Annotated in this window: 50 protein-coding genes, 3 tRNA genes and 3 pseudogenes (2 of these 56 cut by a window edge); 32 read left to right on the forward strand and 24 right to left on the reverse strand. The window is 59.6% G+C overall.

What is annotated here, in order from left to right; genetic code table 11:
- From hisA to hisB, 4 genes are all read right to left on the reverse strand, one after another.
- Positions 1-610: the 5' portion of a 1-(5-phosphoribosyl)-5-[(5-phosphoribosylamino)methylideneamino]imidazole-4-carboxamide isomerase gene (gene hisA / locus ACI77D_RS01710; protein WP_020299544.1), read on the reverse strand. It extends 140 nt beyond the left edge of the window; only the first 610 of its 750 coding nucleotides appear in the window; the start codon lies at positions 608-610; its stop codon lies beyond the left edge, outside the window.
- 83 nt (positions 611-693) lie between these two features.
- On the reverse strand, positions 694-954 hold the full coding sequence (locus ACI77D_RS01715; protein ID WP_064450245.1) for a DUF2164 domain-containing protein: 261 nt from the start codon (positions 952-954) through the stop codon (positions 694-696).
- The gene (gene hisH, locus ACI77D_RS01720) at positions 955-1,593 is read right to left on the reverse strand and encodes an imidazole glycerol phosphate synthase subunit HisH (protein ID WP_064450244.1); all 639 of its coding nucleotides are present in this window, start codon (positions 1,591-1,593) and stop codon (positions 955-957) included. It lies immediately after the preceding gene.
- On the reverse strand, positions 1,593-2,186 hold the full coding sequence (hisB, locus tag ACI77D_RS01725) for an imidazoleglycerol-phosphate dehydratase HisB (RefSeq protein ID WP_003218037.1): 594 nt from the start codon (positions 2,184-2,186) through the stop codon (positions 1,593-1,595). The genes hisH and hisB overlap by 1 nt, the downstream gene beginning before the upstream one ends.
- A gap of 220 nt (positions 2,187-2,406) precedes the next feature.
- Between hisB and ACI77D_RS01730 the strand changes: the two genes are divergently transcribed.
- Entirely contained in the window at positions 2,407-3,663 is a 1,257-nt protein-coding gene (locus ACI77D_RS01730) for an MASE1 domain-containing protein (RefSeq protein ID WP_407015934.1), read from the forward strand.
- Positions 3,664-3,706: 43 nt separating this feature from the next.
- Positions 3,707-5,047 carry an HdeD family acid-resistance protein gene (locus ACI77D_RS01735; protein WP_064450242.1) on the forward strand — a complete coding sequence of 447 codons (1,341 nt, stop codon included), beginning with the start codon at positions 3,707-3,709 and terminating at the stop codon, positions 5,045-5,047.
- Positions 5,048-5,097: 50 nt separating this feature from the next.
- Here ACI77D_RS01735 and ACI77D_RS01740 read toward each other — a convergent pair whose 3' ends face one another.
- Positions 5,098-6,759, reverse strand: a complete 1,662-nt coding sequence (locus ACI77D_RS01740; protein ID WP_064450241.1) for an OFA family MFS transporter — start codon at positions 6,757-6,759, stop codon at positions 5,098-5,100.
- A 326-nt stretch (positions 6,760-7,085) separates the two neighbouring features.
- On the opposite strand from ACI77D_RS01740, the gene ACI77D_RS01745 reads away from it, so the two are divergent.
- The 5 genes from ACI77D_RS01745 to ACI77D_RS01765 all read left to right on the forward strand — a co-directional run bounded on the left by ACI77D_RS01745 (position 7,086) and on the right by ACI77D_RS01765 (position 11,655).
- Positions 7,086-9,302 (forward strand): AsmA family protein, encoded by a 2,217-nt coding sequence (locus ACI77D_RS01745; RefSeq protein WP_064450240.1) that lies wholly within the window; start codon positions 7,086-7,088, stop codon positions 9,300-9,302.
- Positions 9,299-10,366: an A/G-specific adenine glycosylase gene (gene mutY, locus ACI77D_RS01750; protein WP_064450239.1), complete on the forward strand. Its 1,068-nt coding sequence runs from the start codon at positions 9,299-9,301 to the stop codon at positions 10,364-10,366. Before ACI77D_RS01745 ends, mutY begins: the two co-directional genes overlap by 4 nt.
- A complete protein-coding gene (locus ACI77D_RS01755) occupies positions 10,363-10,635 on the forward strand; it encodes an oxidative damage protection protein (protein ID WP_053253876.1) in 273 nt (90 codons plus the stop codon). The genes mutY and ACI77D_RS01755 overlap by 4 nt, the downstream gene beginning before the upstream one ends.
- Before the next feature lie 103 nt (positions 10,636-10,738).
- Positions 10,739-10,814: transfer RNA gene (locus ACI77D_RS01760), tRNA-Phe, on the forward strand.
- A 166-nt stretch (positions 10,815-10,980) separates the two neighbouring features.
- Positions 10,981-11,655 (forward strand): hypothetical protein, encoded by a 675-nt coding sequence (locus tag ACI77D_RS01765; RefSeq protein WP_407015935.1) that lies wholly within the window; start codon positions 10,981-10,983, stop codon positions 11,653-11,655.
- A 20-nt stretch (positions 11,656-11,675) separates the two neighbouring features.
- On the opposite strand, the gene ACI77D_RS01770 is transcribed toward ACI77D_RS01765, so the two are convergent.
- On the reverse strand, positions 11,676-13,283 hold the full coding sequence (locus ACI77D_RS01770; RefSeq protein WP_407015936.1) for an ArnT family glycosyltransferase: 1,608 nt from the start codon (positions 13,281-13,283) through the stop codon (positions 11,676-11,678).
- A gap of 88 nt (positions 13,284-13,371) precedes the next feature.
- Positions 13,372-14,337: an arsenic resistance protein gene (locus tag ACI77D_RS01775; RefSeq protein WP_407015937.1), complete on the reverse strand. Its 966-nt coding sequence runs from the start codon at positions 14,335-14,337 to the stop codon at positions 13,372-13,374.
- 170 nt (positions 14,338-14,507) lie between these two features.
- Between ACI77D_RS01775 and ACI77D_RS01780 the strand changes: the two genes are divergently transcribed.
- Together ACI77D_RS01780 and ACI77D_RS01785 are read left to right on the forward strand one after the other, a co-directional pair.
- Positions 14,508-15,416, forward strand: a complete 909-nt coding sequence (locus tag ACI77D_RS01780; RefSeq protein WP_407015938.1) for an alpha/beta fold hydrolase — start codon at positions 14,508-14,510, stop codon at positions 15,414-15,416.
- Positions 15,417-15,489: 73 nt separating this feature from the next.
- Positions 15,490-15,903 (forward strand): hypothetical protein, encoded by a 414-nt coding sequence (locus tag ACI77D_RS01785; protein WP_407015939.1) that lies wholly within the window; start codon positions 15,490-15,492, stop codon positions 15,901-15,903.
- Between the two features lie 141 nt (positions 15,904-16,044).
- Here the strand turns inward: ACI77D_RS01785 and gabP are convergent, their stop codons facing one another.
- Entirely contained in the window at positions 16,045-17,436 is a 1,392-nt protein-coding gene (gene gabP, locus ACI77D_RS01790) for a GABA permease (RefSeq protein ID WP_064450234.1), read from the reverse strand.
- Positions 17,437-17,991: 555 nt separating this feature from the next.
- Here gabP and ACI77D_RS01795 point away from each other — a divergent pair.
- The 5 genes from ACI77D_RS01795 (at position 17,992) to ACI77D_RS01815 (ending at position 22,197) form a co-directional block, all read left to right on the forward strand.
- Entirely contained in the window at positions 17,992-18,765 is a 774-nt protein-coding gene (locus ACI77D_RS01795; protein WP_053253869.1) for an ABC transporter ATP-binding protein, read from the forward strand.
- Positions 18,766-18,778: 13 nt separating this feature from the next.
- Complete coding sequence (locus ACI77D_RS01800; protein ID WP_064450233.1) at positions 18,779-19,531, forward strand: ABC transporter substrate-binding protein; 753 nt, start codon at positions 18,779-18,781, stop codon at positions 19,529-19,531.
- Between the two features lie 74 nt (positions 19,532-19,605).
- Positions 19,606-20,301 carry an ABC transporter permease gene (locus ACI77D_RS01805; RefSeq protein ID WP_053253867.1) on the forward strand — a complete coding sequence of 232 codons (696 nt, stop codon included), beginning with the start codon at positions 19,606-19,608 and terminating at the stop codon, positions 20,299-20,301.
- A 38-nt stretch (positions 20,302-20,339) separates the two neighbouring features.
- The gene (locus ACI77D_RS01810) at positions 20,340-21,029 is read left to right on the forward strand and encodes an ABC transporter permease (RefSeq protein WP_026013808.1); all 690 of its coding nucleotides are present in this window, start codon (positions 20,340-20,342) and stop codon (positions 21,027-21,029) included.
- A complete protein-coding gene (locus tag ACI77D_RS01815; RefSeq protein ID WP_407015940.1) occupies positions 21,010-22,197 on the forward strand; it encodes a methyltransferase in 1,188 nt (395 codons plus the stop codon). The genes ACI77D_RS01810 and ACI77D_RS01815 overlap by 20 nt, the downstream gene beginning before the upstream one ends.
- Positions 22,198-22,438: 241 nt before the next feature.
- Here the strand turns inward: ACI77D_RS01815 and bcsQ are convergent, their stop codons facing one another.
- Both bcsQ and ACI77D_RS01825 read right to left on the reverse strand, forming a co-directional pair.
- Positions 22,439-23,344 carry a cellulose biosynthesis protein BcsQ gene (gene bcsQ / locus ACI77D_RS01820; protein WP_064450229.1) on the reverse strand — a complete coding sequence of 302 codons (906 nt, stop codon included), beginning with the start codon at positions 23,342-23,344 and terminating at the stop codon, positions 22,439-22,441.
- Positions 23,345-23,513: 169 nt separating this feature from the next.
- Entirely contained in the window at positions 23,514-24,266 is a 753-nt protein-coding gene (locus tag ACI77D_RS01825) for a cellulose synthase operon protein YhjQ/BcsQ (protein WP_407015941.1), read from the reverse strand.
- A gap of 816 nt (positions 24,267-25,082) precedes the next feature.
- On the opposite strand from ACI77D_RS01825, the gene ACI77D_RS01830 reads away from it, so the two are divergent.
- The 5 genes and pseudogenes from ACI77D_RS01830 to ACI77D_RS01850 form a co-directional block, all read left to right on the forward strand.
- Positions 25,083-25,158, forward strand: a tRNA-Thr gene (locus tag ACI77D_RS01830).
- Positions 25,159-25,450: 292 nt separating this feature from the next.
- Positions 25,451-25,948, forward strand: a complete 498-nt coding sequence (locus ACI77D_RS01835) for a Panacea domain-containing protein (RefSeq protein ID WP_407015942.1) — start codon at positions 25,451-25,453, stop codon at positions 25,946-25,948.
- Between the two features lie 44 nt (positions 25,949-25,992).
- Positions 25,993-26,316, forward strand: a complete 324-nt coding sequence (locus ACI77D_RS01840; RefSeq protein WP_407015943.1) for a hypothetical protein — start codon at positions 25,993-25,995, stop codon at positions 26,314-26,316.
- 777 nt (positions 26,317-27,093) lie between these two features.
- Positions 27,094-27,172: transfer RNA gene (locus ACI77D_RS01845), tRNA-Thr, on the forward strand.
- A gap of 178 nt (positions 27,173-27,350) precedes the next feature.
- Positions 27,351-27,557 (forward strand): annotated as a pseudogene (locus ACI77D_RS01850) (transposase); the annotation flags it as partial.
- A 102-nt stretch (positions 27,558-27,659) separates the two neighbouring features.
- Here the strand turns inward: ACI77D_RS01850 and ACI77D_RS01855 are convergent.
- From ACI77D_RS01855 to ACI77D_RS01875, 5 genes and pseudogenes are all read right to left on the reverse strand, one after another.
- On the reverse strand, positions 27,660-28,349 hold the full coding sequence (locus tag ACI77D_RS01855; protein WP_221293665.1) for a TrkA family potassium uptake protein: 690 nt from the start codon (positions 28,347-28,349) through the stop codon (positions 27,660-27,662).
- Positions 28,339-29,667, reverse strand: a complete 1,329-nt coding sequence (locus tag ACI77D_RS01860) for a TrkH family potassium uptake protein (RefSeq protein WP_407015944.1) — start codon at positions 29,665-29,667, stop codon at positions 28,339-28,341. Before ACI77D_RS01860 ends, ACI77D_RS01855 begins: the two co-directional genes overlap by 11 nt.
- A 204-nt stretch (positions 29,668-29,871) precedes the next feature.
- Positions 29,872-29,970: pseudogene (locus ACI77D_RS01865) on the reverse strand (IS5/IS1182 family transposase); the annotation flags it as partial.
- Between the two features lie 540 nt (positions 29,971-30,510).
- Positions 30,511-30,597: pseudogene (locus tag ACI77D_RS01870) on the reverse strand (4-oxalocrotonate tautomerase); the annotation flags it as partial.
- A 205-nt stretch (positions 30,598-30,802) separates the two neighbouring features.
- Complete coding sequence (locus tag ACI77D_RS01875) at positions 30,803-32,089, reverse strand: OprD family porin (RefSeq protein WP_064450223.1); 1,287 nt, start codon at positions 32,087-32,089, stop codon at positions 30,803-30,805.
- A 409-nt stretch (positions 32,090-32,498) separates the two neighbouring features.
- Here ACI77D_RS01875 and ACI77D_RS01880 point away from each other — a divergent pair, with 409 nt between their 5' ends.
- Complete coding sequence (locus ACI77D_RS01880) at positions 32,499-34,586, forward strand: TonB-dependent receptor (protein WP_407015945.1); 2,088 nt, start codon at positions 32,499-32,501, stop codon at positions 34,584-34,586.
- Positions 34,587-34,707: 121 nt separating this feature from the next.
- On the opposite strand, the gene ACI77D_RS01885 is transcribed toward ACI77D_RS01880, so the two are convergent.
- The 3 genes from ACI77D_RS01885 to ACI77D_RS01895 all read right to left on the reverse strand — a co-directional run bounded on the left by ACI77D_RS01885 (position 34,708) and on the right by ACI77D_RS01895 (position 39,292).
- Positions 34,708-34,920 (reverse strand): hypothetical protein, encoded by a 213-nt coding sequence (locus ACI77D_RS01885; protein ID WP_064450221.1) that lies wholly within the window; start codon positions 34,918-34,920, stop codon positions 34,708-34,710.
- Between the two features lie 234 nt (positions 34,921-35,154).
- Positions 35,155-36,261: an agmatine deiminase gene (aguA, locus tag ACI77D_RS01890; RefSeq protein ID WP_262666786.1), complete on the reverse strand. Its 1,107-nt coding sequence runs from the start codon at positions 36,259-36,261 to the stop codon at positions 35,155-35,157.
- A 121-nt stretch (positions 36,262-36,382) separates the two neighbouring features.
- Entirely contained in the window at positions 36,383-39,292 is a 2,910-nt protein-coding gene (locus ACI77D_RS01895) for an aminotransferase (RefSeq protein WP_407015946.1), read from the reverse strand.
- 148 nt (positions 39,293-39,440) lie between these two features.
- On the opposite strand from ACI77D_RS01895, the gene rfbB reads away from it, so the two are divergent.
- The 5 genes from rfbB (at position 39,441) to ACI77D_RS01920 (ending at position 44,850) form a co-directional block, all read left to right on the forward strand.
- Positions 39,441-40,523: a dTDP-glucose 4,6-dehydratase gene (gene rfbB / locus ACI77D_RS01900; protein ID WP_262666784.1), complete on the forward strand. Its 1,083-nt coding sequence runs from the start codon at positions 39,441-39,443 to the stop codon at positions 40,521-40,523.
- 43 nt (positions 40,524-40,566) lie between these two features.
- Positions 40,567-41,112: a dTDP-4-dehydrorhamnose 3,5-epimerase gene (gene rfbC / locus ACI77D_RS01905; RefSeq protein WP_221293660.1), complete on the forward strand. Its 546-nt coding sequence runs from the start codon at positions 40,567-40,569 to the stop codon at positions 41,110-41,112.
- Between the two features lie 65 nt (positions 41,113-41,177).
- Complete coding sequence (locus ACI77D_RS01910) at positions 41,178-42,986, forward strand: ATP-binding protein (protein WP_064450216.1); 1,809 nt, start codon at positions 41,178-41,180, stop codon at positions 42,984-42,986.
- The gene (locus ACI77D_RS01915) at positions 42,983-44,368 is read left to right on the forward strand and encodes a sigma-54 dependent transcriptional regulator (protein WP_064450215.1); all 1,386 of its coding nucleotides are present in this window, start codon (positions 42,983-42,985) and stop codon (positions 44,366-44,368) included. Before ACI77D_RS01910 ends, ACI77D_RS01915 begins: the two co-directional genes overlap by 4 nt.
- Before the next feature lie 26 nt (positions 44,369-44,394).
- Positions 44,395-44,850, forward strand: a complete 456-nt coding sequence (locus tag ACI77D_RS01920; RefSeq protein WP_262666781.1) for a thioesterase domain-containing protein — start codon at positions 44,395-44,397, stop codon at positions 44,848-44,850.
- Positions 44,851-44,977: 127 nt separating this feature from the next.
- On the opposite strand, the gene cysQ is transcribed toward ACI77D_RS01920, so the two are convergent.
- Both cysQ and nudE read right to left on the reverse strand, forming a co-directional pair.
- Positions 44,978-45,814, reverse strand: coding sequence for a 3'(2'),5'-bisphosphate nucleotidase CysQ (cysQ, locus tag ACI77D_RS01925; protein WP_053253812.1), 837 nt, complete (start codon positions 45,812-45,814; stop codon positions 44,978-44,980).
- Positions 45,811-46,377, reverse strand: a complete 567-nt coding sequence (gene nudE, locus ACI77D_RS01930) for an ADP compounds hydrolase NudE (RefSeq protein WP_064450212.1) — start codon at positions 46,375-46,377, stop codon at positions 45,811-45,813. Before nudE ends, cysQ begins: the two co-directional genes overlap by 4 nt.
- A gap of 87 nt (positions 46,378-46,464) precedes the next feature.
- Between nudE and yrfG the strand changes: the two genes are divergently transcribed.
- Positions 46,465-47,130 carry a GMP/IMP nucleotidase gene (gene yrfG / locus ACI77D_RS01935; protein ID WP_407015947.1) on the forward strand — a complete coding sequence of 222 codons (666 nt, stop codon included), beginning with the start codon at positions 46,465-46,467 and terminating at the stop codon, positions 47,128-47,130.
- A gap of 92 nt (positions 47,131-47,222) precedes the next feature.
- On the opposite strand, the gene lysM is transcribed toward yrfG, so the two are convergent.
- Positions 47,223-47,663, reverse strand: coding sequence for a peptidoglycan-binding protein LysM (gene lysM, locus ACI77D_RS01940; protein WP_053253809.1), 441 nt, complete (start codon positions 47,661-47,663; stop codon positions 47,223-47,225).
- A gap of 128 nt (positions 47,664-47,791) precedes the next feature.
- Between lysM and ACI77D_RS01945 the strand changes: the two genes are divergently transcribed.
- From ACI77D_RS01945 to ACI77D_RS01960, 4 genes are all read left to right on the forward strand, one after another.
- Entirely contained in the window at positions 47,792-48,679 is an 888-nt protein-coding gene (locus ACI77D_RS01945; RefSeq protein ID WP_064450210.1) for a LysR family transcriptional regulator, read from the forward strand.
- A 97-nt stretch (positions 48,680-48,776) separates the two neighbouring features.
- Positions 48,777-49,616 carry a formate dehydrogenase accessory sulfurtransferase FdhD gene (gene fdhD, locus ACI77D_RS01950; RefSeq protein WP_064450209.1) on the forward strand — a complete coding sequence of 280 codons (840 nt, stop codon included), beginning with the start codon at positions 48,777-48,779 and terminating at the stop codon, positions 49,614-49,616.
- The gene (locus ACI77D_RS01955; protein WP_221293656.1) at positions 49,613-51,961 is read left to right on the forward strand and encodes an FdhF/YdeP family oxidoreductase; all 2,349 of its coding nucleotides are present in this window, start codon (positions 49,613-49,615) and stop codon (positions 51,959-51,961) included. Before fdhD ends, ACI77D_RS01955 begins: the two co-directional genes overlap by 4 nt.
- A gap of 274 nt (positions 51,962-52,235) precedes the next feature.
- Positions 52,236-52,715, forward strand: a complete 480-nt coding sequence (locus tag ACI77D_RS01960) for a glycine zipper domain-containing protein (RefSeq protein ID WP_064450207.1) — start codon at positions 52,236-52,238, stop codon at positions 52,713-52,715.
- Positions 52,716-52,863: 148 nt separating this feature from the next.
- Here the strand turns inward: ACI77D_RS01960 and ACI77D_RS01965 are convergent, their stop codons facing one another.
- The 3 genes from ACI77D_RS01965 to ACI77D_RS01975 all read right to left on the reverse strand — a co-directional run bounded on the left by ACI77D_RS01965 (position 52,864) and on the right by ACI77D_RS01975 (position 56,717).
- Positions 52,864-53,295: a thioesterase family protein gene (locus ACI77D_RS01965; RefSeq protein WP_064450206.1), complete on the reverse strand. Its 432-nt coding sequence runs from the start codon at positions 53,293-53,295 to the stop codon at positions 52,864-52,866.
- Between the two features lie 23 nt (positions 53,296-53,318).
- Positions 53,319-55,256, reverse strand: a complete 1,938-nt coding sequence (locus ACI77D_RS01970; protein WP_407015948.1) for an ATP-dependent DNA helicase RecQ — start codon at positions 55,254-55,256, stop codon at positions 53,319-53,321.
- Positions 55,257-55,541: 285 nt separating this feature from the next.
- Positions 55,542-56,717: a tetratricopeptide repeat protein gene (locus ACI77D_RS01975; protein WP_069553447.1), complete on the reverse strand. Its 1,176-nt coding sequence runs from the start codon at positions 56,715-56,717 to the stop codon at positions 55,542-55,544.
- Between the two features lie 175 nt (positions 56,718-56,892).
- Between ACI77D_RS01975 and ACI77D_RS01980 the strand changes: the two genes are divergently transcribed.
- Positions 56,893-57,063 (forward strand): YhfG family protein, encoded by a 171-nt coding sequence (locus ACI77D_RS01980; RefSeq protein ID WP_096236773.1) that lies wholly within the window; start codon positions 56,893-56,895, stop codon positions 57,061-57,063.
- Positions 57,063-57,234: the 5' end (the start) of a putative adenosine monophosphate-protein transferase Fic gene (locus ACI77D_RS01985; RefSeq protein ID WP_407015949.1), read on the forward strand. It continues 428 nt past the right edge of the window; 172 of the gene's 600 nt are visible here — the first part of the coding sequence; its start codon is at positions 57,063-57,065; the stop codon falls past the right edge of the window. Before ACI77D_RS01980 ends, ACI77D_RS01985 begins: the two co-directional genes overlap by 1 nt.

Here is a 57,234-nt window from a genome sequence, read left to right on the forward strand (position 1 = left end):
CCAGGTTGTGAATGCCACCGGAAGCGATAACCGGAATCCTGGTGGCCGCAGCCAACGCAGCCGTGAACGGTACGTTGCAGCCCTGCATCATTCCGTCTTTGGCGATGTCGGTATAAACGATGGCGGACACGCCGTCAGCTTCGAACTGCTTGGCCAGGTCGATCACCTGGACAGTGCTGATTTCAGCCCAGCCGTCGGTGGCGACGAAACCGTCTTTAGCGTCCAGGCCCACGATCACTTTACCCGGGAACGCGCGGCAGGCCTCAGCGACGAACGCCGGGTCTTTCACGGCCTTGGTGCCGATGATCACGTAGCTCACGCCGGCCTTGACGTAGTGCTCGATGGTTTCCAGGGAGCGGATACCGCCACCGATCTGGATCGGCAGGTTCGGGTAGCGCTTGGCGATGGCAGTGACCACTTCGCCATTGACCGGCTGGCCTTCGAAGGCGCCGTTCAAGTCCACCAGATGCAGACGACGGCAGCCCCCTTCCACCCATTTGGCAGCCATGCTCACCGGGTCATCGGAGAACACGGTGGAATCTTCCATGCGGCCTTGGCGCAGGCGGACACAAGCGCCGTCCTTGAGATCGATAGCGGGGATAATTAGCATGCTTTTCCTTCGTCAAAGAGCTGCAAGCTGCGAGCTATAAGCTGCAAGCAAGCACGCGTATTAAGTCTTGCAGCTTGAGGCTTTCAGCTGCTTTTTTCTAAAGCCCACAGGTCGCTTTCGATGCTTTCGAACCTTTCTTTAAGGAGCGTCTGCGTGTCGAAAATCGCCCTGTTGTAATAGTGCGGCGCAACTTCGGTGGTGAACAGTTCAAGAAGCTCGGCGACCTCGAACGAGCCCAGCTTGAGCTCGAAACGGTCCTCCATGAAGCGCTTGATCTTGAAGGTAGCCTCACGCTCCTGCTCGGGCGTGAGGTTCAAGATCGGCACCTTGGGCTGCTTGGCCATTTACCAGCGGCCATCCCACGCGGCGAAGTTCTGCAGCAATTGCAGGCCATGGGTATGGCTCTTCTCCGGGTGGAACTGCACGGCAAAGCGCGAACCTTCGGCCAGCGCCGCGGCGAAGTCGACGCCGTAGTGCCCGCCACCCACCACCTGGCGCGGGTTACCGGCGGCGATGTAGTAACTGTGCACAAAGTAAAAACGCGCCATGTCCGGGATTTCGTGCCACAGCGGGTGATCCACGGTGCGGCGCACTTCGTTCCAGCCCATGTGCGGGACTTTCAAATGCTCGCCGTCTTCATGCAGGTCTTTGCCGAAGAACTTCACCTGGCCGGGAAACAGGCCGATGCAGTCAACGCCGCCGTTCTCTTCACTGCTGTCGAGCAAGGCTTGCATGCCCACGCAGATGCCGAGGAACGGGCGGTCCTGGCTGACTTCGCGCACCAGGCTGTCAAAGCCCAGGCGGCGGATCTCGGCCATGCAATCGCGAATCGCGCCGACGCCCGGGAACACCACCCGGTCGGCTTCGCGAATCACGCTGGCATCGCTGGTGATCAGCACCTTGCCGGCACCTACGTGCTCGAGGGCCTTGGCCACCGAGTGCAGGTTACCCATGCCGTAGTCGATAACCGCGACCGTCTGCATTACAGAACGCCTTTGGTCGAGGGCATCTGACCGGCCATGCGGTCATCGAGCTCTACAGCCATGCGCAGCGCGCGGCCGAAAGCCTTGAACACGGTTTCGATCTGGTGGTGGGTGTTGGTGCCGCGCAGGTTGTCGATGTGCAGGCTGACCAGTGCGTGGTTGACGAAGCCCTGGAAGAATTCCTGGAACAGGTCGACGTCGAAGCCGCCCACGGTGGCGCGGGTGTAGGGCACGTGCATCTGCAAGCCTGGGCGGCCGGAGAAGTCGATGACCACACGCGACAGCGCTTCGTCCAGCGGGACATAGGCGTGGCCGTAGCGACGGATGCCTTTTTTGTCGCCGATGGCCTTGGCAAACGCCTGGCCGAGGGTGATGCCTACGTCTTCCACCGTGTGGTGGTCGTCGATATGCAGGTCGCCCTTGCTGACGATATCCAGGTCGATCAGCCCATGACGGGCGATCTGGTCCAGCATGTGCTCAAGAAAAGGTACACCGATATCAAATCGGGCCTTTCCGGTGCCATCCAGGTTAATCGAGGCTTTGATCTGGGTTTCCAGAGTGTCGCGCTCGACGGACGCCTTACGTTCGGCCATCACCAGCTCCGCAAAATCATTGGGCGAAAAAGGCAGCCATTATAGGGGCGCGGGCGCCAAACAGAAACATCGAAGGGCATAAGACTGATGGAGTGTCGAGGATAGACATGTGCATACAAGTGGCCGCCCCAGGATGGTGCGCTCAGCGCATTTACCCGATGCCCCCGGCGGCTTCGCGGTAATATGAGCGCAATGTTTAAAACCTAATGAATATTCAACAATGACGATACCGACAGTCTTACAGCGCAGCGGCGTCCTCCTCCTGTGGGCGGTGACCTACTACGTGACCGGCGTCATGTCGCTGGCCTTCGAAGATCCCGTCTCGCAGATGGCGATTATCTGGTTCCCGGCGGGTATTTCCGTGTCGGCGTTCCTCAGCTCGCGACGCGCTCACTGGCCGATGTTGTTTGCGGTGTTTCTGGTCGCACGGGTGCTGCTGGATGAGCATGGCTGGCAACATCTGCCGGCCGCCGTGGCGCTTTCAGCGATGGCACTGGCAGGCTCTGTTGCGATTGCCTGGCTGGTTCGGCGCTTCGCTCGGCGCGGCGACGAACTGCATGCCATTTTGCTGTGGTTGCTGGCCACCGTGGGCGTTTGCTGCGTCCTGGCATTAATCAGGAAAGGCTGGCTGATGCTGGCCGGGGAAGTATCACCGCACACGTTCATGACCAACTGGATGTCCGGCATGAGCGGCGTGTTCTTCTCAACCGTCGTGGTGATGAATGTACTGAACAGCAACCTGCGCGACTTTCCTGCGCGCACGCGCACGAGACTGGCCGGCGGGATATGGTTGCTGCTGCTGGCATTGAACACCTGGTACGTTTTCGGGGCGTCCCCGCTCTGGCTCATCAACAGGCTGGGCACCGACGCGGGCGCAGCGGCGTATTTCATCCTGGCCTGCCTGCCCATCGCGCTTACCCTCGCCGTTTGCATAACGTGGCGCAGCCCTGGCGGCTCGATCGCGCTACTGGTGCTGGGCGGTATCGTGGTCAATTTCACCGACCAGAAGACCGGGCCGTTTTATGTGCACGGCCTGCTGGAAGGCGAGCCCTTGCTGCTTGCGCAAAGCTACCTGTCCATCACGGCATTACTGGTGTTGGTAATACGCTTGATGAGGCAATCCGCTCAACCTTACGACCTGGAAACCGGGCGCTTGGCGGGCAGCGGTGTGATGTACCAACTGCACCCGGGAACCGGGGAAATTCTCTGGGACGACAACCTCGAAACGCTGCTGGACGTGAGTGCCCAGCCCCTGCGCACCGTGCAGCAGGTCCTGGAGCGTGTACACCCAGAGGACCGCGACAGACTCAAACGCCACTGGTCGCCGGAAACCCATACCCGCGCCGCGTCATTGGCCTTTCGCATCGACAAGGGCAATGGTGAATGGCTGACCCTGTATGACCAAAGCCCCGGCGCCCTGCGTGATGCCCATGGCCAAGTGATTGTCGGCAACTGGCAAAGCGGCCGCTACTCCTGAACCTTCGCCTGTGACAGCCTGCTTTTCCCTGTAGGGGTACTTAATGATTCAGATTGCTTTACTGCTGTTCGGCGTTGAGTTCGTGCGATCCAAATTCTGGATTCTCGGCCTGGTGGGTATCCTGTGGGGCTCGCTGGGCCTGGGCGTGATGTACGACGGCCTGGACGGTGCACTGTACTTTCCGATGCGCGCATTCGGTTTGATGTTGCTGCTGGAAAGCATTGTCACCCTCAGCGTGGCTGCCAGCGGCGTAGGCGCTCAGCGGGCCGTGCTGTATTTCAAGGGTGGCATTTTCTTCTTCGTCGCCGTGTTGATTCTCGCGAACAATGTCTATAGCCACCTGTTGCTGGCGATCATCTTTGGCCTGACCTACTTCGTGATCGGCTTGCTGACCATTAGCTCGGCCTGGGTCGTCAGGTTCCCGCACTGGCGATCGTCGTTGATCAGCGGCGGCGCTCAGCTGGCGTTCGCGGGGTTGCTGGTCAGTCCTTATCCCATCGCCCTCAGTGCAACGGTGTCGTTTTTCCTCGGTGCATTGATGATCGTCAGCGGCTTCAACACGGTGCGCATTGCGAATCGCGTGAGGCGATTGCGCAACGGCACTTCAACGTTTGAGCTGCTTGTACCAAGGGATTTACTGTCAGACTTCAAGAAGCTGCCACCGCAAAAACCGCTGGAGCCGCGCCTGGAGCAAGAGCCTGACTTGCAGGACCCATTGATCGTGCATATCTGGACGCCGGAAGGCACCGCCGGCGCAACGACAATTCCTCGCCCGATCATCAATCGCTACATTGCGGCGGTGGATGCACAAGGCGTGATTTCAACCGGGCACGCAGCGATTGAGCTGTCGCCCTCGGTGTACCTGAGCCTGTACCCGGTCGCGGACATCGATCGCTCACCGGCGGAGTTTTTCCGCATCCTCAAGGCCACGCGCAATAACGACGTGCCAGGCACATTCCAGCCGGACTACGCCACTGAAGTGGCCAACTGGTGCGACTCGGACCGCAAGATTATTTTTCACCAGTACAGCCGCAAAGCGCTGATCGAGTTCTCGAATAACTATCGCCAACAGGCCACCTACAACCTGACCTACCGCAACTGTTCCAGCAGCGTGGCCTTTGCGTTGGAAGCATCGATGGATGGCGTGTTGTCGGAACGGTCCCGGCGCTGGCGCTCGGTCCTGCAGACCTTGCTCATGCCTGAGTTGTGGATTGCCGCGCAAGTACGCAAGCGCGCCATGACCATGGCGTGGACACCCGGCCTGGTCATGGACTATGCACGTGCCTTGCGGGTGATTGTTCATCCGGTGCCGCGCCCATGGTTTCAACGCATTCCATGGCGCGGCGCTTCAGCCAGGACCTTGCCTGACAAGAAGCAGGACTAGTTGCCCGACGCCCACTCACGTTGCATGAGAGGGCACCGGGAAACCGGGTATCAGTGGAACAGTACCGCCGTCTTTTGCAGGGTCACCCACACACCCCACGCCAACGGAACACCCACGACCAACCACGCCGCAACTGCTAGCGGCACGCTGCCAGACGACGCTTTCCACTCCAGCGAAGTGCTGGCGTCAGCCCCTTTGTCATGGCCCAGCGCCTGTTCGGCCGCCAGCTCTGCGTCAGTCATGAAGTACTTGTCGGCCACCGGGCGCACCAGCAGGTTGCAGATGAAACCCAGCACCAACAGGCCCGCGAGGATGTACAAGGTGATGTCGTAGGCAGCAGCGCGTTCAACGCCAATGCTCAGCTGATACTCACGCAGGTAGTTCACCAGCACCGGGCCCAACACGCCCGCCGCAGCCCATGCGGTCAGCAGACGACCGTGGATCGCACCGACCATCTGGGTGCCGAACAGGTCGGCCAGGTAAGCCGGGACGGTCGCAAAACCACCGCCGTACATCGACAGGATGATGCAGAACGCTGCCACGAATAGCGCTACGTTGCCCAGGTGACCGAGGTTCGGGATCAGCGCGTAAAGGGCAAAGCCCAGGGCGAAGAACACGAAGTAGGTATTTTTACGGCCCAGGTAGTCGGAGAACGACGCCCAGAAGAATCGGCCACCAATGTTGAACAGGCTCAACAAACCGGTAAAACCCGCAGCGATAGCGGCGATCGACGCCAACTGCCCGGCATCCAGCTGACCGAACGTCAGCCCATTGCCCAACAACTTGCCACCGAACACTTCCTGAAGCAGTGGCGAAGCCATGCCGAGAATACCGATACCGGCAGACACGTTCAGGCACAGCACCAGCCATACCAAACGGAATTGCGGGGTTTTCCACGCCACACTCACGTGAACGTGACGATGGGTAATCATCGCATTGCTGGCCTTTTTCGCCGGGGCAGTCCAGCCCTCAGGCTTCCAGCCGGTTGGCGGAACGCGGTACGACAATGCGCCGCCGATCATGAACACGAAGTAGATCGCAGCCATGACCACGAAGCTCTGCCACACGCCCACGCTGGTTGGCGAAGCAAAGTGGCCCATCAGCGCTGCGGCCAACGGTGCACCCACCATCGCGCCGCCGCCGAAGCCCATGATCGCCATACCGGTGGCCATGCCGCGCTTGTCCGGGAACCACTTGATCAGGGTCGATACAGGCGAGATATAGCCCAGGCCCAGACCGATACCGCCAATCACGCCGGAGCCGATCCACATCAGCCAGATCTGGTGGGTGTAGACACCCAACGCCGAGATCAGCAGGCCGCCGCACCAGCACAGCGCCGAAACAACGCCGGCCTTGCGTGGCCCGGCATGCTCAAGCCAACCGCCCCAGATCGCTGCCGAGCAGCCCAGGAAGATGAAGAACAGGGTGTAGATCCAGCCCAGCATGGAGATGGGCCAGTCGCATTGGGAAGAGAAGACTTGCGCGATGAAACTCATGTCCGGCGCACAGGCGACCGGTGCGGTGATACCCAGCGCCTTGGACAGTGGCAGCCAGAACACCGAGAACCCGTAGGCCATGCCGATGCACAGGTGGATGGCCAGGGCGGCCGGTGGAACCAGCCAGCGGTTGAACCCCGGCTTGGCGATAATGCGTTCCTTGGACAGGAACGCAGGCTGTGCGGCATGACTGCTCGCCGCAGTGCTAGTGCTCATTGGTGTTTCCCCCAGTTATTAGTATGTGTCCGTCAGGCGCTCTCTCCCTCGGCCTTGCACGCAGAGCGTTGGCCGTTGTTGTTGAGTAAAGCTCCTTTTGAGCGCGACGCTGTGTCGCAGACGACAGACGAACCTAAGAAGATTAGCACCAGTGGGTGACAGAAAAACCAAACTGACATCACCTTTTTCACGCGATCTGGTCTGTTCAGCGACAAAATCCGATTTTGCCGACGCCAGATACAATGTAACGATGCGTGAACTGACGTAAGCCTTCGGGCGTTATACTCTGCGGCTAAATTTTGAAATCGACATACAAGGACTCGCCCATGAAAGCGTTCGGCAAAATCCTGGGTCTGGTACTTCTCGGGCTGTTGCTGATCATTGTGGCCCTGGGCTTTGCCCTGACCCACCTCTTCGATCCCAACGATTACAAAGACGAGATTCGCCAGATTGCCCGCGACAAGGCCCACATCGAGCTGACGCTCAATGGCGATATCGGCTGGAGCCTGTTCCCCTGGCTAGGCCTGGAACTGCACGAAGCCAGCGTGGCGACCCTGACCAACCCCACCCAACCGTTCGCCGACCTGCAAATGCTCGGCCTGTCGGTGCGCGTGCTGCCGCTGCTGCGCCGCGAAGTGCAGATGAGCGATGTGCGTGTCGAAGGCCTGAACCTGCGCCTCAACCGCGACAAGCAGGGCCATGGCAACTGGGAAGACATCGGCAAGAACGTGCCTGTCGCCAGCGCCGATGCGCCAGCTCCCGCCCCCGTGCAAACGCCGGCCGAACCTGAACCGGAAAAACCGCCAAAGCCGATCCGCCTGGACATCGACAGCCTGACCATCAACAACGCCCGCGTTGAATACAACGATGAGCAGACCGGCAAACAGTACAGCGCCGAAAGTATCCAGCTGAGCGCCGGCGCCGTGCACGAAGGTGCGAGCATTCCGCTCAAACTCACCGCCTTCCTGGGCAGCAACCAGCCGCTGTTGCGCGTCAAGACCGAGCTCAACGGTAACTTGCGCATCCAGAACGCCCTCAAGCGCTACCAGTTCGAAGACATGAAGCTCAGCGGCGAAGCCACCGGCGAGCCGCTGCAAGGCAAGACCGTGACCTTCTCCACCCAGGGCCAATTACTGGTGGACCTGGCGGCCAACGTCGCCGAATGGACCAACCTGAAACTCTCCGCCAACCAGCTGCGCGCCCTGGGCGAACTGAAGGTCAACAACCTGGACAAAACCCCGCAACTCAGCGGCGCCTTGTCCATTGCCCAGTTTGACCTGGCCAAGTTCCTCGACAGCGTCGGCCATCCGCTGCCGGCCATGGCCGAGGGCAGCCTGAGCAAGGTCGAACTGGTCAGCCGTCTCAAGGGCTCGCCCACCAGCGTGGCCCTGGAAGACTTGAACCTGAAACTCGACGCCAGCACCTTCACCGGTCGCATTGCGGTAGATGACTTCGCCAAGCAATCCCTGCGCGTACAGCTCAAGGGCGACACGTTCAACGCCGACAACTACTTGCCGGCCAAGTCCGAATCCGCCAAAGGGGCGACCGCAGCACGCCAGGCCGAAGTACAGAACAGCGAAGTCGGCGCCATGGCCGCTGGTGGCACCACACCGCTGCCGGAAGCTCCGACCAAAGGCGCGTGGAGCACCGACAAGCTGCTGCCATTGACCCGCCTGCGCACTCTGGACGTGAACGCCGACCTGGCCTTTGGCCAACTGACCCTGAGCAAGCTGCCGATCCAGAATGCAGGGCTCAAAGCCTCCGGCATCGATGGCCAGCTCAAGCTCGACACCCTGAGCGGTGGCCTCTACAACGGCACCTTCCAGGCCAACGGCACACTCGATGTGCGCCAGGACATCCCGGTGTTGGCGCTGCAAACCCACATCAAACAGGTACCGGTTGAGCGCATCCTGCAAGCCCAGGGGCAAACCCCGCCGGTGAAAGGCCAAATCACCCTCGACAGCAACCTCACCGGCCGTGGCAACAGCCAAAAGGCGCTGATCGACAGCCTCAATGGCACCGCCAGTTTTGTGATCAATAACGGCGCGCTGCTCAACGCCAACATCGAACAACAACTGTGCACCGGCATTGCCCTGCTCAACCGCAAGACCTTGAGCACCACGCCACAGGGCAAGGACACGCCGTTCCAGGAACTGCGCGGCAACCTGACCTTCCGTAACGGCGTGGCCAGTAACCCTGACCTCAAAGTGCGCATCCCCGGCCTGACCGTCAACGGCAACGGTGACGTCGACCTGCGCGTGCTGGGCATGGACTACCGCGTCGGCATCATCGTCGAAGGCGACCAGCGCGACGTGCCGGACCCGGCCTGCCAGGTCGGCAGCAACTTCCAGGGCATCGAAGTGCCGCTGCGCTGCCGCGGCCCGCTGGAACTGGGCGCCAAGGCCTGCCGCCTGGACAAGGATGGCTTGACGCAGGTCGCCATAAAAGCGGCTGGCAACAAGCTAAGCGAAAAGCTTGAAGAGAAGCTCGACAAGGTCAACCCACAGTTGAAAGACGCTCTGAAGGGCCTGTTCAAACGATGAGAAACGAGCAGTTTTCACAGGCGGTGCTGGATTGGTACGACCGCCACGGTCGCCATGACCTGCCCTGGCAACAGGGCATCACGCCTTACCGGGTGTGGGTCTCGGAGATCATGCTGCAACAGACTCAGGTCAGCACTGTGCTCAACTACTTCGACCGCTTCATGGCCTCGTTGCCGACGGTCGAAGCGCTGGCTGCCGCGCCGGAAGACGAAGTGCTGCACCTGTGGACCGGCCTGGGTTACTACACCCGCGCACGCAACCTGCAGAAGACCGCCAGGATTGTCGTCGCCGAGTACGGTGGCGAGTTTCCAAGGGATGTCGAGAAGCTCACCGAATTGCCCGGAATCGGCCTGTCCACTGCCGGAGCGATCGCCAGCCTGAGCATGGGCCTGCGTGCGCCGATCCTCGACGGCAACGTCAAGCGCGTGCTGGCGCGCTTTACCGCGCAAGAGGGCTACCCAGGCGAACCCAAGGTCGCCAAGCAGCTCTGGGCGACCGCTGAGCGCTTCACGCCACACGATCGCGTCAACGCCTACACCCAGGCGATGATGGACATGGGCGCCACGCTCTGCACCCGCAGCAAGCCCAGCTGCCTGCTGTGCCCACTGGAAAAGGGCTGTGAAGCCCACATGCTCGGCCTGGAGACGCGCTACCCGATCCCCAAACCGCGCAAAACCATCCCGCAGAAGCGCACGCTGATGCCGATGCTGGCCAATGCCGAGGGTGCGATTCTGCTTTACCGCCGCCCGTCCACGGGCCTCTGGGGCGGTTTGTGGAGTTTGCCGGAACTGGACGACCTCGAAGACCTGGAACACCTGGCCAACCAGCACTCACTGGCGCTGGGCAACCCACAGGCACTGCCGGGGCTGATCCACACCTTCAGCCACTTCCAGCTGGCCATTGAACCCTGGCTGGTGCAGGTCGAGGAATCCGCCCATCACGTGGCCGAGGCCGACTGGCTCTGGTATAACCTCGCCACCCCGCCGCGCCTGGGCCTTGCCGCCCCGGTTAAAAAACTGCTGAAGCGCGCGGCTGAAGTATTGAACGCAGGAGTTCTGTCATGACCCGCACCATCATGTGCCGCAAGTACAAAGAAGAATTGCCAGGCCTCGAACGCCCTCCGTACCCGGGTGCCAAGGGTCAGGACATTTTCGACCACGTCTCCGCCAAAGCCTGGGGCGACTGGCTGAAACACCAGACTCTGCTGATCAACGAAAAACGCCTGAACATGATGAACGGCGAAGATCGCAAATACCTGGCTGGCGAAATGGATAAGTTCTTTTCCGGCGAGGATTACGCCAAGGCCGACGGTTACGTGCCGCCTGCTCAATAATTGATCAAAACCCGGGGTCGGCACGTAAGCGACGGTAATAATTAAATATTTTTTGAAAACTTGCTTGACGACCCCCTGAAAAACCAGTTTAATGCGCCCCGTTGCCCAGATAGCTCAGTCGGTAGAGCAGGGGATTGAAAATCCCCGTGTCGGCGGTTCGATTCCGTCTCTGGGCACCACTAATACCGAAAAACCCCAAGCGAAGATGATTCCTTGGGGTTTTTTATTGCCTGCGATTTAGTGGTTGCCGGGCGACGCTCACCCCTATCCCTGCCTGGGGGTTATTTATCGCAAGGCTCATTCGTTTAGGTGTTACTGAATTTTCTGTTGCAAGGTAGTTATTTGATGACCCGGTATTTGTTCTGCGCGCTTTTGCTGCTGACGGCGTTACTCAGTGGATGCGCCACCCAAATGGACGTCTCGATCGACGCGACACCTGATCCGGACTATCACTTTGATCGACAGGCAACGGTACTGGTGACGACGTCCGTGGGCGGCAGTGCGCAAAGCACGCTGAATGCCCGCTACTACTTGCGGGACATGGTCAATGCCATGAAGGACCAGGGCTTTCGGGAGGTGTTTACCGACACGACCCTACCCAAGAACCATGCACCGATCAAAATGACCATCACCCTTGATGTCGACAGCCGGCAGGTCACTTACCGTTACACCGCCACCGACTACGGCCAGGTGCCAACCACCACGACCACCCAGTGCAAGAAAAACAAGAAAAAAGAAGACCAGTTGACCTGCACCAGCAAGCCCAACACCACCTATGGCCCGATGGGCACCTCAGAGCGAACCGGCTACACCACGCTCACCACGTTCACCGCCACTGCGCGGGATGAAGTGAGCAGGCGCGCGGTGTACCTGCTCCGGGCGATGTCCTACAACGAAGACTGCCAGGCCGCCAAGATCGAAACCTTCCTGGTGGAGCAAGGCTTGCAGAACCTGAATTTCCAGGACCGCGTGCACCGCAACTACACCGTCACGATGCCCGAGGGGTACCAGTGCAAATAGCCTGCACTGGATCGCCTGCCTTACTTCAGTAAAAACACCATCAGCGGGTTGTCGTTCAAGCGCCCTTCGAAATCTGGCGTCTGCTGCTGCATCGGCGTGCCCTTGAGCAGCACAGCCTCTTTGCGCGGCACGATCACCCAGGATGGCCGGGGCAAGGTCAGCAGCTTCTCAGGCTCGTTGCCTGCCACGAACAACGGCTGCTCGTCGTGCGTAAGGTTCATCATGTAGCGTATCGCCCACGTGTCGCGGCCGAGGTCGACAAACACCAATGGCCCCGGCTGCGACGCACGAAGCGTCTCCACTTGGCTGACGAAATTGTGAGTGTCGAACTGCAGGTCCTTGGACGGCTCTATCACCACCACCAGCAGCAACCACTGCGCTACCAGTGCAATCAGGCTGAGCCAGACCAAGCGCACTGACCGACGCCAGGCAACCAACGCCGCCACTTGCAGAATCACCAACCCGCCAATCAACAGCGGCAACGAAACGTCAGGCCAGTAACCGCGTTTTTGCCAACTGTACCGACACACAAACAACACAACCACGCACAACGCCGGCAGCGCCGCGACAAGCCCTTCGTAGCAGCGGCGCACGCCGACAAGCCAGCCTTGCGCCTGGAGCAGCCCATAGGCGGCGACAGCGGCAAACATCGGTACCATCGGCAGAATGTAGTAAGCGCGCTTGAAGTGCGGCACCGACAGCCCGAGCAAAATCATCAAGCCGCACGCCCCCAGCCGCACCACCAACTGTACGTCGTCATTGACCCACCGCTCAGACCAACGATGGCGCAGCGCAATCAAGGCAGCCAGCGCCAACGGCACCACCGGGAAGTAACGGTACAGACTCAGCTTGAAGTAGAAATAGAACGGCTCACCACTCTCATCGAGCCGCCCGCTGACTTGCATCCTGAACACGTCATCGGCAAAAGCATCGCCACCACTGAACCGCGCCAGCTTCATCAACACCCACCAGCAGGCCACGAGCAGCGCAAACCCCACGAAACCGTGGATCAACACCTGCTTGACCCGCTCCCCCGGCCGGCCCAGCGCCCAATACACGCACACCACACCACAGACCTCGATCAGCCCCAATGGCCCGCGAATCGCAAAGGCCAGGACAAACAATGGGAATACGGCCAACTGCCTGACGCGCGACCCCAGGCGTTCACCACTGTGCAGCAGGTAGAAACTGCCCACGCATAGCAGCGCGACCATCAGGTCCAGGCACACCGAACGCGACTTATCGAGCAGTTGGGTGGTGAGCAACGTGAGCAACACCGTCAGCAACGCCCAGGGCCGGCTGGACGGCGCCAACAGGCGATAGATCAGGGCGATCACGCCCGCCGAAGCCAGCGCCGTCGGCAGCACATTCGCGAGATGGTTCGGCGCACCGAATATTCGAGCAAATACGAAACTGAAGAAGGTGGCGGTACCCGGGTAGTCGGGATACGGCTCACCGTAGGTGGTAGGGAAAAGACTCGCGCCGTGGCGAAACATTTCCTGCATGAACAGCGCCCAGCGCCCGTCAAATCCTTGGGGTTGTTCGTCCCAGACACCCAACGTAAACAGCAATAAAGCGATCAGAAAAATGCCCAGGGACTCCAGGCGAAAACGACTGCGGTGATCCATTGAATGTCCTTTCAGGTAGGGTGCGCCGACTCCATGGTGCCGACTCTGCCCCTGAATAGCGCCTGAACAAACCCGAATATTTATGGATCTATCGACCGGCGCGCCATACCAGCGCGGGAATCAGCCGGATGTAGAGTAGCTCGCCCACCAGCTCAAGCAGGGTTTGCAGAATCACCGCCGTCGCGGCCAGCCCGCGCACGTCTTCGGGCAAGGCCAGCGCCAGCGGCAATACCACCAGGGAGTTGCGGGTCGACGCACTGAACGTGACCGCCCGCGCCGTGACGGCGGGCAAGGCGAACAGCCGCGCAGCCAACGCGCCCAGCAATGGCGCCAGCAACAGGAAGCCTAGGTAGACCGGAATCACCGGCAACAACAACGCGATATCGCGCACCACCGAGGTGATCTGCGAGCCGATGACCACAAACAGCACCAGCGCCATCGCCGGCACCGGCAGCCAGGCCCAGGCATTGCTCCACAGGTTGATGGCGCTTGAACGCCGCGCCAGAGAAGTCGTCAGCACCGCCAGGACCATCGGCAGCACGATCAACCACAAGAACGCCTCAACAAACGGCCCGGCCGCCACCACCACGGCGGACTGCGCGCCCAGCATGAAACCCAGGTACACCGGCAACAACACCAACTGCAGCAACAACAGCACTGGCGTCGCCGCCAGCATCAGCCGCGAATCGCCCTTGCCGATATGGGTAAACACCACCACGTAGTCGATACATGGCGTCAGCAACACCAGTAACGCGCCCACCAGCAAGGCCGGGCGCTCTACCAGACCACGGGTCAACGCCCACACCAGCAACGGCACCAGAATGAAATTGGCCAACAGCAAGGCCGATATAAAGCGCTTGTTGCCCAGGCCCTGGCGCAGATCCAGAAATGGAATTTGCAGAAACATGGCGTACATCAGCACAGCGATGGCAGGCGTGACCAGCACGCCAAGTCCCTGGGCCGACAAAGGCGCGAGCACACCGAATGCAGCCGCCAGCAAGACGGCGGCAAAGTAGACAGGGATCTGGTTGTGCTCGAGGGTGTCGCGGGTCATGGGCTGACTCTGGCTGATCAATAGACCGCAAGCCTAAGCACACAGGGCGCCAAGGTCGAGCATCGAAAATTTCCTGCGCTCATGCCGCGCTAAATTTGTTAGTTTCGAATGCTTATAAAAGCGCGTGGCTCCCAAGCCCACACCCAAAAGCGCAAGGATCGAGCCGACCGATGAACCTGCCCACCCGAGTTGCCCCAGAAGCCTTCCGCGAGTCGGCTGCCGACGGCTACCCTGTCAGCGGCTTCACCTGGCGCCCCATCAGACCCGACCCGACACGCCCGGTCGTCATCATCAACGCCGCCACCTCGGTACGCTGCCGCCACTACTCACGCTTCGCCGACTACCTGTTCGCCAACGGCTTCGACGTCATTACGTACGACTACCGTGGCATCGGCGAATCCCGCAATGGCTCGTTGCGCGGTTTCAAGGCGTCGTGGTCGGATTGGGGCGCGCTGGATTTCGAAGCGATGTTGCAGCGCGCACAACGGGAGTTTCCGGGGCAGCCGATTGATGTGGTCGGCCACAGTTTTGGTGGCTGCGCGGCGGGACTGGGGGCGTCAGGCGCGGTGATTCGGCGAGTCGTGACGGTCGGCGCGCAGTTTGCGTACTGGCGCGATTACGCGGCGGGCGGGCGCTGGCGCATGTTTGGCAAGTGGCATGTGGTAATGCCGTTGGTGACGGCGCTGTGCGGGTACTTCCCCGGCAAACGCCTGGGCTGGCTGGAAGATACGCCGGCCGGTGTGGTGCGCGACTGGGGCACGCCAACGCCCAGGTACGAGACGCGGCCCAGCGGGCGCACCTTGGGTGAGTTGCCCTTCACCCGGGTGAAGGCGCAACTGCTGGCCATCAGCATCACCGACGACCCGTTTGGCACGGTAGAGGCCATCGAGCGGTTGCTGAGCTATTTCGATAGCAGCGAGCGCACTCATCTGCGGATTGCTCCCGAAGATATTGGCGAAACAGCTGTCGGGCATTTCGCCTTCTTCCGCAGCGACTATCAGGACCGGCTGTGGCCAATTGCGCTGAAGTGGCTGCAACACGGCGCGCTGGCGCAAGGCACACCCGGACAGCGCGTCTAGAAACCCTTGGGATTTGCACCAACCTGCGCTTCAATAGTCCACCCAGATCCAGCACCCAAAGGACGTTGAGCCCATGGCCTCGCCGAACAAGCAACAAAAACGCGCCCAGCGGTCGAAAGCCAAAGCCAAGCAAAACCGTACCCAGCGCGCCGTCGCCACCAAGCCGGATGCGTTCGCAGGCGACGACAGCCGTATTGACCTTGAGTCGGTGGATTTGACCGAGCTGTTTGTCGAGATGCGCACGGCGGGCGAAACCAGCCAGCAGGCACTGTGTGCGGCGTTCCTGTCGCACCCGTTGCTGGCAGTGGTGCTGGAGCAGGAAGGCGAGGAAGAGGCGACCGACTTTATCGTGGCGGCGCTGATCGAGTATCGGCAATGGGCGACGGATACCGAGGATGAAGCGGCGGCGCTGGCGTGGGTCGAGTCGCCGCAATTCCAGGCCGATTATGTTGCGGCGTCCCAAGCGCTGATTGGCGCCCAGGACTGATACAAAACCAAATGTGGGAGCCGGCTTGCCCGCGATTGCGGCGTGTCAGTCGAAGAAGATCTCAACTGTCAGTCCGTCATCGCGGGCAAGCCCCGCTCCCCCGTGGTTGATGGCATGCTCCAGAAGCAGCACGCCGTCACATCAATTGAGTACCGCAGCGCCTGCCCTTTGAGCCTTGCGACGGCTCGACACATACAACCCTGCCAACACCACCAGCAAGCTCAGGATCCCGGTCGCAATGATCTCGACCCGGTGTGCTTCCTGGAACAGCATGATAGTCAGCGTCCCCACGATGAACACCATCACCGCGTAGGTCAGGCCGGGGAACAGCCACATCTTGAAGACAATCTTCTCGCCCGCTGCCGTGCGCTTCTGGCGCATGCGCAGTTGCGACACGGCAATCACCAGGTACACCAGCAACGCAATAGCGCCGGAACTGGCCAACAGGAATTCGAACACCGCCGCCGGGGCCACGTAGTTGGCGAATACCGCCAGGAACGCCGCGCCAGTCGACAACATCACCGCCCAGTAAGGCGTGCCGCTCTTGTTGGTGCGCTTGGCCACAGCCGGTGCGTCACCGCGACGGCCCAGGGAGAACAACATGCGCGAAGCGGTGTACAGCGCCGAGTTGAGGCAACTGGTCACGGCAACCAACACCACCAGGTCGACGATCAACTTGGCGTTTGGAATGCCCATGCGTTCCAGCACGGTCTGGTAGGAACCTACGGCCGCCAGGGTCGGATCATTCCATGGCACCAGGGACACAACGATGAAGATCGACAGCAGGTAGAACAAACCAATCCGCCAGATCACCGAGTTGGTGGCCTTGGTGATTTGCTGGCCCGGGTTCTTCGATTCCGCTGCTGCGATGGTGACGATCTCGGTGCCCATGAAGGAGAACATGGTGGTCAGGATTGCCGCCAACACCGCGCCCATGCCGTTCGGCATGAAGCCCTGGGTGTCAAACAGGTGCGAAACGCCGCTGACCTGGCTGGTCGGCAGGAAGCCGAAAATGGCAGCCAGACCAAGGATCACAAAGCCCACGATCGCCACGACTTTGATCAGGGCAAACCAGAACTCGAACTCACCATAATGTTTCACGCTGAACAGGTTAGTCGCCGTCAGCAGCAAGGTGATGATCAAGGTAAACGCCCAGATCGCCACATTGGGGAACCAGGCATGGAGGATGGTCGCCGCCGCGTTGGCTTCCAACGGAATCACCAGCACCCAGAACCACCAGTACAACCAGCCGATGGTGAAGCCGGCCCAGTGACCGATCGCGCGGTCAGCGTAGGTGGAGAACGAACCGGTGTCCGGCGAGGCCACGGCCATTTCGGCGAGCATGCGCATCACCAACACCACCAGCGTACCGGCAGCCGCGTAGGCCAGCAGCACTGCAGGGCCGGCGGCAGCAATCGCGTGGCCGGAGCCGACAAACAAACCGGCACCAATAACGCCGGCAATCGACAGCATGGTGACGTGACGCGGTTTGAGCCCCTGTTCGAGGTCATTGGAGCTTTGCGTACTACTCATTGACACACCTTTGCGAGGAATTGCGAAAACGGTCCGCCCGACCTGCGATCTTTCTCGTGAAAAGAAACCAACGGGGCGTTCTTTATTTTTTACGCAAGATTTGCGCCAAAATGTTACAAGGTCGCGATTGACGCGGGCTGTAGGACAATTGATCAGCCGTCGCAAGTCATTGAGAACAATGGCATTCCGCTATAGCGTTACCGAGCGACTCACTTTCAAGACGCCTGCGCGCACCAAAAACACACACGAAAAGTGCGTGACGCCCCATTAGGGGGCTGATATGGACCGTTTGCCCGGTTAACCCTTCCAACACCCGGCCAAAGCTGGCACCATCGCGCCCTTTTTTACGCGAAGCCTGTGGATTTATCGGGTTCAAACGTCTGTTAGGTTGTTGATGGCGCGACACGCTGCTGTGCCGATGCGACACCCTGCCGCACACCACCCGTTAACCGTCCGTAGCGCTGTTGGCTGCCATCCGAACGCTATGCTAGCTTGGCGCCTCGCCAGGAAGGCGGCCCAACAGCAAGAACGCAATGAACACAATGAGGACCGCACATGGCCCAGGCCGCGCCCGCGCTTGAAATCCGCAACTTGCACAAACGCTATGGTGAGCTGGAGGTACTTAAAGGTATCTCGCTGACCGCTCGCGACGGCGACGTGATCTCGATCCTGGGCTCCTCCGGTTCCGGCAAGTCCACATTCCTGCGCTGCATCAACCTGCTGGAAAACCCGCACCAGGGTCAGATCCTGGTCGCCGGTGAGGAGCTCAAGCTCAAGGCTGCAAAGAACGGCGAGCTGATGGCCGCCGACGGCAAGCAGATCAACCGCCTGCGTAGCGAAATCGGTTTTGTGTTTCAAAACTTTAACCTGTGGCCGCACATGAGCATCCTCGACAACATCATCGAGGCGCCCCGCCGTGTGCTTGGCCAGAGCAAGGCCGAAGCGATAGAAGTGGCCGAAGCCCTGCTGGCCAAGGTCGGCATCAGCGATAAACGCCACGCCTACCCTGCGCAACTGTCCGGCGGCCAGCAGCAACGGGCAGCCATTGCGCGCACCCTGGCGATGCAGCCCAAGGTCATCCTGTTCGACGAGCCGACATCGGCGCTTGACCCGGAAATGGTCCAGGAAGTACTTAATGTGATCCGCGCGCTGGCCGAAGAAGGCCGCACCATGCTGCTGGTCACCCATGAAATGGGCTTCGCCCGTCAGGTTTCCAGTGAAGTGGTGTTCCTGCACCAGGGCCTGGTCGAAGAGCAAGGATCGCCACAGCAGGTGTTTGAAAACCCGCTTTCGGCGCGCTGCAAACAATTCATGTCCAGCAACCGCTAACGGAGCAACATGCATGCAGAACTATAAAAAATTCCTTCTGGCCGCGGCCGTTTCGATGGCGTTCAGCGCCACGGCCATGGCAGAAACCTTGAAAATGGGGATCGAGGCGGCCTACCCGCCCTTCAACAATAAAGACGCCAGCGGCAACGTCGTCGGCTTCGACAAAGACATCGGCGACGCCCTGTGCGCCAAGATGAAAGTCGAGAAGTGCGAAGTGTATGTGTCTGACTGGGACGGCATCATCCCGGCCCTGAACGCCAAGAAGTTCGACTTCCTGGTGTCCTCGCTGTCCATCACCGATGAACGCAAGCAGGCTGTCGACTTCACCGACCCGTACTACTCCAACAAGCTGCAATTCATCGCACCTAAAGCCACTGCGGACTTCAAGACCGACGCGGCTTACCTGAAGGGCAAGATCATCGGCGCCCAGCGCGCGACGTTGGCCGGTACTTACCTGGAAGACAAGCTGCCGGACACCGAGGCCAAGCTCTACGACACCCAGGAAAACGCCTACCTCGACCTGACGTCCGGCCGCCTCGACGGTATCCTCGCCGACAAGTACGTGCAGTACGAATGGCTCAAGAGCAAAGACGGTTCGGCCTATGAATTCAAAGGCGACCCGGTTGTAGAAAGCGACAAGATCGGTATCGCCGTACGTAAAGGCGACCCACTGCGCGAGCGCCTGAACAAAGCCCTGGCAGAGATCAAGGCAGACGGCACCTACAAGAAGATCAACGACAAGTACTTCCCGTTCAGCATCGAATGATCTGAACGGCCTGACCGACGCGCTCGCTTGAGCGCGCCGGCTTTTAGCAATGCCTGCCGCGATATGAAAACACCATGAATTTCGATCTCTACGGATTCGGCCCGGCCCTCGCCGCCGGCGCGCTGATGACCGTCAAACTGGCGCTCACGGCCTTGTGCCTGGGGCTGGTGCTGGGCCTTGCCGGCGCCTTGGCCAAGACGTCCCCCTACAAGCCGTTGCAATGGCTTGGCGGTGCTTACTCGACCATCGTTCGTGGCATTCCCGAGCTGCTGTGGGTGCTGCTGATTTACTTCGGCACGGTCAACCTGATGCGTGCCCTCGGCGAGTTTTTCGGTAACCCCGACCTTTCGCTCAGTGCCTTTGCTGCCGGGGTTATCGCCCTGGGGCTGTGCTTTGGCGCCTACGCCACCGAAGTGTTTCGTGGCGCGATCCTCGCCATCCCCAAAGGCCACCGCGAAGCCGGTGTGGCGCTGGGGCTGTCGAAGTTTCGGATTTTCACCCGGTTGATCATGCCGCAGATGTGGCGCATCGCCCTGCCGGGGCTGGGCAACCTGTTTATGATTTTGATGAAAGATACCGCACTGGTGTCGGTGATCGGGCTGGAAGAAATCATGCGCCATGCGCAGATCGGCGTGACCGTGACCAAGCAGCCGTTCACCTTCTTTATGGTCGCGGCGTTCATGTACCTGGGCCTGACCGTGCTGGCCATGACCGGCATGCACTTCCTGGAAAAACGTGCCGCCCGCGGCTTTGCAAGGAGCACCCAATGAGCGGTGACTACAGCTGGCTGTCGCACTTCGACCTGGGCCTGAACTGGGCCGTGATCATCAAGTGGCTGCCCAAACTGGCCCAGGGTGCGACCCTGACCCTGGAACTGGTCGCCATCGCGGTAATCGCCGGCCTGCTGCTGGCTATCCCGCTCGGTATCGCCCGTTCTTCGCGCCGCTGGTACGTGAGCGCCCTGCCCTACGCCTACATTTTCTTCTTCCGTGGCACACCGCTGCTGGTGCAGTTGTTCCTGGTCTATTACGGCCTGGCGCAGTTCGATGCCGTGCGTGAGAGCTTCATGTGGCCATACCTGCGCGATCCGTTCTGGTGCGCCACCGCCACCATGACCCTGCACACGGCCGCCTATATCGCCGAGATTCTGCGTGGCGCGATCCAGGCCATTCCACCGGGTGAAATCGAAGCGGCGCGCGCCCTGGGCATGTCCAAGCCCAAGACGCTGTTCTACATCATCCTGCCGCGTGCTTCGCGTATCGGCCTGCCGGCGTACAGCAATGAAGTGATCCTGATGCTTAAGGCCAGTGCCCTGGCCAGTACGGTGACCCTGCTGGAACTGACCGGCATGGCGCGGACCATCATCGCGCGCACCTACCTGCCGGTGGAGATCTTCTTCGCCGCCGGGCTGTTCTATCTGCTGATGGCCTACATCCTGGTGCGCGGCTTCAAACTGCTCGAACGCTGGCTGCGCGTCGATGCCTGCCAGGGACGCTGAAGCGCGCTTTGAAGCGCTGGATGCGTTTCTGATCGAGCACCAAGGGCTGTGGCGACCACGGCCCTTTACGCACCTGCAGTTACCCTGGGAAACCCAACATCCCGAGCTGGCCAAGTGGCTGCGCCAGCGCTCGTTGGCCGAGGCTGAAAGCTGTCACAACCACCCCCATGACCTGCCGGCGCCCGCCCCCTTTGCACAATTGGCTGCGCAGGCGTTGCAGCTCAGTGCTGTGGACAGGTTACCGACACACGCGCTTGCACCCGCTCGCCATCGCCTGAACGTCGACGTACCTGGCCGCAAGTGGCAGCAAATTGAAGCCTTCGGCACCGCACTTAATTTCGCCGAAACACCCACCCATTGGCTGGACTGGTGCGCCGGCAAAGGCCACCTCGGCCGACGCTTGCTGCAAGCCGGTCAACACCTGACCTGCCTCGAATACGACCCGGCCCTGATCGCCTCGGGCCAGGCCTTGAGCGACCATCACGGCCTGCCAGCTACCCATCGCCTGCAAGACGTGATGGCGCCTGTGTCGATCAGCGCCGACCACACACCCGTCGCCCTGCATGCCTGCGGCGACCTGCACGTGCGCCTGCTGCAACTGGCCAGCGCAGCGGGCTGCAAGCAACTGGCGCTGGCGCCTTGCTGTTACAACCGCATCAGCGCTGACCACTATCAAGCGTTATCGAGGGTTGGGCGTGCGTCACGGCTGCAACTATCGGTCGATGATCTGGGGCTGCCGCTGAGCGAAACCGTCACCGCCGGCAACCGTGTACGCCAGCAACGCGACACCTCCATGGCCCGGCGCCTGGGCTTTGATCAGTTGCAAAGGCAGTTACGCGGCCGTGACGAATACCTGGCCACGCCCTCCCTGCCCGCCCACTGGCTGGACAAACCCTTTGCCGACTATTGCCGGGAGCTGGCAGGCCTCAAGGGGTTTGCCACAGGCGAACAGGATTGGGTAACGCTTGAGGCGCACGGCTGGCGCCGCTTGGCGCAAGTGCGAAACCTGGAGTTGGTACGAGCGCTGTTTCGGCGGCCCCTGGAAATGTGGCTGGTGCTGGACCGGGCACTTTTCCTGGCGGACCAAGGCTACAAAGTCGAGGTAGGCAGCTTCTGCGAACCCACACTGACCCCGCGCAACTTGATGGTGCTGGCTGAGCGCGATTAGGGAGCAATTTTTCCTGCACGCGCCCTGTGGATAACTCTGTTGATAGTTTATTCACAGAGGCTGTAGCTATCAGTGCTACAGACCAAAAGCCATCCTGGTCATTTTTTGTTCACAAAATAAAACGCACACAAAACAGGCAGTTGCAGCGCATTGAGAACAGCGCCACAAAATCGCTGTTTCGTGGCAGCAGCAACCAACCGATTGTGCATAAGCATTTAGCGTCAAGCGAATAAACAGCACTTTAGGCCGTTTTTTTCGGGGCCTTCAACAACCGGCAAATCTCATTCAGATCGTCAGTGAACAGCCTTTTTGCCACGGTATCCAACGGGTCAGTTGCAAACGCCAAGGCTTCATTGATGGCCATGTCGCGATGAATCTCCAGCGGCGCTTTCCCCAACCGCTGCTTGAACGCTTCAACCATATCCAGACTGAATGCACTGCTCTCATCCACTTGGTTGACCACCACATGCACAACTGGCGGGCGCTCACCCTCAAGGTGCGGCGCGAGCAGTACGTCGAAATGGTCGAGCGTACCGAGGCATGCGGCGTCGGCTTGCGTGATCACCAACACCACATCGGCAACGTTCAGCGCTTGATGGAAGTAGACGTTATTGCCGGCGGGCGTATCGATAATCACCGTCTGCCGCTCGCTCAGGCCCAGCGACGCGAGCCGCTGCGCCAGCCAGGCAGGCTCGTGCTTGAGCCAACGCTCAAGGTTTTCCTGCTGCTCAATGTCGATATCGCCAAAGGTAATCACCTGGCAACCGGCGAAGCCAATCTGCTGTAACGGGCGCCATTGCCCATGCTCCAGGCTGGTGCGGCCGATACCGGGCAATGTGGCACTGACGCCGAAGTGATGGTGCAAGGCGTTTTGCGGGTCAAGATCCAGCGCCACCACCGACTCGCCGTGGCGCTGTAAACCACTGCTCAAGGCCGTGGCCAGGGTGCTACGGCCGACACCGCCATTCATCGACACCAACGCCACCACTTTGGGGCGCAGCGCTGCGATATCAGTCAATTGGGATTGGGCAGGGGTGGTTTCATTAGCAGGCACGCTGCCAAAAAAGTGCATGCGCGCATTAATGCCTTGGGCATCATGGGTCACGTTTTTGCCGAACAATGCCAACAGTTCTTCGCTAAGGCTCATAGCCTGCTCCTCACGACGCAGCTTAAAGACGTGAAAGGTCGGCAAGCAGCACTTACCGCAGGTCTTCTTGTAGGCGTCCCAGTTGTCGCATTCTGTGACAGGAGCAACAAAGTGTCATTATTTTGATGTTTTCACTGATTGTTTTTTAGACAGACGGTAAATAGTCAATTTAATGGCCGGCACTTGCTGACTGCATGCGCGCACTCAAGGCACGGCACAACGCATTTACATCCTGGCAACCGACGCTGTTGATCGCTGGGTCGAGCGGGTCTCGCCCATAGGCCTGCGCCTCACTGAACGCTAAGTCACGCCGCACGGTTCCCAACACGGCATCACCCAGGTGTAACGTGAAGACACCTGCCATGTCCTGGCTGAAAGCATGGCCGCCGTCGACCTGGTTGATCACGTAAAACCGTTGAGGTGACGATGCGTCCTCAAGATACGGCGCGAGCACCTCGTCCATCCTGGCCAAACCACGAAACGAAACCGCATCCGGCTGAACCACCACCAGCACCGTATCCGCCACGGACATCGCCTGGGTCAGATACACCGTGTTGCCAGCAGGGACGTCGATGACCACCGTGTCCTCGCCATTCAGCCCAAGCCCAGCCAAGCGCTTGCCAAGAAATTCGAGGTCCTGCCCCAGCCAGCGGTTCAGGCTCTGTTGCTGCACAGCATTGGTCTTCCCGAAGGTCACCAGACGGCACCCGGCAAAACCTCGTTTGGGCAAGGCTTGCCAGGTCTGGTTAAGCAGGCTGGTTGCGCCAAGGCCCGGCAGATCAAACTCTGGGCACAAGTGATGAAGCAGCGCGTTCTGCGGGTCCAGATCCAACGCCAGCGCCGGGTGCCCCTGGCGTTGCAGACCATTGGCAAGTGCAGCAGCCAGCGTGCTGCGGCCCACGCCGCCTGTCGCAGAAACCACCACCACCACCTTCGGCGCAGACCCATCTGAATAAACAGCGGCAGGTGAACCGTCCAACACCTCAGGCGGGTGAAGAGACTCTGCTCCTCCTCGGTTCAAGTGATCCAGCAAACGCTGCAGGGGCTCAGCCAACCGCGGCTCGCGCAAATCGGGCACAGCGGGCGCGGTGTATGGTTTTGAAAGGTGATCTGCACGCCCCACTGACTGCTCCCCTTTTGAACTGCTGATCAAACAAGGGCGGCATTGTGTGATATCACAATGATAGTGTCAGTGTTTTGGTGCTTGTATCAGAATCCTTTCAGATAAGCGGCATGGCGTCATTTTTATGGCTTGTCGTTTTTTTTGAATATTCACTTCTACAACAATGCGCTAGCCGACTCATGAGCCTTTTTTAGACAAACCTTGCTGATTTTTTCGTGATTGAGAGACAGGTGGGTATCGCTCAAACCGACTTCGTATCAGCACACACATATATCTACACGCCTACACAACAAGCCAAAACACCCACCTCACGACACAAACCCTGCGGGCGTAAGCCACAAGCCGGATACGCAACGCGTATTCTCCAACCCTGTGGACCCCGCCGGGATGCGGCGTGGTGAATGCGCCGTGACGTATCCGGACTCGAAAGGCCCGACGCAGGCGTTGGGGTACATGGAATTTGCCGACCGTTACGGGGGGGGAATTGAAGCTGATTTGCAGCTCCAGAGACGACGAAAACGCAGCCATCGCAAAAAAACCTTGGTTTCTGCAAAAATAGTCAGAATTCAGGGGTTTACAGAAGCTTGCCAATCGCTATAATCGTCGCCCTAACACGCCGGTATAGCTCAGTTGGTAGAGCAACTGACTTGTAATCAGTAGGTCCCGGGTTCGACTCCTGGTGCCGGCACCATTTAAAAACAAAGGCTTGCAGCGATGCAGGCCTTTGTTTTTTGTGCGCGACGTAACAAGCAACGTAACAACAGATTTTTCCGGGAACCGAACCTTTGATTCCATGCCTAAAATACAGCGACACAAAACACTGTATGCATGAACAGCTTTATTCTTTGATTTATGCCCATATACATTTAAGATAGGAAGCACAAGCCCTTGTGCCATACTCCCCTCTCGGGAGGGTGTCTAGGGGTCCAGGAGCCGGAATGCTCCAGTAGTCTCGTCACCCAGTACGTCTGGAGGATCAAATCGTGTTCAGCGCAAAATCGATAGCTAATTACTTCCTGGAACTGGCGAATGCCAGCGGCCAGTCTATTAGTCCGATGAAGTTGCAGAAACTGGTCTACTACGCCCACGGATGGTATGCAGGATATACAGACCGTCCTCTGATCAATGAGCCTGTAGAGGCTTGGCAGTATGGTCCCGTGATCCCGTCCCTTTACCACGAGTTCAAACGCTTTGGCTCTGGCGATATCCAAGGCAAAGCATTTGAATACGATGCATTGGGGGTGAGGGAAGCAGCGACGCCAAGTGATCCTGATATCAGGACGTTTCTGCAAAACGTCTTCAACAGCTACGGCAAGTACTCGGGCATTCGGCTGTCCGAGATGACTCATGCGAGCGGCACGCCCTGGGATGCTACGTGGAGCGCGTGCAAAGGGATGCGGGGTGTAGATATTCCGTTCCCCACCATAGCCTCCTACTTTAAGGAAGCAGTTCAAAAGTCCCAGCCGGCAAACCAAGCTTGATCCCTGGGAGCGGTAACGAACCGCCACTTAAGATCGGATCGTTGTTGATCGATCCAACGGCAGAGCCGTCATCGTCCCAGGCGAACGGGTCAGGAAACGATGAGAATGCTTTTTTTGCCAACGGCAAGGAGCACTTCCATCTTTACCACAATCAGCAGAATCTGGGCTGGTTGGGCAAATTCTGGGGGTCTACCTCTAGCGCGGCCCCCACTAACATTGCAGGTTTCGTCATCGGCGTATCTGCCCTCCTGATCGTAGGCAGTTTTTTTCTGACTCAGTCGGCTGAGCTCAACGAAGCGAGAAAGTGGCTGTACGGGCTCACTACGTCTGCCCTTGGCTTCGTATTCGGCTCGGCCACAAAAAAGTAATTCCTCTCATATCCCACAACGCTCTTTCTTCTACCTTTTTCAAGCACTCCATTCGACCGCATCGGGCGAATGGTTGGGTAGGTACGTTTGTGCACAGAATCTGGTAAAGCGTCTGGTCAGCGTCGCAATTTCTCAAGCTTGAATTGAGTGTCCACGCATCAAGCGTCACACCATACGACACACGTAATTTTTTTCCGGTGCACCCATCAAAAGTGCGTAAGAAGTGTAAGTGAGATTTCTTATCTATATCTATCCCTTATATTTCAATAGGTTAGAACCATTTCTAAACCGTAAGTAGACTGTCAGATCAGTGTCGGCACCGAACAGTTCGTGACTGTAAGTGAGAGCGCCAGCAACCTACTGTTTTTAAAGGGATTTTTTAATGCGTTTTCCTGACTTACACTTTTTGACGACGTCAGTGTAAGTGACGCCCCCCAATGAATTCAGGGCTTTTCAGGCGTTTTTTCGACCCGCTGACGCCACTTACGTGTCAGGAGGGGGTGTACCTGGAAAAAGCTTTCAGCAGCCGTTCAGACACGCCCCACCAAACTGCTCTCGCCTCGTGACTTTAATCCGGAGAACACCATGACAAAGCCCAGCTCCGTCGCTCCCATTCCAAAAATTGAAGTCATCAAGAAAGGCGCCCTGTGGGAGGTCCATTGGGACTATCAGGAAGGACCGGCCAGCCTGATTCTGTTCAACCGCGCTGACTACCTGCGGGGCTATATAGATGGTGCGCTGGACATCCTTGGGATTGATCTCGATTGCGTGTGCTGCGCCAGTGGCGTGACCGGCACGGTAAAACGACTGACTTGTAATCAGTAGGTCCCGGGTTCGACTCCTGGTGCCGGCACCATATAAGACGAAGCCCTCACAGCAATGTGAGGGCTTTGTTGTTTCTGGGCGCCTGTAATCTTCTGCAGCGCTTCGACACATCCCTCCCGCGTCCCCTATCCGCTATTGACCCCTCTCCCTCTGGAGCCTGACGGCTGCAGATCTTGTACACAGCGTATACCGTGGTATGAGCCCGATTTCATTCTCATAACTGCCCGCAAGGCTGGAAAGGTAAGTTGGTCTGCGACGATTTTAGCGGTTACAAGGCCAGCTTCGAACTCGGCGCGACCGAGCTTGGCTGCCTGGCCCAGGCCCGGCGCAAATTCTTCGAATTGCGCGCTACTAATAAGAGCCAGCTCGCCGAGCAGGCCCTGCGTTGCGTCCAGTGGCTGTACGAAATTGAGAGTGTTGGGGGGCAGTTTTCAATCAGCGCCAACAGCCTGAACCCAGGCCCACTGAGAATCCGACTTTTTCAGCAGAATCGGCCAATTGTTGCTCACTGGCTATGTCTAGCCTCCCGCAAATTTCTGGATCAGATGGGTCGGCCCGGACACGATTAGCAGATCACCAGGCCGGATCAGGGTGCTAGGGGTGGCATGCTGGAAGTCTTGATTGGTGCGCTTCAACCCCACGACGGTCACCCCGAATTTTTCGCGGATTTGCCCGTCGGCCAGCGTGCTGTTGTGGCACGACAGTGGAGAATGAATCTTGGCGATGGCAAAACCGTCGTCGAACTCAATAAAATCAATCATCCGCCCGGTTATGAGGTGAGCGACACGTTCGCCCATTTCCTTCTCCGGATAGACGACGTGATGGGCGCCGATGCGCTGGGCTATCTGCCCGTGCTCGCCTGTCCGGGCCTTTATCCAGATATCCGGGATCCCCAGTTCGGTCAGCGTCATGATGGTCAGCAAACTCGCGGCCAAGTCGGTGCCGATTCCCACAATGGCGTGGGCGAAGTCAGCAACTCCCAATTGGCGCAACACCTGCAGGTTCGTGGAATCTGCCTGCACCGCATGAGTCAGGAGGTCGGCCCACTCATGGACAGGTGCGGCGTCACGGTCGATGCCCATCACGTCGTGGCCCAACCGCATCAGCGATTGGGCCACCGAGCCGCCGAAGCGACCCAGGCCGATCACCACCACGCTGTCGCCCTTGGCAAATGAAAACTTCTCTGAAAATAGAAAATTAGCCAACAATTGGATGTTCCTCCGGGTAACGATAAGGCATGCGGTGCTCGCCCAAGGCCAGTGAAGCCGCCAACGTGATAGTGCCCACCCGTCCGGCGTACATCAGCAGCGTCAACACCAGTTGGCCCGATGTGGGCAAATCGGCGGTGATACCGGTGGACAGGCCAACGGTGCCGAACGCCGAGATGACTTCGAATATGACCTTGTCGGTGGGCAACGTTGTTTCACGCAGGATGAAGAGAGTCGCCAGTACGATCATGGCGCTGCTCAGAACGAGCACGGTGATGGCTTGACGCTGGGCCGGGGCGCCGACTCGCCGGCCAAATGCCTCGCAGTCACTGTGCCCACGAATTTCGGCAATCACCAGTAAGGCGAGGATCGCGACAGTACCGACTTTAACCCCGCCCGCAGTGCCTGCACTGCCGCCGCCGACGAACATCAGAAAGTAATGCACAGCCCAGCTTTCGGGGGTCAGAGCCCCAATATCGATCGAATTGAACCCGGCGGTACGCGCGGAAACTGAAGCAAATGCCGCCGACAAGACTTTATCGGTCATGGCCATTGGGCCGAGTGTGGTGGAATTGTCCCACTCGAACAGCAGCAGCGTGAAAAAACCGACCACTAACAGGATCGCCGTACCAGACAACGTAAGCTTGGTATGCAGCGACCAACGACGGGGATGGTTGAACCTGCTGCGTAGGTCATACAGAACGGGGAAGCCAATGCCACCGATAATGATCGCAGCCATGATGGGCGACAGAATCCAGGCATCCGTGGCGAAGTGCATCAGGCTGTCGGGATAAATCGAGAAACCTGCGTTATTGAATGCCGATACAGCATGAAATAGACCACTCCACGCAGCATCGGCCCAGGGCTGGCCATAGGCGCCATGCAATCTGAGGGTGAGCCACAAGGCGATGATGAGCTCCAGGGTAAACGTCACCACCAGCACCAACTTGGCCACGCTGGCAATGTCACCTACTCCCAATGAGCGCGACTCCAACTGTGCAGCCATTTTGGTACGCAGGCGCAATCGACTGTTAACCATCAAGCCGAGCAAGGTCGCCACCGTCATGATGCCGAAGCCGCCGAGCTGGAACAGAAGCAGAATCACCGACTGGCCGAAGGTCGACCAGTACGTGCCGGTATCCACCACCACCAATCCGGTCACGCAGACGGCCGATACCGCCGTAAAGAAGGCCGTCACCCAAGGGGCGGCGACCCCCTCGGCCTGGGAGATCGGCTGCATCAGAATGAAGGTTCCGGCGAATATCGCTGCTAGGAACACCAGGGCGACAGCTCTGGCGGGATGAAGCAGTAATTTCATTTGGCATCAAAGCTCATATTGTAAAACGGAAATTCACAGCACTCGGGAAACACGCCAGAGGTTTTTCGACTCTAGCGACGGGATATTTTCAATGCTGCCGTAACCGAATAGATAGGGTAGCCAGGGTTGCTTTTCTTGTCTCGCCATAGCTTTGAAGCAAAGAGTAGAGGCCGCTTCAATACTAGGCTCTGTACGCAATGAATGTCGCAAATACAGCATGACACAGGCCAATAAGACCATCGCCGCAAAACTTTTCTCGAGCTTGTCGAAGCGCGTAACGAGACGGCGGTTTTCCTTCAGCCACCTGCGCTCATGAAATGCCCGCAGACACCGGCGTCGGCACCTGCAAGATAACGAATGGCACAGCTCTGAAAATGAAGTTTGAATAACACGTATCGCTTGAGAAAGTGGTTACTGATTCCAGTCGAAGGATACGTCCCCACCCCATCCTGCGATCTTTCGACTGAGCACAAAGCAAATCCCCGAAAGCGTATGTGCCCAGGCATTACTCCTTGCATGATTAGGCCGGTTGCCACCTATGCGGCAGAATCTGCTCGAAGATCCCCCGATTGCGCCAATCACGAAACCGCGGATAGGTGACTTCGCTGGACGGTTACTGTGCACCCACGTCACCTTATGAAATAGACGGCAGCAGCCCCCTCAGCTGACTCCTTCCACCAGCACCTCAGCTTTTATGCAAAATTATGGCTGGCCAATAATTATGGCGCGTCCATAAAAATAATAATTTCAACAGCAGCCTATCTGTACCGCTTGATCGGGCTAAAAAACAACCAATTCATTTTCCTGACTCCTCCCCTCGGGACGTTTGTTGAGGACCCGTTAGAGGGTTTCGGTGAATTCGGCGATGACCTGAGCTTTTTGTTCCGGGGTAACGCCGTCACGGGTGATGCGCAGGCTGACAAAGGGCATGGCAGTGGCTCCAGTGGTCGGCCATCGGGATGATGGGCTGGCGAGTGGGGCTAATTTAGGCGTGCGACTGAAGGAGATAGAGGTGGCACGGAGTAATTCATTAATACTGCGATGTAACACGTTAGAGGCCTGCAGGCGCGCATAAAAAAACCCCGAACCAGTCGGGGTTTTTTATCGCCTGGCATCAGGCGCGACGTGCGATCAATTAGAAAACGTTGATCGGGTAGTCGGCGAACAGACGGATTTCGTTACCGCCTACGTTGTAGTTGCTGGCGTTGCTGGAGACGCGCAACCAGGACGCACGAGCGCGCAGGCTCAGGTCTTTGGCCGGGCCGCTCTGAACGACGTATTTGAACTGGTTGAAGATCTCACGCTCGGTGCCACTGCCGCGGTTGGAACCGTCGTCAATGTTGGTGCCGCGCACGTAAGCGATGTTGTAGGTCAGACCCGGTACGCCGAAGGCACTGAAGTCCAGGCCGTAACCTGCTTGCCAGGAGCGCTCGTCCTTACCGTTGAAGTCGGACCAGTAGGAGTTGGCCAGCAGGATGGTGTTGCCGCCGTCGCCAATGCCGCCAGCGTTGCGGTAGCCGCCGTACAGGTAGCCGGTGTCGCCGGTGCTGCGCTGGTGAGCGACGGTGAAGCTGTGCGGGCCAACAGCCCAGGTAGCGCCCAGGCTCCAGATTTTGTTGTCGCGAGCGTCCGCGTCACCTTGGTTTTCCAGGGCGAAGCTGCGGTCCAGCTTGGTTTTGTAGCCGTTGAAGTCAAAGGTCAACGATTGCTTCTCTGGCAGGGCCAGCACGTAGTTAACGTTGACGTATTGCTTCTTCAGCACGTCTTGCATGTCGGACGCATACAGCGCGGCGGACAGGCTTTCGGTGAATTTGTAGCTACCACCGATGTAGTCGATGCTTTTCAGGCGGCCGCTGTCGCCGCCTTCGGCGCTCTTGCGAGCTTCCTTGGTGAAGTGACCCGCGTCCAGTTGCAGACCGGCAATTTCTTTGGACACGATCGAGGTGCCCTCGAAGGTTTCCGACAGCAAACGCGAGTTGTCGTATTCCAGGACCGGAACAGCTGGCATCTGCTGACCGTATTTGATCACGGTGTTGGAGATGCGCGCCTTGACGGCTGCGCCGCCCTTGGCCAGGTCGTTGGCGGCTTCGCCGCTGTCACCTTGCTTGAAGAAGTCGATACCGCCCGCGCCGCTGCGGCCTTTGCCACCGTCCAGGCGCAGCGCGTATTGGCCGATCACGTCCACACCCACACCGACAGTGCCTTGGGTGAAGCCGGACTCGAACTTGCCGATGAAGCCCTGGCCCCATTCGGCTTTGTCTTGCTTGCCGTTTTTGTAGTCACGGCTGATGTAAGCATTGCGTACAGCGATGTTCAGGTGGCTGTCGTCTACAAAACCCTTGGATTGCTCCTGGTCGTTAGCCATTGCCTGAGATGCGCTCAAAATCCCCAGAGCGATCAGACCCATCCGTTGCTTCAACATTTCTTATATTCCTTATTACTGGTTGAGTACGCGCTGAGACACCAGGCTCCGTGTTGCTTTTCTGGTGTCGACTTTCTCCAGAAAAAAGAAGGCCCGCGGACGACTGAACTGCCGCGGGCCTTTTTTTATTGGATGAGTTATGGCGGTTAGCCACAGGCGTTGGGCGCAATCGTATGCGCGCGTTGAACTATGTGTCAATTTCGTGAATCGTCTGTATTTAGGCGAAAAAAGTCTAAGCGGCGCATTCCAGAGCCTTCACCCAAGCCCGAAAAACCATCCAATTCGTCAACAAAACATATCATGTAACACTTTTAGCAGCCTGAATCTTTGGGAATACATAACGCGCGCAAATGCAAAGCATTACCATTTGCGCACATTTTTCTCCCGCCCTTTTTGGATGCATTTCTCCATGCCTGCCTCTCGCCTGACGCCCATCACCCTTGGGCTCTCTGTCCTGCTGTCTGCCGGTTTTGCCTGTGCTGCCACCGTCTTGCCCGAAACTTCGGTCAGCGCCGAAGCTGACGAAGACGACCCACGCGTCAAGGAAACCAACACCGCTACCCGCACCGCCACCTCGGTGCGCTACGTGCCCCAGGCAATCGATTCGGTCAAAACCGAAAGCCTGCGCGCCTACGGCACCAACGACCTGGGCCAGGCATTGAGCGGCATTCCCAACGTGAGCAGCGGTGCCGACACACGGTTCGACAGCCTGCGTATCCGCGGTTTCGACGCGAGCAATGACTTCTACCTGGACGGCATACGCGACGACAGCCAGTACGTGCGCGACCTGCATAACATCGAGCGCATCGAAGTGCTCAAAGGCCCGGCAGCCGTGCTTTATGGGCGAGGCGGCCAGGGCGGGATCGTCAACCGCGTGAGCAAACTGCCCCAAGCCGGGCAGAAGTCCAGCATCGAAGCTCAAGGCGGCAGCCATGATTTGCGCAGCCTGTACGCCGACCTCAGCACCGACCCTAGCGACGACATCAGCCTGCGCCTGAACATGGGCAACCAGGACAACAACAGCTTCCGCGACGGCGTGAGTGGCAACCGCCAGCTGTTTGCGCCGTCCATGAGCTGGCAACTGACGCCTGACTTGAATTGGTTGGTGCAATACGAATACAGCCGCTACAACCGTACGCCGGATCGCGGCATTCCAGGGGTTGGCGGTCGCCCGGCGCAGGTGAGCCGCAGCACCACTTACTTTGACAGCCGCGACTACATCGACGACAAATCCCAGTCCCTGCGCTCCAAGCTGGCCTACGAACTCAACAGCAACTGGCAACTGCGCCATACCCTCGGCGTGTTCAAGCTCGACAGCGATTTCGACAACACCTACCAGACCGGCTATGACGCCAAGGCCAACAAAGTCACGCGCCAGCGCTGGCAGCAGGACCTGACCACCCGCAACGTTTTCAATAACCTTGAGCTGGAAGGCGGTTTCGACACCTTCGGCCTGGAACATCGCCTGCTCACCGGCCTTGAACTGGGCAGCCAGCGCCGCGACCCGAAGTTGTACAGCGCCACTGCCGTCAACCGCGGCGGCCAGGCCGTACCCAGCCTGGACCTCAACCAGCCCGACCGCCACCTCAGCCACACCGGGCGGATGAGTCTTTCAAGTAACAACCACACCGAAGTCGAAAGTCGCGCGCTCTACGTGCAGGATCAACTGCGCCTCAACGATCAATGGCAAGTGCTGGCCGGCCTGCGTTACGACTACTTCGAAGTGGACACTACCAATAAGCTGCTCAACATCCGGCAAGACGTCGAGAGCCACAGCACCAGCCCGCGAATCGGTCTGGTGTGGACGCCACTGGAACATCACTCGTTCTACGCCTCGTGGAGCAAGACCTTCTCGCCGGCGGGTGGCGGCTTGATCGGCATCACCCCGAATGCCGCAGGCAGCGTCAACGACCTGAGCCCCGAGCTGACCAAGCAAAAGGAAATCGGCGTAAAAAGCGACTGGCTCGACGACCGCCTGAGCACCACTCTGGCCCTGTACGAACTGGAGCTCTACAACCGCCGTACCAGCGACCCGCTGGACCGCACTATCACCCTGCTCTCCGGCGAGCAACGTTCACGCGGCGTGGAGTTGACGGCCACCGGCAAGGTCGTCGGCAATTGGTATGTGCGCGGTGGCGTGGGCTTGCAGGACGCCAAGGTCGAGAAAGACAACAACGGCTTTGAAGGCAAGCGCATCAGCGATGTGGCCAAGCGCAATGCCAGCCTGTTTATCACTTGGAAACCGGAAATGGGCTGGTACGCAGAAACCGGTCTGACCCTGGTAGGCGACCGTTATGCCGACAACCTCAACACCGTGGTGCTACCCGGCTATGGCCGGTGGGACGCGTTGGCCGGGTTCCGTCAGAAGGAATGGGATGTGCGGGCGGCGCTGAACAACATTGCCGACAAAAACTACTACGCCTCGGCCACCAGTGCGGCGCAGATTCAACCGGGCGAGCCGCGTAGCCTGGTAGTAACAGGCACCTATAACTTCTAAGGTTCATGCGGTCATTGTGGGAGCTGGCTTGCCTGCGAAAGCGGGTTCTCTGCTGGAAAATAATGCACTGAAAGACTGCAATCGCAGGCAAGCCAGCTCCCACAATTGATCTCTGTTTTCTTCAGTTTTGCATCAGCTCGCATAACGCGCGCACTTCATCCTCACTGAACAACCCCACCGGGTAACGTTCACTCATCACGCTGCGCAAGTCAGGTTGCCTCACCTGTCGCGAGCCGTTTGCCTTCAACCAGAGCGCCAACGCATGGATCGCCTTACCGTCGACCCGCGTGGGGTGGAACGGGCGCGTGTAGATCAGGTTCATATCGGCATTCATTTCAGCGCTCTCTCCTACTGCGTGAGCGGCTAACTTACTCAAGGTTTATGACAGAACTGTGCAGTCATCACCTTGGTTCACTGTGGCAACACCGATACAAGAGCTATGCCAATGTCCCGTGTTTATAGGCATTCGGAAACAAAAAAGCCCGCGACCTAACGGGGCCGCGGGCTTGCTGTGAGCGCTTTAAACAGGTAGCGCCGTGTTATCACTCAGACACTGTTACAACTGCACTCAGTTTTTGTGCGGCGCTGGCTGTTGTTGGGTCAGGCAATGAATATTTCCGCCGCCCAGTAACAGTTCGCGGCCCGGCACCATCACCACTTCGTGCTGCGGGAACAGGTTTTGCAGAATGTCCTTGGCCTGGCTGTCCAGCGGGTCGTCGAAGCTCGGCGCGATGATGCCGCCGTTGACGATCAGGAAGTTCACGTAGGAACCTGCCAACCGCACGGTCGGATTTCGTTCCTGGCTGCCGTCCACCGGGTCCACACCCGCGCATTCTTCCTCGGTGGCATACAGCGGCCCCGGAATCGGCATTTTATGCACTGTGAACGCGCGGCCCTGGGCGTCGGTGCTGCTTTGCAGCACGTCCATCGCTGCGTGGCAGCGCGCGTAGTTCGGGTCTTGCGGGTCATCGGTCCAGGCCAGCAGCACTTCGCCCGGGCGTACGTAGCAGCAGAAGTTATCCACATGGCCGTCGGTTTCGTCGTTGAACAGGCCGTCCGGCAACCAGATGATCTTATCCACAGCCAGGTTGTCGCTGAGCACCGCTTCGATCGCCGCACGATCCAAGTGTGGGTTGCGATTGCGGTTCAACAGGCATTCTTCGGTGGTGATCAGCGTGCCTTCACCGTCGACATGGATCGAACCACCTTCCAGCACGAAACCTTCGGTGCGGTAACGCGGCGCGCGCTCGATCTCGAGGATCTTGCCGCCCACCTGCGCGTCGCGATTCCACGGCGCATACAGGCCGCCGTCGAAGCCGCCCCAAGCATTGAAATCCCAATTCACACCGCGCACTTCGCCGCTGTGGTTGATGACGAACGTAGGGCCGGTGTCGCGTACCCACGCATCGTCGTTGGACATTTCCACCACGCGGATATTGGGCACATCCAAGCGCGCACGAGCGTTTTCATACTGGTCGGCAGAAACGGCGACCGTCACCGGCTCAAAGCGCGCGATAGCCTTGGCCACCGCCACATGAGCTGCCTGCGCCGGCTTGCCACCCAGGCGCCAGTTGTCCGGACGCTGCGGCCAAATCATCCAGGTTTGGGTTTGCGGCGCCCATTCGGCGGGCATGTAGAAGCCATCGGCGCGAGGTGTGCTGTGCAGGGTGGTCATGGCGATCAGGACTCCGAATGGGGTGAAGGCCGACTTTATAACGGATAAAAATCGGCTTTAGAAGCAACAAAAAATCATAGACGACAAACATTACAATAATTAGCCGATAACAATCGATTAATTACAATTGCTCGTCCAGCGCCTTCGACAGCATGTCGACAAAGAAGTCCACGCTGCGTTTAGAAGTCACCATCGGCGGCTTGATCTTCAGAATGTTGAGATAATCGCCCGTCGGCTGCATGAAAATACCCAACACGCGCAGACGCTCACACAACAACGCGGTTTCTTCTGTGGCGGGTTCCAGGGTGTGCCGATCACGCACCAACTCCAGGCCCAGGTAAAAGCCGGAGCCGTGAACGGCCCCCACCAAAGGATGACGATCGATCAAGGCTTGCAGGCGCGCCTTGAAATGCCCACCTACCACTTGGGCGTTTTCCCACAGTTTTTCCTCCTCCATCACGTCCAACACGGCCATGCCGATCCGGCAACTGACCGGGCTGCCGCCCGACGATGAGAAGAAATACCCTTCGGCCTCCAGCGCCTCGGCGATGTCCCGCCGGGTAATCACCGCGCCCAGCGGCTGGCCATTCCCCATGCCCTTGGCCATGGTGATGATATCCGGCACCACGCCTTGCTCTTCAAAGCCCCAGAAGAAATGCCCCATGCGGCCGTAACCCACCTGCACTTCATCGGCGATGCACACGCCGCCTTGGGCACGCACCAACGCGTACACCTGCTGCAGATAGCCCGGCGGCAACGAGATGCCACCGGCGTTGCCATACACCGGCTCGCAGATAAAGCCTGCCAATTGGCGTTTGCTCGCGGCGATTTTCGCCAAGTTGTGTTCCACACTTCTTACGTAATCCGGCGCACTGTCCTGCCCACGGAACTCGCCGCGATAGGTATTGGGTGCGGTCACCGGGTGCACCCAGTCAGGACGGCTACTGAGTGCCTGAGGGTTATCGGCAATCGACGTGGACACCGCGTCCGCCGCCACCGACCAACCGTGGTAGGCCTCCAGCACGCTGAGCATGTCGCGCCCGCCGCTGTAGGCCCAGGCCAGGCGTATCGCCAGGTCATTGGCCTCGGTGCCGCTGTTGACCAGAAACACCCGGTCCATGCCCTCCGGCGCCAACGCCAGCAACCGTTCGGAAAACTCGGCAATTGCCGCATAGTGGAAGCGCGAGTTGGTGTTGAGCAATGACCATTGCCGCGCCGCCTCCGCCGCCATGCGTGGGTGGCCATGGCCCAACACCGCGACGTTGTTGAGCATGTCCAGGTAAGAGCGGCCCTGCATGTCGATCAGATGGTTGCGCCAGCCACGTTCGATGCGCGGCGGGTCAACGTAATAGTGCTTCTGCGAGCGGGCGAAACTGGCGTCACGTCGAGCCAGCAAGGCCTCGGCGTCCAACTCGGGTTCCGCATCACAGGCCAGCCCCAGCAGCGTGGCCGGCGACGGGCAGATTGCCTGCCAAGCCAGGGCTCGGGACGGCGTGCAGAACAACGGCGGCTCTAGGTCGGCGCGGCATAACTGCACGGTGAGCGGCGCGTGGACCTCGCCGAGGATTTGCCCTTTTACCACTGCCGAACCCGGTTTCAACGCCGTCTCCACCCCCCATAAGCGCAAGCTCAACGGAGCGCTATGCAAACACAACACACCGTCATCGCCCTGGCGCAACGTCCCACCAAAGGGCGCTTCCAACACGCAACCATGGGGAAGGTGCAGCTCCACGTGAAGGGGGAAAGTGTCCGGTTCGACGGCACTGTCGGCACGGGTACGTGACAGCCGATATTGCCCGTACCGACTGGCGGCCAACCCGTGCACCGCCGCCGCTTCATCCAACAGCCGTCGGTCGACGCCGGGCAATTCCCAATTGCCGGCCTCGAAATGCGGGCTGAGCACGCCCAGGTCGATCAGCGCGAACTCACGCCCCACGAGGCCCGGCAATAACGGTGCGAAGTCCTGACTGGCCAACGGCGTCAACGCCTCACCGACGCAACGCAGAATGGCGGCTTCCATCAACTCAAACGGCACCGACGTCGCCACATGGAAGATTTCCCACTCATGTTCGGCGTTTTTCAATAAGTACGTGTTGCCCGGGTCCAGACGCTGCTGTTGTTCGCTGCTGAGCACCAGCACCGCCGCGCGGGCGACAATCAACGGCCACAACGCCTGCAATTCCTCACGCAGCAACGGCGTCACCGCGTGATAAGCCTGGATCGCCGGCAGGATGGTAAAAGGATCGCCTTCGGCATGGTGCAGCAGGGCCGCGCAGGTCACGGACAGGTCGGCTATGCGCCAGGTGTGCACCAGATCGCCGAAATCAATGACCCCCTGGACCTGCCACTGCCGCTGGGCATCGCGCTGCCAGACGACATTGTCATCGGTGATGTCCATGTGCACCGCTTGCCATGGCAAATGATCCACCAAGGGCAGCATGCGGTGCTCCACCTCCACGGCCACCTGTTCCAACGTCATGCGGTGGGGCAGGTTTTCCAGCGTCGCCAGCAGGTGGGCGATCAGCCCCCGTGCGTGGCGCGGGTCCCATTGCAGGGTGCGATCAAGGCCCGGATGTGTGAACGGGGCCAGCGCCAGGCTCATCCGCCCGCACAGCGCGCCGAAGCCTGCGATCACCTCGCGCCCCAGATGAGGCAGATGGGTCAAGGGTTGGCCGTCGATGTAGTCCAACAGCCGCACGTGCAGGGTTTGCCCCTCTATCGCCAGGGTGAGCAACTCATCACCGGTGAGCGCCTTGATAACGTTGGGCACCTGCACGTACGCATTGGCCTGCATCTCATTGAGCGCCGCGTGCTGTGCCTGCAACTCAACCGCAGCGTAATCGCCCCGGCAGATCTTGAGCACAAACCGGCCGCGATCACTGTCGACCCTGTAGTTGAGGTCTTGCTGGCTGCCCAGTGCGTGCAACGTGCCGGTGAGGCCGTAATGGTGCTCGAGCAACTGTGCTGCTTGATCAGGACCCACTTGCGGGCAGGGCAAATTGGCGCGATGGATCAACGTGGCGAGCAACATGTGACGACCTCGGTTTTTTTGAGCGTCTATATCGCCATTAACCCGGTCAGTATGGCAACCCCCAGCACACACCACGCTTGCACCGCCCGGCCTCACAACTCAAGCTATGCTCTCGCTTAATGACCGTCTAAGGAAAAGGCTCTCTGACATGCGCATTCTCATCACCGGCGGTGCCGGGTTTATCGGTTCTGCACTGATTCGCCACCTGATTCAACACACCGAGCACGAAGTGCTCAACCTGGACAAACTCACCTATGCCGGCAACCTGGAGTCGCTGACCAGCATCGCGTCCAACAGCCGCTATGAGTTCGTGCAAGCCGATATCATCGACCAGGCCACCGTCAGCGCCGTGCTGGCACGCTTTGAGCCCCAGGCGATCATGCACCTGGCAGCCGAGTCGCACGTCGACCGTTCCATTGACGGCCCGTCGGACTTTATCCAGACCAACATCGTCGGCACCTACAGCCTGCTGGAAGCCACGCGCGCCTATTGGCAAACGCTGGCCGAACCGGCCAAGAGCGCGTTCCGCTTCCACCACATTTCCACCGACGAAGTGTATGGCGACCTCCACGGTGTGGACGACCTGTTCACCGAAACCACTCCTTACGCGCCAAGCTCCCCGTATTCGGCCAGCAAAGCGGCCTCCGACCACCTGGTCCGCGCCTGGCAGCGCACCTATGGCCTGCCGGTGCTGCTGACCAACTGCTCGAACAACTACGGGCCGTTCCACTTCCCCGAGAAGTTGATCCCGCTGGTCATCCTCAATGCCCTCGCAGGCAAGCCACTGCCGGTCTATGGCGACGGTTTGCAGGTGCGCGACTGGCTGTTCGTCGAAGATCACGCGCGTGCACTGCTCAAAGTCGTGACCGAGGGTGAAGTCGGCGAAACCTACAACATCGGCGGTCACAACGAGCAGAAGAACATCGACGTGGTACGCGGCATCTGTGGCCTGCTGGAAGAACTGGCGCCACACCGCCCCGCCGGCGTAGAAAAATTCACCGACCTGATCACCTTCGTCAAGGACCGTCCTGGCCACGACCAGCGCTACGCGATCGATGCGAGCAAGATCGAAGCCGACTTGGGCTGGGTCCCTGAAGAAACCTTTGAAACCGGCCTGCGCAAGACCGTGCAGTGGTATCTCGATAACCTCGACTGGTGCCGCAGGGTCCAGGACGGTAGTTATCAAGGTGAGCGACTCGGCAATACCGACGCAAAAGATCTGATCGCATAAGGATCTGATCACACGACCTGTTCACCTCGGCGAGGCAAACCCAATGAATGTAATCGCGACTGAGCTGCCCGATGTGTTGATCCTCGAACCGAAGGTGTTTGGCGATGAGCGCGGCTTTTTTTATGAGAGCTTCAACGCCAAGGCTTTTGCTCAAGCCACAGGCCTGCAGTTGGAGTTTGTGCAGGACAACCACTCCCGTTCGCAAAAGGGCGTGCTGCGCGGCTTGCACTATCAGATCGAAAATACGCAGGGGAAACTGGTACGTGTGACTGCCGGTGAGGTCCTGGATGTGGCGGTGGATATCCGCCGCAGTTCGCCTGATTTCGGCAAATGGACCAGCGTGCGCCTGTCCGCCGAAAACAACCGCCAGTTGTGGATTCCACCCGGGTTTGCCCACGGTTTTGTAGTGCTCAGCGACCACGCCGAGTTCCTCTACAAAACCACGGACTACTACACTCCTTCCGCAGAGCGTTGTATCCGTTGGGACGACCCGCAGCTCAATATTGACTGGCTGCTGGACGGGGCTCCGACCTTGTCGGCCAAGGATCAAAACGGCAAGTTCCTGGCAGAGGCCGACGTGTTTCCTTGACCGGCGAGTGTCTTGCACGACAGCCCTAGGCATAATGCGCCTGTACCCACAGGCGCATGACTCCCATGACACCACCCCTTCCGCGAAGACCCCGCTGGCGCAGCCTTGCGTTGTTGGCGTTGTGCCTCGCGCCGCTGCTGTGGCCGCTGGAACATCTGGCCGAGCGGTATTACCGCAGTGAACTGGCCGGGCAAAACCGCCAGACCCTCGATCTGTACGTCGCCAACCTGCTCGGCACCCTGCACCGCTATGAGGTGCTGCCGCAAATCCTCGGCGACCTGCCCGCCCTGCGTACCGTGCTGGATGCGCCCCACGTCAGCACCAACCTGACCAACGCCAACCGGCTGCTCAAGGACGTCGCCGCCCAGGCCGGTGTGGAAGTGATGTACCTGATGGACACCACCGGCAAAACCCTCGCCGCCTCCAACTGGGATAAACAGGACAGCTTTGTCGGCCGCAACTTCTCGTTTCGTCCCTATTTCAGCGAAGCCATGGCCGGGCACCTGGGGCGGTTTTTCGGCCTGGGCACCACCTCGGCCAAGCGCGGCTACTTCTTCGCTGCCGCCGTTCACGATGGCGATAAAATCATCGGCGTGCTGGTGGTCAAGGTTGACCTGGACCACACCGAAAGCCTGTGGGGCAACACGCCAGAACAACTGCTGGTGACCGACCACAACGGCGTGGTGATCCTCACTTCGCGCCCGCAATGGCGATTCCGCGCCACCCGTCCGCTGACCGCCGAGGAACGCCAGGCGATCATCGCGATCCAGCCCTACCCGACGCGCGACCCGCAGCCGCTGGCGCTGAGTCCCACAGCGTGGCTGCGCCAATCCACGGCCATCGCCGAAACCGGATGGACCGTGGAAATTCTCGCGCCGCGCTCATTGATCAATCGCCCGGTGCGTACCGTGGTGGCCGTCGGAGGCGCCGCGTTACTGGTGCTAATGCTGTTGCTGGGCTTGATGATGCAGCGCCGTCGGCATTACCTGGAGCGCATCGCGTTCGAAGCCAAGGCCCGACGCGAGTTGGAAGCCCGTGTGGTGGAGCGCACCAGCGACCTGGAAGGCCTGAACCGGCGCCTCAAACAGGAAGTGCTCGAGCGTGAGCACGCCCAGCAGGAACTGGTTCGCGCCCAGGATGACCTGGTGCAGGCCGGTAAACTGTCGGCGCTGGGGACCATGTCGGCGAGTATCAGCCACGAACTCAATCAGCCCCTCGCGGCGATTCGCAGCTACGCGGAAAACGCCGAGATCCTGCTCGACCATGAACGCACCAACGACGCACGGGGCAACCTCAAACTGATCAGCGAACTGACGGGGCGCATGGCCTCGATCATCGCCCACCTGCGCGCATTCGCCCGACGCGACCGCCACGCCCCGGAAAGCGTGGCCTTGCAACCGGCACTGGATGACGCGCTGGCGTTACTGGCCAAGCGGCGGCGGTCGATGGAGGTCGAGCTGATCCGTGACTTGCCGGAAGCCACCCTATGGGTGCAAGCCGGGGAAACGCGTCTGCGTCAGGTACTCGGCAACCTGCTGGCCAACGCCCTTGACGCCCTGACCGAAAAAGGCCCGCCGCGCAAACTCTGGTTGAGTGCCCAAACCACCGAACAGGGCGTCAACCTGTACATTCGCGACAATGGCCCGGGCTTTTGCATGGAAGCCCTGGGCCGGGCCAGTGAACCGTTCTACACCACCAAGACCCGCACCCAGGGCCTGGGGTTGGGCCTGGCGATCTGTGACACCTTGATGCGTGCCTTTGGCGGTGAACTGCTGTTCGCCAACCACAAGGAAGGCGGCGCACTGTTAACCTTGAAATTGCGTGCCGGCTCGCCGGGCGTCAGTCTGCAACCGTCCGAGGACCGCAGTGTATGAGTATCGATAACCAGATTCAGGTGGTGCTGATCGACGACGATCCCCACCTGCGTCAGGCCCTGTGCCAGACCCTGGACCTGGCCGGGCTGAAGGTCCTGACCCTGGGCGAAGCCACCGGCCTCACTGCGCGCCTGTCTCGCGACTGGCCGGGCGTGGTGGTCAGCGATATCCGCATGCCCGGCATGGACGGCCTGGAGCTGCTCGCCGAACTGCATGGCCAGGACCCTGAACTGCCGGTATTGTTGATTACCGGCCACGGTGATGTGCCGTTGGCGGTGCAAGCCATGCGCGCCGGCGCGTATGACTTTCTCGAAAAACCGTTCGCCAGCGACGCCCTGCTCGACAGCGTCCGCCGCGCCCTGGCCCTGCGCCGTCTGGTGCTGGACAACCGCAGCCTGCGCCTGGCCCTCAGTGATCGCCAGCAACTGAGTACGCGCCTGGTCGGGCACTCACCGCAGATGCTGCGTCTGCGCGAGCAGATCGGCGCCCTCGCAGCGACCCGTGCCGACGTGCTTATCCTCGGCGAAACCGGGGCCGGCAAAGAAGTAGTGGCCCGCGCGCTGCACGACCTGTCGAGCCGGCGTAGCGGACCGTTTGTGGCGATCAACGCCGGGGCCCTGGCCGAGTCAGTGGTCGAAAGCGAGCTGTTCGGCCATGAGCCCGGCGCTTTTACGGGCGCGCAGAAACGCCGTATCGGCAAGTTCGAATTCGCCAACGGCGGCACACTGTTCCTCGATGAAATCGAAAGCATGAGCCTGGATGTACAGGTCAAACTGCTGCGCCTGTTGCAGGAGCGCGTGGTTGAGCGCCTGGGTGGCAATCAGCTGATCCCGCTGGATATCCGCATTATCGCGGCCACCAAGGAAGACCTGCGCCAGGCCGCCGACCAGGGCCGCTTCCGGGCCGACTTGTATTACCGCCTCAACGTCGCGCCGCTGCGCATTCCGCCGCTGCGCGAGCGCGGTGAAGATGCACTGATGTTGTTCCAGCACTTTGCCGACGAAGCCAGCAGCCGCCACGGCCTGCCGCTGCACGAGCTGCAACCGGGCCAACGGGCGCTGCTGTTGCGTCATAGCTGGCCGGGCAATGTGCGCGAACTGCAAAATGCGGCGGAGCGCTTCGCCTTGGGGCTGGAGTTGGCACTCGATGCCACGGCGGACAATCCCGCCACCGGCGTCCTGACGTCCACACCCGGCGGCTTGAGCGAACAGGTCGAACAGTTCGAAAAAAGCCTGATCGCCGCCGAACTGACCCGCCCCCACAGTTCGGTCCGCAGCCTCGCCGAAGCCCTCGGCGTGCCGCGCAAGACCCTGCACGACAAACTGCGCAAACACGGCCTGAACTTCGCCGACAGCGCCAGCCACAACGCTGACGACGAATGACCCTGCCCACTCGCCAAGAGGCCATCATGAGCCGCGACAGCCGTTACCTGGAATCCATCCTTCATCACGACATCCCCCTCACTCGGGAGATGGGCCTCAAGGTGCTCGATTGGCAACACGACCAACTGCAGCTGCACCTGCCCTTGCAGGCCAATATCAACCACAAGAGCACGATGTTCGGCGGCAGCCTCTATTGCGGCGCCGTGCTGGCGGGTTGGGGCTGGCTGCACTTGAAACTGCGCGAAGAAGGCATTGAAGACGGGCATATCGTGATTCAGGAAGGGCAGATCAGTTACCCGCTGCCGGTCACGCGGGATGCAACGGTGGTGTGCCCGGCACCGGAAGAAAAGGTGTGGAAGCGGTTTTTGGCGACGTACAAGCGCTATGGCCGGGCGCGGTTGACACTGGAGACGTGGATCGTCAACGAAGGCAGTGCAGAACAGGCCGTGTCCTTCACCGGCCAATACGTCCTGCACCGCTAGAAGCCACAACACAAAACAACTGTGGGAGCTGGCTTGCCTGCGATAGCGGTAGATCAGTCACTGAAGCGGTGACTGTCAGACCGTTATCGCAGGCAAGCCAGCTCCCACATTTTGATTTTTTGAGGCCTTAGGAACGCGCCAGGGTCAGCAATCGCTCGCGCCACGCAGCCTTCGCCGGCAACGCCAAAAAGAACGGGTTCAACAACGAGGCCCGTGCCGGATAACTGAACGGCTCGCCGCTCAATTCCAGCACCTCGCCCCCTGCGCCTTCCAGTACACCCTGGGCCGCAGCGGTGTCCCATTGCGATGTTGGCGCCAGGCGTGGGTAGCAATCGGCGCTGCCCTCGGCCAGCAGACAGAACTTCAGCGAGCTGCCGATATTCGCCAGTTTCAATGCCCCAAGCCCTTCACTCAAACCGTCGAGCAGGCGTTCCTGTTCAGGGCTGGAATGGCGCCGGCTGGCGACCACGGTAAAGGACTCGCCCGCCGCCGGTGCCTCACGCACCTGAATCTGCTTGGGCGCGTCATTCACATCGGAGCGCCACGCCCCCAACCCGGCGCCACCGAAGTAGCAACGGCCACTGGTCGGCATCGACACCACACCGAACACCACACGGCCTTGCTCGATCAACGCAATATTGACGGTGAACTCTTCGCTGCCGGAAATAAATTCCTTGGTGCCATCCAACGGGTCCACCAACCACCAGCGCTGCCAGCCGGCACGCACGCTCTGATCGATATCAGCATCTTCTTCGGACAGCACCGGAATGCTCGGGTCGAGCGCGGTAAGGCCCGCCAGGATCAGGTGGTGAGCCGCCAGGTCCGCCGCCGTCACCGGCGAATCATCCGACTTGGCGGTAACGGCCACATCGGCGCGCCAAAACGGCAGAATCACTTCACCCGCCTGGCGAGCCAGCTCAATCACAGGGGCAATATACGGGTGGCCTAAAAACAGTTCGCTCATGCGGTAAACGCTCCACGCTGGGTCAACAGGTCTCGTACCAGATACAGTGCGGCCAGGGCGCGGCCTTCGCTGAACTGCTCGTTTTGCGCCAGTTGCGACAACTCGCGCAGGTTGACCCTGTCCACACGCATCGGCTCAGGCTCATCGCCTTCCAGGCGCTCTTCGTACAGTTCAGTGGCCAGCACCACCTGGATTTTCTGGCTCATATAGCCAGGCGACAACGACAGCTCGGTAATGTGCTCCAACTGTCGCGCGCCATAGCCGGCTTCTTCCTTGAGTTCACGGTCGGCTGCCGCCAGCACGTCTTCGCCGGGTTCGATCAACCCTTTGGGTAACGACAACTCATATTCGTCGGTGCCACCGCAGTATTCTTCCACCAGTAACGCATGGTCCTCGTCGATCATCGCCACGATCATCACCGCGCCGTAGCCGGCACCGCGGCCTACCAGGCGCTCGTAGGTTCGTTCAACGCCATTGGAAAAGCGCAGTTGCACTTCCTCCACGCGGAACAAACGGCTACTGGCGACTATTTCGCGGGCGAGTACGGTGGGTTTCTGGCGCATAAGCGGCTCCTTGGCGTGATCGGGTTACTATACCGTGGCTTTTCCGATTGTCTGTGTCGGATATCTTTACTTACATGAGAACGCCCCATGCCCTCTTTGCCCTGGCACGCCATCGACACCGTCCTGCTGGACATGGACGGCACCTTGCTTGACCTGCATTACGACAACCACTTCTGGATGGAGCACCTGCCCCAGCGCTATGCCGAGCTGCACGGCGTGACCCGGGCCATGGCCGAGATGGAGTTGCAGCCACTGTTCGAGCGTAACGCCGGACAGTTGCAATGGTATTGCCTGGATTTCTGGAGTACGGAGCTGAAGATCCCGGTGCGCGAGCTCAAGCTCGAAACCGCCCACCTGATCGCCCTGCGCGCGGATGCGGATACGTTTCTGGCAGCGGTCAAACGGGCCGGCAAACGCGTCATCCTGATCACCAATGCGCATCGTGACTCGCTGTCATTGAAACTGGAACGCATTGAGCTGGCGCCGTATTTCGAGCGGTTGATCAGCTCTCACGACTACGGTTTCCCCAAGGAAAACCTGCAGTTCTGGGATGCCCTGCAAGCCGATATCCACTTTGACCCGGCCCGCAGCCTGTTTATCGATGACACCTTGCCGATCCTGCGCAGTGCCCGGGATTTTGGCGTGGGGCATCTGCTGGCGGTGAAAGAGCCGGACAGTCGTCAGAAAGGGCCGAAGGATACTGCGGAGTTTGCGGCGGTAGACGATTACCGGGACTTGATCGTCGGCCTTTAGATCGCATCGCGGGCAAGCCCGCTCCCACATTTGGAATGCACTCTCCTGTGGGAGCGGGCTTGCCCGCGATTGCCGTTACTCGGAGTGAGGCTTTACTCAGGAATACGCAGCGTCTGCCCTGGGTAAATTTTGTTCACATCTTTGAGCAGCGGCTTGTTGGCCTCGAAGATTTTGTTGTACTGGTTGGCGTTGCCATACACCGCCAGGGAAATCGCACTCAGGGTGTCGCCCTTTTTCACCACCACAAAACGGGCGGCGGCGACGACAGGGCCGGAGACGGTAATCTGGTCATCTACAGTGGCTACACCGGCAATATTGCCCGCCGCCAGAAGGATTTTTTCTTTCTCTTCCTGGCTGGCGACTTCACCCGTGATCGTCACCTTGTCACCGTCCACGGTGGCGTGAACGTTAGGGTTACCCAGCCCTACTGCTTCGATATGTTTTTTCAACTCATCGCTGGCGTTAGCGTTACCCGGCGTCAACAGATCGATCAGCTTTTCGCCTGCTTCTTTCACGAAACTAAAAAGACTCATGGTGTGCTCTCCTTGGGTTTGATTTCCAGATGCCAAAGACTAGACCAATCCCGCAGACTTGGGTTCCAGCCGACCAAAGACCCAAACGCGCTAGAATCCCACGCCATTGGTATAAGCCCGGAGCGAAGATGGACATCAAACAGTTGAAATTCCTCATCGCCCTCGACGAGACCCGGCACTTTGGCCAGGCGGCCGCGCGTTGCCATATCACCCAGCCGACTCTGTCGATGCGCCTGCGCAACCTCGAAGAAGAACTGGACTTGCAACTGGTCAACCGTGGCCAGCGCTTCGAAGGCTTCACCGCGCCGGGCGAGCGCGTCCTGGCATGGGCACGCACCGTACTGGCGGCCTATGACGGCTTGCAGGCGGAAGCGGCGGCCTGTCGCGGCAACCTCGTGGGTACGTTGCGCCTGGGTGTGGTGCCGCTGTCGAGCTTCGATCCCCTGGCGTTGATGCAACAACTGCACAAAGAACACCCGAACCTGCGCTTTGAGCTCTCGGCATTAAGCTCTGAACAAATCCTCGAACAGCTGGCGAGCAATCGCCTGGACCTCGGTGTGTCGTATCTGGAGCGCCTCGACAACGAGCGCTTCGACTCGCTGGCACTGGGCGAAACCCGCATGGGCCTGCTCTACGACCAACGGTTTTTCAGCTTCGGCGACAAGCCGTTGAGTTGGGAAGCACTGATTGAATTGCCGTTGGGCATGCTCACCAGCGGCATGCACTTTCGTCAGTCAATCGACCACAACTTCCACAGCCGTGGGCTCAACCCGCAGCCTTTGTTACAAACCGATGCGGTGCATCAATTGTTACAAGCCGTGCACGGCGGCCTATGTTGCGCCGTGATGCCGCTGGACGGTGGCCTCGACGCCCTGACCGAACACCTGCGTCTGCAACCGATTGAAGATGCTCACACCCTGGCGCGACTGGGGCTGATCATGCGCCGTAGCGCACCCCGCTCCGCACTGGCCGAAGCCTGTTTCGCGCTGTTTCAAAAATCGCAAATCGAACCTTGATCGACGCCATCTATCGGTAGATCAGTACTGGCAATTAGACGCGACCCTTTGTCGCGCCTAGTCTAAACACTGATCAATCCCCCGGTGGTACTGCCCCATGGAAGCCAAGCGCCCAGTCTGCGCGGCGCCCGCCCCTGAAACGCCCGCGCCCGCCGCCAGTCAGAGCTACCAGTTTTGCAACCTGGAACACACTGAAGTCGCCAGCACTGCATTGGCGGAAGAAGTGGCGTTAGCGATTGCCTATAACGACATCAGCCAAGCCGTGATGCTGGTGACGCCGACGGATCTGGAAGACTTCATCGTCGGTTTCAGTATCGGTAGTGGCATTATTGCCGACGTTAGCGACATTTATGACCTGAAACTCAGCGGTTCGGGTTCTGCCCAATACGCCCAGGTTCAGATCTCCAGCCGTGCCTTCTGGAACCTCAAGCAGCAACGCCGCCAGTTGGCAGGCACCAGTGGCTGTGGTTTGTGCGGTGTGGAGGCGGTGGAACAAGCGTTGCCAGACCTTCAGGTGCTGCCCGGCGCACCGTTGCCGCCCGCCGAATGGCTCGACGGCCTGCGCCAGCGCATCAGCGCGTTCCAGCCCTTGGGCCAGTACAGCGGCGCGGTGCATGCAGCGGTATTTATGAACAACCAGGGCGAGTTGCTGATGGGCCGTGAAGACATCGGCCGGCATAACGCCCTCGACAAGTTGATCGGCGCACTGATCCGCCAAAAGATTCCGACCGACGGCAGCCTGGCAATCGTTACCAGCCGCTGCAGCCTCGAACTGATCCAGAAAGTTTTGCGCGCAGGCATCCAGACCCTGGTCAGCCTGTCGTCGCCTACCGGCCTGGCCGTGCAATGGGCCCGCCGCCACAACCTCAATCTCATCCACCTGCCGCAGAAAAGTGCGCCGCGGGTCTACAGCCCTGCGATGGAGAACCAGCCATGAGCCTGCACCACCAAGCCGACGAAACTCCGAAGCCACGCTACAAGCCCTACAAAGGCCCGGCCGGCGGCTGGGGCGCACTGATCAGCGTGGCGCAGGCCTGGCTGACCAGCGACAACGCGCTGAAAAACCTGCGCATGATGCTCAAGACCAACCAGAACGGAGGCTTTGACTGCCCGGGCTGCGCGTGGGGCGACTCGCCAGAAAGCGGGGTAGTCAAATTCTGCGAAAACGGCGCCAAGGCGGTCAACTGGGAGGCCACCAAACGCCGTGTGGATGCTGCCTTCTTCGCCAAGCACAGCGTCACTGCGCTGCTGGAGCAGAGCGACTATTGGCTGGAGTACCAGGGCCGCCTGACCGAACCGATGCGCTATGACGCCGAGACCGATCGCTATACGCCGATCAGTTGGGAAGCGGCATTCGACCTGGTCGGCAAACATCTCAACGCCTTGCCAAGCCCGGACATGGCCGAGTTCTACACCTCGGGCCGCGCCAGCAACGAAGCGGCGTACCTGTATCAGCTGTTTGTGCGCGCCTACGGCACCAACAACTTCCCGGATTGTTCGAACATGTGTCACGAGGCCAGCGGCGTGGCCCTGGCGCAAAGCGTGGGCGTCGGCAAAGGCACCGTGACCTTTGATGACTTCGAACATGCCGATGCGATTTTCGTCTGGGGCCAGAACCCCGGGACTAACCACCCGCGCATGCTCGAGCCGCTGCGTGAAGCGGTGAAACGTGGGGCCCAGGTGGTGTGCATCAACCCACTCAAAGAGCGCGGGCTGGAACGCTTCCAACACCCGCAACACCCGCTGGAAATGCTCACCAACGGCGACAAGCCGACCAACACCGCTTACTTCCGCCCAGCCCTGGGTGGCGACATGGCCATCCTGCGCGGCATGGCCAAGTTCCTGCTGCTGTGGGAGCGCCAGGCCCAGGCCGAAGGCAAAGAAGCTGTGTTCGACCACGACTTCCTCAACGAACACACGGCCAATGTGCTGGATTACCTCGGCCAGATCGACGACACCTCGTGGGATGAGATCGTCGCGCAGTCCGGCCTGACCCTGGTTGAGCTTGAGCAAGCGGCGCGCATGTACGCCAAAGGCAAGAACGTGATCATGTGCTGGGCGATGGGCATCACCCAGCACCGCCACTCGGTGCCGACCATCCAGGAAATCGCCAACCTGATGCTGCTGCGCGGCAACATCGGCCGCCCAGGCGCAGGCCTGTGCCCGGTGCGCGGCCACAGTAACGTGCAGGGCGACCGCACCATGGGCATCAACGAACGCCCACCGGTGGCATTCCTTGATTCGCTGGAGCGTCGCTTCCAGTTCCAGGTGCCCCGCCACAATGGCCACAACGTGGTGGAAGCGATCCACGCCATGCTCGAAGGCCGCTCCAAGGTGTTTATCGGCCTGGGCGGCAATTTTGCCCAAGCCACGCCGGACAGCCCGCGCACCTTCGAAGCGCTGCGCAGCTGCGACCTGACCGTGCAGATCAGCACCAAGCTCAACCGCAGCCACCTGATGCACGGCAAAGACGCGCTGATCCTGCCGTGCCTGGGCCGTACCGACATTGATATCCAGGCCGATGGCCCGCAAGCCGTCACCGTGGAAGACTCGTTCAGCATGGTTCACGGCTCAAATGGCCAACTGCAACCCCTGTCGAAGCTGATGAAGTCCGAGCCTGCCATCCTCGCGGGCATCGCCGCCGCGACCCTGGGCAGCAAACCGGTGGACTGGAACTGGCTGGTGGCCGACTACGGGCGCATCCGCGACCTGATCGCCGACACCATCCCAGGCTTCAAAGACTTTAACGAGAAGATCAAACACCCGGGCGGCTTCTACCTGGGCAACTCCGCCGGCGCACGCCGCTGGAACACACCTTCCGGCCGCGCCAACTTCCGCCCGAACGTGCTGCCTAAAGACCTGATCCACGAACGCACCCACGCCACGGGCCGGGTGCCGGACCTGATCATGCAATCGATGCGCTCCCACGATCAGTACAACACCACCATTTATGGCCTGGACGACCGCTACCGTGGGGTCAAGGGCCAACGTGACGTGTTGTTCGTCAACGAGGCCGACATCATCCGCCTCGGCTTCAAGCCGGGGCAGAAGGCCGACATCGTGTCGCTTTGGGAGGACGGCCGTGAGCGCCGCGTGAAAGGCTTCACCTTGCTGGCATTCGATATCCCGGCAGGCCAGGCTGCCGCCTACTACCCGGAAGTGAACCCGCTGGTGCCACTGGAAAGCACCGGGGATGGCAGCCATACACCGACGTCGAAATTCGTGGCGATTCGATTGGAAGCGGCGAGTGCGACCGGTTTGATCATGGCGCGCTCGGCCTGATTGGGATTGTTGTGGTGTGCGGGCTGGTTGTAGCGAGCGGGCTTGCCACAACAAGCAAGCCGTCACACATACTTTTTGCGAGGCACAAAAAAGGCCGCTTTTGCATAAAAGCGGCCGTTCCGAAGTAGTTAAAGACTCGCGAAAACCACTTAAGTTCCCCATACAAAACAGCAACTTAGCAAATTGTATACAACCTGTACCACTGGTCGGTTTTCGATTGTCAGTGTCTCGATACAACCTCAGGATCGCGCCGTCATCCTCTTGAGGTCTCTCTATGAAGTTCTCCTCGATTCTCTTGTTGTCCCTTGGCCTGGTCAGTGGCGCAGCCATGGCCGGTGGCACCACCGAAGCCGGTGTGGGCGGCGCATTGGGCGGGGTTTTAGGTTCAGTTGTCGGCCAGCAGATGGGTGGTAACACCGGCTCGGCCATTGGCGCAGCCCTGGGTGGCGCGGGTGGCAGTGCGGTGGGTGCCGACAAACGCAGCCGTGGCGAAGCCGCTATCGGTGGTGCCTTGGGCGCGGCCGGTGGCAACGTGGTGGGCCGCAGCATGGGCGGCAGCACGGGCAGCCTGATCGGCGCAGCCGCCGGCGGTGGTGCGGGCGGCGCGCTGGGCAACTACATGGGCAACAAGAGCGATGACGAAGACCGTCGTTATCGCGGGCGGGACAACCGTCGTTATGACCGTGACGACCATCGCGGCCGCGGCCATGCTTATGGGCATCGCAAGAACAAACATCATTACCGTGATCGGTAAGCCCGCAGTCTAAAGACAACTGCAGGCCCATGTGGGAGCGGGCGTGCCCGCGATAGCACAGCGTCAGGCGACACATCTCAACCTGACCCGCCGCCATCGCTGGCAAGCCCGCTCCCACATTTAATCTCCATTGAGCACAATGGCGGTGTCAGGCCACCAACCGCTGCAACGCCTCGCGCAACATCCCCGGAATCGCCACCGGCTGGTTCGACGCCCGATCCACAAACACATGCACAAAGCGCCCCGCCGCGCAGGCTTCCTCTTCGCCTGCCTTGAACACCGCCAACTCATACTGCACCGAGCTGTTACCCAGCTTGCCCACCCGCAGGCCAATTTCTATGCGGTCTGGAAAGGCGATCGACGCGAAATAATCGCACGCCGAACTCACCACAAATCCCACCACCTCACCGTCATGAATGTCCAACCCACCGTGTTCGATCAAGTAGGTATTCACCGCCGTGTCGAAGAAGCTGTAGTAGGTGACGTTATTCACATGGCCATACACGTCGTTGTCGTGCCAACGCGTGATGATCGGCTGGAAGTGACGGTAATCGGCGCGCAAGGGCATTGAGTCAGGCATGTGCAGGTCTCACGAAAGTGGATTTACAGATCATTCAAATGACACTCAGCCCACTCACGCACCTCGGCGTAGGGGTAGTCTTCCAGCGCAGCAAAACCGGGAATCCCCCGCGCCTTCAGCTTGGTAAACAACGGCACGCTGATACCCCCCAGGAACCGTGTCAGCCGCTCCGCACCCGGCAGCTGCCCGGTATGTTCATGATGCCTGTGGATAAAATCGCCGCACAGCCCCATGAAGTTTTTATCCACAAGCCGCGGCAAACTCGGCGGTGCAGGCAAGTGGGCTACATGGCCGTGGCACACCGAACAATGCCCACACCGCAAGGGGGCATTTTCATCGCCAAAGTACTTGGCCAAACGCTGTCCGAGGCAATGCTCGGTCGCAAAAAGCTCGAGCATGGCGTGAATTCGCGCCACCTCCGTCACCTCGTGCTGCTTGAAGCCTGTGTATAACTCTTCGCTCAATGCCTGCGGATCGAAGTCGGTATTCAGCAAGCTGTAGACCTCAGTCATCTGCTTGCTTTCCAGCTCGATCAAGCCCTGTTCCTGGAAGTAATCCAGCGCCTTCACTACACGGCTGCGCTCAGCATTGTGCTGCTGATACAGCGCGTCGAAATCCACAGTCGCCCAGGTCCTGGCGCGATTACACACCTGGATAATCGCCGCGACAAACTGCTGCCGCTCACCCGAAAAACGCGCCAACAAGGCCTCGGGCTCGATCAGGTATTTGAAACGGTATTCGGCGTAAAACGCGTAGCGCGGCGCGATCACGCCCTTGAGCTCCAACTGCACCAGCAGCGTCTTGAGCGGCAGCTCGCGGATGTTGCTGTGGTCCGACAGCGACCTCAGCAAGAACTCCCATTGCCCATCGCCCCGCGCCGCCTGCAACTCCTCCAGCACACGGCAAATGCCCGACTGCTCCGGCGTGTCGCCGTAGACAAAGTTTTCCAGCACATTGAGGCTGTCGCGGTTGGCCAACACCAGGCAGTCGGACGGCTGACCATCACGCCCTGCGCGGCCGATCTCCTGGCTGTAGTTCTCGATGGACTTGGGCAGGTCGAAATGCACCACGTTGCGGATGTCACTCTTGTCGATGCCCATGCCAAACGCGATGGTGGCAACGATGCAATTGGAGCGCCCGCCCATAAAGCGTTGCTGGATACCCTCACGTTTATCGTGGGCCAAGCCGGCGTGATAGGCCTCGGCCTGGATGCCATTGCGGTTCAGGTGTTCGGCAATCTGCTCGGCGGTTTTTTGCAGGGTGACGTAAACGATGCTCGGTTGATTGGCTCGCTCGCTCATCCAGGCGACCAGGCGCCGACGCTTATCCACACCGGCAACCGGCTCCACCAGCAAGTTGAGGTTGGGCCGGTAGAAGCCTGTGGTGATGACATCGTCCGGCGCAATGGCGAACTTCGCCTGCATGTCGGCAATCACCTTGGGCGTGGCCGTGGCTGTCAGCAGCAGGGCCTGCGGAATATTGAACTGGCGCTGGTAGTCCGGCAGCTTCAAATAGTCCGGGCGAAAGTTATGACCCCATTCGGAAATACAGTGCGCCTCGTCCACCACCAGCAAGGAGATCTGCACGCTTTGCAGGAAATGACGGAAACGCTCGTTCTTCAAACGCTCCACGGAAATCATCAGGATTTTCAGCTCGCCCGAACGTGCGCGGGCCATCACGTCATTGGCGTCATCGCGGCTCTGCGCCGAATCGATACTGCCGGCTGAAATGCCGTGGCGTTTCAAGAAGCCCAATTGGTCCTGCATCAACGCCAACAGCGGCGACACCACCAACGTCAGGTGCGGCAACAATACCGCCGACAGCTGATAACACAGGGACTTGCCCGAGCCGGTGGGGAAGATCGCCGCCGCCGAACGACCGGCCAGCACCGCACTGACCGCTGCTTCCTGGCCCAAACGAAACTGTGGATAACCAAAGACCTGTTGGAGGGTGTCGTGCATAAGCTGTCACTCCGTTGACCGCTGAACGAGCCCAAACCATAGACCAGCGTGTTCAGCGAATCGAGAAAGGTCGCAAGGAAAAAAGAGACAGGATGATACACAGGCTGAGGCATGGCCTAGGGCCGAAGTGGGAGTGTTAACTCGATATTGTGAGAAGAATACAAACCAAATGTGGGAGCTGGCTTGCCTGCGATGGCGGTGTGTCAGTCGACATAAGTATCAACTGAACCACCGCCATCGCGGGCAAGCCCGCTCCCACACTTTTAGACCTGCGCTACGGCTGAATCAGCGGTTCTGCACCCGCTCAATCGCAGTGTCATACACCGGGTTGGCCTTTTGCTCTTTCGCCAACTGGTAGTGACGCAAGGCATCCGAGAATTGCCCCGCTGCTTCGTAGATCCGCGCAATGTTGTAGTAGGCGCCTGCCCGTACGGTCGCTGCATTCGCGCCGGTCGCCAGGGCGATCGCCTTACGGTTGGCCCAGATCGACTCGGCGGTGTTGCCGGCTTTCTGATACGCCAGGCCGAGGTTGCCGTAGGCCTTCCCGAAACCATTGTCCAGATCGATGGCCTGACGGAACAGGTCAATCGCCTGGTCGAGGTTACCGGCCTGGTAAGCCGCTTCACCTTGCACGTTCAGACGCTTCGCATCGGTCTGTGCGGAAGAGCTGACAGCTACCGCCGTGACCGCCACGCTGTCATCCAGCAACCCCTTCACTTCATTGAGCACGTTCGGGGCATCAACCGTCACACCGCTGAAATTGTTGATGTCCTGGAAATCACCACTGCCGGTCATGCGGAACACGGTCCACAGGTTACCGCTGCGGTTCTTCGGCACGTAATAAGTGCGCACCAAGGATTGACCCATGTAGACAAACACCTTGGCCTCGCTGTTGGACAGCTGGCGCGAGCCTGGATTGCCGCTGTTGGTGAAGTCATGCACGGCGTAGACGTAGCTTTCGCCGTAGTGCTTTTTCTGCAGGGTGATGGTTTCCGGGCCATAGCTGTCGGTGTCATCCACATCCAGCTCGGCGTCGGTGCCTTTCTGGTTGCCGAAGAAGATGTTGTTGCCCGGGAAAATCATGTGGGAGTCGAGGTCTTCCGGGGTTTTACCCCAGGTCAGCACGACGCGCAGGCCGTCGAGGTTTTCCATCACCGGGCTGATGGCGTACGTCATGCCTTTGCAAGGGCACTTCACCACCAGGTTGGAATAGCCGGGCTTCTTGATGATCAGCAGATTGCTGGCGTCATCGGCGGCTTCGCTGGTGAGGGTCACCTGGCCTTGAGCGTTGGTGCGGCCCACCACGTTTTGTGCGCCGTTGCGTTGCAGCAGCACTTCGGCGTCGGCGATTTTCTGGTCCTTGACCACCGCACTCAGCACCTCGATCGGCAACTGTTCGGCCTGGATCGAAAAAGCCACCGCACACAATGACATCGCCGAGGCGACACGAAGCAAACCCATGCTTAACTCCCTTTAAGTGGTGGGCGGAATCGCCCGACAAGATTTTGCGGTGCAACATACGCTGAATTCGGTGGGTTGGCGTTTTTTTTGTGCGGAATGTGACGTGGTTTTTATCTCGCCTGCCCCCGCAAGCATTGCGCTACAATTGAACATTGCGACCCAGGAGTACGCTGCAATGAGCGAACCGACGTTTGAGCAAAAACAGGATCACTACCACAAGATCCGCCGTTCCAATTATCTGGCCAGCCTGCGCCTGGAAGGGTTCGACACCCAACCGGCCGACGTCGACAAACCCTTGCCGACCCGCGAAGCCGTTCTTGCCAAGTACCGCAAAACCCCACACTGATGCTCGACAAATACGGGGTGGGCCAGGACCCATACTGCTATCCCGATAGCAGCATCCTGCGCAACCGCCTCGATTTGCGCGACGAATCACTCCTGCATCAAGCCGAGCGCGAATTATCTGAAATCGCTGTAGGCAGCCTCCCGCTCTTTCCACCGCCCTACGATCTCAGCC

It is taken from the genome of Pseudomonas sp. O39, assembly GCF_045447295.1.
Classification (GTDB): domain Bacteria; phylum Pseudomonadota; class Gammaproteobacteria; order Pseudomonadales; family Pseudomonadaceae; genus Aquipseudomonas; species Aquipseudomonas antarctica_A.

What these genes read in the sequence shown, in the direction of transcription:
- ACI77D_RS01715 (WP_064450245.1), bottom strand. Translation starts at nt 954, where the DNA reads ATGGCCAAGCAGCCCAAGGTGCCGATCTTGAACCTCACGCCCGAGCAG.
- hisH (WP_064450244.1), bottom strand. Translation starts at nt 1,593, where the DNA reads ATGCAGACGGTCGCGGTTATCGACTACGGCATGGGTAACCTGCACTCG.
- hisB (WP_003218037.1), bottom strand. Translation starts at nt 2,186, where the DNA reads ATGGCCGAACGTAAGGCGTCCGTCGAGCGCGACACTCTGGAAACCCAG.
- ACI77D_RS01730 (WP_407015934.1), top strand. Translation starts at nt 2,407, where the DNA reads ATGACGATACCGACAGTCTTACAGCGCAGCGGCGTCCTCCTCCTGTGG.
- ACI77D_RS01735 (WP_064450242.1), top strand. Translation starts at nt 3,707, where the DNA reads ATGATTCAGATTGCTTTACTGCTGTTCGGCGTTGAGTTCGTGCGATCC.
- ACI77D_RS01740 (WP_064450241.1), bottom strand. Translation starts at nt 6,759, where the DNA reads ATGAGCACTAGCACTGCGGCGAGCAGTCATGCCGCACAGCCTGCGTTC.
- ACI77D_RS01745 (WP_064450240.1), top strand. Translation starts at nt 7,086, where the DNA reads ATGAAAGCGTTCGGCAAAATCCTGGGTCTGGTACTTCTCGGGCTGTTG.
- mutY (WP_064450239.1), top strand. Translation starts at nt 9,299, where the DNA reads ATGAGAAACGAGCAGTTTTCACAGGCGGTGCTGGATTGGTACGACCGC.
- ACI77D_RS01755 (WP_053253876.1), top strand. Translation starts at nt 10,363, where the DNA reads ATGACCCGCACCATCATGTGCCGCAAGTACAAAGAAGAATTGCCAGGC.
- ACI77D_RS01765 (WP_407015935.1), top strand. Translation starts at nt 10,981, where the DNA reads ATGACCCGGTATTTGTTCTGCGCGCTTTTGCTGCTGACGGCGTTACTC.
- ACI77D_RS01770 (WP_407015936.1), bottom strand. Translation starts at nt 13,283, where the DNA reads ATGGATCACCGCAGTCGTTTTCGCCTGGAGTCCCTGGGCATTTTTCTG.
- ACI77D_RS01775 (WP_407015937.1), bottom strand. Translation starts at nt 14,337, where the DNA reads ATGACCCGCGACACCCTCGAGCACAACCAGATCCCTGTCTACTTTGCC.
- ACI77D_RS01780 (WP_407015938.1), top strand. Translation starts at nt 14,508, where the DNA reads ATGAACCTGCCCACCCGAGTTGCCCCAGAAGCCTTCCGCGAGTCGGCT.
- ACI77D_RS01785 (WP_407015939.1), top strand. Translation starts at nt 15,490, where the DNA reads ATGGCCTCGCCGAACAAGCAACAAAAACGCGCCCAGCGGTCGAAAGCC.
- gabP (WP_064450234.1), bottom strand. Translation starts at nt 17,436, where the DNA reads ATGAGTAGTACGCAAAGCTCCAATGACCTCGAACAGGGGCTCAAACCG.
- ACI77D_RS01795 (WP_053253869.1), top strand. Translation starts at nt 17,992, where the DNA reads ATGGCCCAGGCCGCGCCCGCGCTTGAAATCCGCAACTTGCACAAACGC.
- ACI77D_RS01800 (WP_064450233.1), top strand. Translation starts at nt 18,779, where the DNA reads ATGCAGAACTATAAAAAATTCCTTCTGGCCGCGGCCGTTTCGATGGCG.
- ACI77D_RS01805 (WP_053253867.1), top strand. Translation starts at nt 19,606, where the DNA reads ATGAATTTCGATCTCTACGGATTCGGCCCGGCCCTCGCCGCCGGCGCG.
- ACI77D_RS01815 (WP_407015940.1), top strand. Translation starts at nt 21,010, where the DNA reads ATGCCTGCCAGGGACGCTGAAGCGCGCTTTGAAGCGCTGGATGCGTTT.
- bcsQ (WP_064450229.1), bottom strand. Translation starts at nt 23,344, where the DNA reads ATGAGCCTTAGCGAAGAACTGTTGGCATTGTTCGGCAAAAACGTGACC.
- ACI77D_RS01860 (WP_407015944.1), bottom strand. Translation starts at nt 29,667, where the DNA reads ATGAAATTACTGCTTCATCCCGCCAGAGCTGTCGCCCTGGTGTTCCTA.
- ACI77D_RS01875 (WP_064450223.1), bottom strand. Translation starts at nt 32,089, where the DNA reads ATGTTGAAGCAACGGATGGGTCTGATCGCTCTGGGGATTTTGAGCGCA.
- ACI77D_RS01880 (WP_407015945.1), top strand. Translation starts at nt 32,499, where the DNA reads ATGCCTGCCTCTCGCCTGACGCCCATCACCCTTGGGCTCTCTGTCCTG.
- ACI77D_RS01885 (WP_064450221.1), bottom strand. Translation starts at nt 34,920, where the DNA reads ATGAATGCCGATATGAACCTGATCTACACGCGCCCGTTCCACCCCACG.
- aguA (WP_262666786.1), bottom strand. Translation starts at nt 36,261, where the DNA reads ATGACCACCCTGCACAGCACACCTCGCGCCGATGGCTTCTACATGCCC.
- ACI77D_RS01895 (WP_407015946.1), bottom strand. Translation starts at nt 39,292, where the DNA reads ATGTTGCTCGCCACGTTGATCCATCGCGCCAATTTGCCCTGCCCGCAA.
- rfbB (WP_262666784.1), top strand. Translation starts at nt 39,441, where the DNA reads ATGCGCATTCTCATCACCGGCGGTGCCGGGTTTATCGGTTCTGCACTG.
- rfbC (WP_221293660.1), top strand. Translation starts at nt 40,567, where the DNA reads ATGAATGTAATCGCGACTGAGCTGCCCGATGTGTTGATCCTCGAACCG.
- ACI77D_RS01910 (WP_064450216.1), top strand. Translation starts at nt 41,178, where the DNA reads ATGACACCACCCCTTCCGCGAAGACCCCGCTGGCGCAGCCTTGCGTTG.
- ACI77D_RS01915 (WP_064450215.1), top strand. Translation starts at nt 42,983, where the DNA reads ATGAGTATCGATAACCAGATTCAGGTGGTGCTGATCGACGACGATCCC.
- ACI77D_RS01920 (WP_262666781.1), top strand. Translation starts at nt 44,395, where the DNA reads ATGAGCCGCGACAGCCGTTACCTGGAATCCATCCTTCATCACGACATC.
- cysQ (WP_053253812.1), bottom strand. Translation starts at nt 45,814, where the DNA reads ATGAGCGAACTGTTTTTAGGCCACCCGTATATTGCCCCTGTGATTGAG.
- nudE (WP_064450212.1), bottom strand. Translation starts at nt 46,377, where the DNA reads ATGCGCCAGAAACCCACCGTACTCGCCCGCGAAATAGTCGCCAGTAGC.
- yrfG (WP_407015947.1), top strand. Translation starts at nt 46,465, where the DNA reads ATGCCCTCTTTGCCCTGGCACGCCATCGACACCGTCCTGCTGGACATG.
- lysM (WP_053253809.1), bottom strand. Translation starts at nt 47,663, where the DNA reads ATGAGTCTTTTTAGTTTCGTGAAAGAAGCAGGCGAAAAGCTGATCGAT.
- ACI77D_RS01945 (WP_064450210.1), top strand. Translation starts at nt 47,792, where the DNA reads ATGGACATCAAACAGTTGAAATTCCTCATCGCCCTCGACGAGACCCGG.
- fdhD (WP_064450209.1), top strand. Translation starts at nt 48,777, where the DNA reads ATGGAAGCCAAGCGCCCAGTCTGCGCGGCGCCCGCCCCTGAAACGCCC.
- ACI77D_RS01955 (WP_221293656.1), top strand. Translation starts at nt 49,613, where the DNA reads ATGAGCCTGCACCACCAAGCCGACGAAACTCCGAAGCCACGCTACAAG.
- ACI77D_RS01960 (WP_064450207.1), top strand. Translation starts at nt 52,236, where the DNA reads ATGAAGTTCTCCTCGATTCTCTTGTTGTCCCTTGGCCTGGTCAGTGGC.
- ACI77D_RS01965 (WP_064450206.1), bottom strand. Translation starts at nt 53,295, where the DNA reads ATGCCTGACTCAATGCCCTTGCGCGCCGATTACCGTCACTTCCAGCCG.
- ACI77D_RS01970 (WP_407015948.1), bottom strand. Translation starts at nt 55,256, where the DNA reads ATGCACGACACCCTCCAACAGGTCTTTGGTTATCCACAGTTTCGTTTG.
- ACI77D_RS01975 (WP_069553447.1), bottom strand. Translation starts at nt 56,717, where the DNA reads ATGGGTTTGCTTCGTGTCGCCTCGGCGATGTCATTGTGTGCGGTGGCT.
- ACI77D_RS01980 (WP_096236773.1), top strand. Translation starts at nt 56,893, where the DNA reads ATGAGCGAACCGACGTTTGAGCAAAAACAGGATCACTACCACAAGATC.